A 57,671-nucleotide genomic window follows, 5' to 3' on the forward strand; every position below is an offset into this window, starting at 1 on the left:
GGTCCGCGGCGGGGTCGCCGGTCCGGCGCCTTGGCGTCCGCCACGACGGAGCAAGCAACGGCGCCTGACCGGCGGCCCGTGGTGGCCGCGGACCCGCGCGCGCCAGCGCGCCAAAAACACAGCGTATACCGACCTGGACTACTAAACCCCAGGTCAGCACCATATTTCAGCTGGCGAGGAGCTCCACTTCCTCGATGATCGAGTAGTCCTCGGCGTTGCCCTTCAGGACCGTGCTGGTCTGTCCGTCGACGCCGACCGGGATGTCACCGGCGAGGGTGATGCGGGTGAGCCGACGCGGCTGGTCGTTGTAGTCGTCGATGGCGTAGTGCTGAGTGGCACGGTTGTCCCAGATCGCGACGTCGCCGTCGGACCAGTTCCAGCGGGTGGTGTTCTCCAGGCGGATGACCCGATCCTGGAGCAAACGGAACAGCTGGTCGGACTCGCGCGACGGAATTCCCACGAACTGCTTCACGAAATGGCCGAGCAGCAGCGCACGCTCGCCGGTCTCGGGATGCACCCGCACCACGGGGTGTTCGGTCTCGTACACATCGGACTGGAATTCCGCCGAGTACTCGACCTGGGACGGACGCACCTTGTCGACCGCTCCGGCGTAGTCGTAGAGATTGGTGTGCACCGCGCGCAGGTTCTCGGCCAGCGCCTTGAGCGGGGCGGGCAGCGAGTTGTAGGCCGCGACCGTGGACGCCCAGGTGGTCGAGCCGCCGTAGGTGGGCAGGTGCTCGGCGCGCAGGATCGACGCCTTCGGCACGCGGTCGACGAACGTCACATCGGTGTGCCAGGAGTTGGCGCGGCTGCGCTCGGAGTCGATGGCCAGGCTCTTCACCCCGGCCGACTTCACCGTGGGATGCGGGGTGGTCGGGCTCCCGAGCAGCTCCGCGAACTCGTACTGGCCGTCCTCGGTGAGGTGGTTCTGACCACGGAAGAAGATCACCTTGTGCTCGTTGAGCGCGCGCCGGATCTTCGCCACGGTCGCCGCGTCCAGATCACCGCCGAGCCGGACACCATCGATCTGCGCGCCGATGTGGGCGCCGAGCTTGGTCACCGTCAGGGTGGCTGGGAGGGCGTGGTCGACCGTCATGGGGATCACCTTCACTGTCGTTCTCGATCGGTTGGTATGCATCAAGCACACCGTGAATCCCGTTCGACAGACAGGGTTTGCGTCGGAGTGATCCCAACGCCGTCAGCCGATGTGCTCCCGCAGGTAGGCCAGGTCCTCGGCGACCCCGTCGACCGGGGTTTCCAGGATGACGGGCGCACCGGCCGTGCGGCAGACCTCGGCCAGCAGTTGCGGGTCGATGGTGCCGTCGGCGAAATTGGCGTGCCGGTCGGCGCCGGAATCGAATTCGTCGCGCGAGGAGTTCAGGTGCACGAGATCGATGCGCCCGGTGATGGCCTTGATCCGCTCGACCACCCCGACCAGTTCCTCACCACCCGCCCACGCGTGACACGTGTCGAGGCAGAAGCCCGCGCCGTAGTCGCCGACCGCGTCCCACAATCGCGCGATCGAATCGAAATGCCGGGCCATCGCGTGATTGCCGCCCGCGGTGTTCTCGATCAGGATCGGCACGGCGAACCCGCCCTTGTCCTGCTGACGCTCGAACAGCTTGCGCCAGTTGTCGATTCCGGTATCGAGCTCGGCGTCGGAGCGCACGTGTCCCCCGTGCACCACCAGGCCGAACGCACCGAGGTCGGCCGCGGCCTTCGCCTGCTGGGCCACCGCGTTGCGCGAGGGCATCCGCAACCGGTTGTTCAGACTCGCCACATTGATCTGATAGGACGAGTGCACGACCACATCGATCGGACTGGCCAGAATCTCGGCGGCCCTGGGATGCGGCTGGGGTTTGTCCCAGCTCTGCGGATCGACCACGAACATCTGCACGACCTCGGCACCGAGCTTCTCGCCGAAGCCGATCGGATCGCTCTCGTCGCGAACATGTGCTCCAATGCGCATAGCTGCCACCCTAATATCAGGCACCGACAACTTCGCTCGCGATGTTGCGCGGCGGTGGGTTCGGGAGATACATCGGTAGAATTTCAAACGGGTGCTCTGCCCTGGAGGGGGTGACTTCGCGTGTTGCGCAAAGGCGACGTGTTCGCCGGATACACGATCCGGCGCGTGCTGGGCCAGGGTGGAATGGGCGTGGTCTACCTGGCCAGGCACCCCCGGCTGCCCCGGCTCACCGCGCTGAAACTGCTCAGCCGTGAGCTGTCCGCCGACGAGGAGATCCGCCGCCGCTTCGAGCGCGAAGCCGATCTGGTCGCCCAGCTCGAGCACCCCAATATCGTCAACGTCTACGACCGCGGCACCGACGACGACCAGCTGTGGATCTCCATGCAGTTCGTGGCGGGCACCGATGTCGCGACCGCCGACGTGAACGTGCTGACACCCGGCCGGGCCGTGCAGATCGTCGCCGAGACCGCCACCGCGCTGGACTTCGCGCACGCGGGCGGCGTGCTGCACCGCGACGTGAAACCGGCGAACATCCTGCTCGCCAAGCCACCGATCGGGCGCCCGGAACGCGTGGTGCTCACCGACTTCGGCATCGCCGCGGTGCGCGACAGCGAAACCACGCTGTCCTCGGCGGGCACGATCACCGCCACCTTGGCCTATGCCGCGCCCGAGCATCTGGCGGGCGCGCCCCTGGATCATCGCGCCGATCAGTACTCGCTGGCCTGCACGCTGTTCTGGATGCTCACGGGCTCGGTGCCGTTCCCCGGACCCAGCCCGGGCGCGGTGATCCAGGCGCACCTGAGCAAGCCCCTTCCCCCGCTGCGCAGTCTGCGCCCCGACCTGCCCGCGACCCTGGACGCGGTGCTGGCCAGAGCCACCGCCAAGCGCGTCGAGTCCCGTTTCGCCAGCTGCGCCGAGTTCGCGCAGGCGGCCAAAGCGGCGCTGTTCGCGGTGCCGGGGCCGTGGCATCAGCAACAGCAGTACACCGCGGCGGGTGTGGTTCTGCGCGCCCGCGAGTCCTACCCGCAGGCGCCGGGATATCCCCGGCCGCACACCCCGGCGCAGCCCTATCGCCACGCGCCCCCGCCGACCACCCCCGCGCAGCCGCACCCGCACGTGCAGCCGACCACTCCCGCGCAGCCGCATCCCCACGCGCCGCGGCCGTCGACGGGCGGTCCGGCCATCCCGCCGCGACGCGGAAGCGCACGCCCGGGCACCATCGATTTCCCTGGTGGCCGTAACCATCCCGGCTATATCGTGCCGCCTCAGCAGCGGCGTCCGCCGTGATCGTGGCAACCGTCGGCGTCGTCGCCGACTGATAAGGTTTCGTTGATTTTCCCGTGGCGGGCAACGTCGGCCGCGGCTTTTATGCTGTACGCGCGTGCGCTGGTGGGTCCCGGCGCGCGGCGGGAAGTGGAGCAGACATGCTGGCCAACGGAGATGTTTTCGCCGGCTACGTCATCGAACGGCAGCTCGGCCGCGGTGGCATGGGTTCGGTCTATCTGGCCAAGCACCCCCGCCTACCGCGGATGACGGCGCTGAAGTTGCTCAATCGCGAGATGTTCTTCGACGCCGAGGTGCGGGCACGGTTCGAGCGGGAGGCCGATCTCGTTTCGCGCCTCGATCATCCGAACATCGTCACCGTCTACGACCGCGGGCACGACGACGAACAGCTGTGGATCTCCATGCAGTTCATCGACGGCGTCGACGCGGCATCGGTGGATCCGCAGACGCTGCCGCCCGCCCGCGCGCTGCAGATCGTGAAGGAAACCGCCGACGCGCTGGACTACGCGCACGGTATGGGCGTGCTACACCGCGACGTGAAGCCGGCCAATATCCTGCTCGCCCGCTCGGGCGCGGGCCGTGGCGAACGCGTCTACCTCACCGACTTCGGCATCGCCCGATTGCGCGACGACACCGGCCACCTCACCCAGACGGGCACCTTCACCGCGACGCTGGCCTACGCCTCCCCCGAACAGCTCACCGGCGCCGCGCTGGACCACCGGTCCGACCAGTACTCCCTTGCCTGCGCACTGTTCTGGCTGTTCACCGGTTCGGGACCGTTCGCGGCGACCAACCCGGCCGCGGTGATCCAGGGCCATCTCCAGCAGCCGCCGCCCACGCTGAGCAGCGTCCGGCCCGGCCTCTCCTACGCACTCGACGGCGTGCTCGCCAAGGCGATGGCCAAGCGGCCCGATGACCGTTTCGACTCCTGTTCGGACTTCGCCGAGGCCGCGATCGAGGCGTTGAACAGCCCGAGCGCACCCGCGTTGCCGATCGTCGGACCACGACCGGGCACCGGCGGTTCGCTGCCGATCGCCGGGCGGCCCACGACGGGCGGCGCGATTCCGCAGACCGGTCTGCCGTATCCCGTTGCCACGCAAGGCCCGATGACCGGCGGCCAGATGGGCACCGCCCAAGGCCCCATGACCGGCGGCCCGATGGGCACCGCGCAGGGCCCCATGACCGGCGGCCCGATGGGCACCGCGCAGGGCCCGATGACGGGTGGCCCGATGGGCACCCAGCGTCCGATGAACCAGTCGCCCACCGGCGCTTCGCAGCCCTACACCCAGCAGTCGCGGCCGCAGTACCAGTCGGCGCCGCGGCCACAGGCCAGTGGTTTCGCGCAGTATCCGCAGGGGCAGCGTCCGCCGTCGAAGTCCAACACCGGGCTGGTCATCGGCATCGTCGTCGCGGTGATCCTGGTGATCGTGCTGCTGATCGGCATCGGTATCGCGGCCAGCGGCGACGACGCGGGCGGCGGCGACCGCACGACCACCACGTCGGCGAGCACCTACATCACTCCGAGCGCCGACGCCATCAGCGCGGAGTTCGGCCGGATCGTGCCCGCCACGGTCGACGACTCCACCGGATACAATGGCGCCACCTGCTGGGAGACCGACAACAGCGATCCACCCTCGCCCGCCGAAGGCGAGCCCGATTTCGGTGCCTGGGTGCACCTGTGGAGCTGCTTCGGCGGCGGCGACAGCGACGATCCGTTCTACCGGATCTACGCCTTCAACTCGGCCGCCGACGCCAAGTCGGTGCTCGACGGCCTGCCGGCCAACACCAAGTCCACCGACAGCAACGGCGGCAAGCAGTACACCAACTACAAGTACACCGACAATGGGAACAAGATCATCACGCAGTTCACCGGCGATCCCGGCCGCGCCCAGTTCCTGATGTACACCGACGGCTACGGCACGGCCGACGAGGTGCTGCGCTGGTGGCGCTCGGCCCCGCTGAACTGACCGCGATGTATGACGAGGGCGGCGTTTTCGCCGGATACACCATCGAACGACTGCTGGGCCGCGGCGGCATGGGCTCGGTGTATCTGGCACGCCATCCGCGGCTGCCGCGGCGCACCGCGATGAAGCTGCTGAACCGGGAGTTGTTCTTCGACAACGAGATCAAGGCCCGGTTCGAACGCGAGGCCGATCTCGTGGCGCAACTCGAGCACCCGAATATCGTCACCGTGTACGACCGCGGCGTCGAGAACGACCAGCTGTGGATCTCCATGCGCTACATCGACGGCGCCGACGCGTCGTCGCTGCCCTCACCCGTCGACCCGGCGCGCGCGGTCCGCATCGTCGCCGAAACCGCCGCGGCACTGGACTTCGCGCACAGCCGCGGCGTGCTGCACCGCGACGTGAAACCCGCCAATATCCTGATCGAACCGGTCGACGGCACCGAACGTGTCTACCTCACCGACTTCGGCATCGCCCGCCTGCACGACGACAACGCCGCCAAGCTGACCCAGACCGGAACCTTCACCGCCACCCTGGCTTTCGCGTCTCCGGAACAGCTGTCCGGCATCACCCTCGACGGCCGTGCCGACCAGTATTCCCTGGCCTGCACGCTTTTCCGGCTCCTCACCGGAACCACCCCCTTCGACGCCACCAATCCCGTCGCGGTGATCCAGGGCCACCTTCAGCAACCCCCGCCCCGCGCGAGCACGCTCCGATCGGGCATCACCCCCGCACTCGACGCGGTCATCGCCCGGGGCATGGCCAAGCGCCCCGAAGAGCGCTTCGCCACCTGCGCCGAGTTCGCCGCCGCCGCGCTGCGAGCCCTCGCCGGTCACGCTCCCCCGCAGCAACTCCACGGCTCGGCGGCCACCAGAACCTACCCGCCGAACTCGCCGTATACCCCCGGCGCCGGTTATCCGATCGCCGGCCGTGCCGACCTGAATTCGCCTGGCGAACAGGCGCCGTGGCCGGGCTCGACCGGTCCCGATCAGCCGTGGGCCGTGAGCGGCCGACCCGCCGGTTCACAGTGGGCGGGCAACGCCGCCCCCGGCCTCGGTCAGCAGTGGCCGGCGGTGGGCGGCGGTTCCTCCTGGTCCGCGCAGCCGAGCCCGTCGTGGCCCAACGAATCCGCGAACCACGCGAGTGCGCCGAACGCGGGCGCGCAACGTCGCCGCGACGCCGGGAATTCCAGGGCGACGGGTAGGGGCGCGCGCCCTTCGGTCGCCGAGGAGTATCTCGGTAAGAAGCGGAAATCCCGCTGGGAGGGATCGCCGATCGGCTGGCTGGCGATGATCGCCGTCGTGGTCTTCCTCGGCTGGATTCTGGTGACCACCTTCGGCGATGACGGCAACGCCGGTGCGTCGGGCGGGCAGGGTTCCGAAACCTCCGCGGTCGCTACACCGTCCGTCGACGCGACGACCTCCGCTCCCCAGCGGCTGACGTCGACCACCCCGCCGACGAGCGACCGACGGGTCATCGGCGCCAACGCGGCGAAGCTCAGCGACGAGTTCCCCCGCATGCTGCCCGCCACCTCGGCGAGCAACCTGGTCCATGCCGGTTCCGGTCTGGGGAACGCGGGCTGCTTCGCCTACGACCGCGCGACCGCCAGCCGCGATTCCGACGACGCCGATATGGGCGACTGGTCGGTGATGTGGCATTGCTTCGGCGGCGGCAACAAGGCCACCTACGAGTTCTTCCTCTACCCCTCCGCGGATCTTGCCGCGCAGGCGATCGCGGGCCTGCCCGCCAACGACGCCCGCCCCATGTCGCATACCGGCCGCACCTACACGAACTTCGTCTTGGACGGCAGCCAGCCGAAGTCGCCGCGCATGGTCACCCGCTTCGACGGCGATCAGGCCCGGGGCGCCATGCTCATGTACAGCCGCGGTTTCATCGCCGACGAGGCCCAGGTGCTGGATTGGTGGCACACCGCCCCGTTGGTCTAGTCGGCCAACGCGTAGTGCACGAAGTCGCGCACCGGCTCGAAGCCGATCCGCTGGTAGATCTTGTTCGAGGTGGGATTGGCCAGGTCGGTGAACAGGCAGGCATCGGCGCCCTCCGCGCGAATCCGGCCCGCGACCGTGGCGGTGAGCGCGCTCGCGAACCCGTTGCCCCGGAACGGCGGTGGGGTGTAGACCGGGCCGATCCTGGCCCAGCCGAGGACCGCCTCGTGCCGGGCGACCAGGGTGACGGGCTGACCGTCGTGCTCCCACAGCCACGAGGATCCGGCCTCGATGCGCCGGCGCACCGCCGTCTCGTCGAGTCGATGTGGCACATCGGCTTCCACGCCGAATTCCTCGGTCATCGCGATGCAGACGGCCACGTCGTCGAGGCCGGCCTGCCGTGGTGCGCCAGGGGCATCCGGCATCTGGAGGGTGCCGAGGCGGAACAGTCGGACCGAGAACTTCTCGCGGTAGGTACCGCCGACGGCCTTCGACCAGTGCGCCGCGAACGCGACGGCGTCGGCATCGTCTCCCTCGACACTGCGCAGGGCGATGTCGTGTGCCCGAAAGGCAGCGGCGACGGCCGAAATACTCTGTGCGGGCAGCACACCGAGGTAGGCCGCGCCGTTTGTGCACTGCGCGAGGCCGACGACCGTACCCGCGTCGTCGCGGACGCTCACGAATTGCGTGACCATCCCGCCGGACCTGCCGTTGATCCGGTTCACCAGAGCAGTCGCGATGACCGTGTGGCGCAGCGGATCGCCGTGCAGGAACGGTTGTACGTCGTCCAGGAACCGGGCCGCGTCAGCGGTGATGTCGATGCGCACCGTGTCGACGGTAAGCCGTCACACCCGCGACCGCATTCGAATTATGAGGTGTCTCAGGTTGTTTCGTGTACGTCCCGATCGGTACGCAGCTTCAATAGGATGAGACCTGCCGTACAGGCCAGGATCAGCCCGGCGACGGTGATCTCCACGTGCAGGCCCGCGATCCCGAGGCCGGCGCCGACGAGACCGCCGACGAAGAACAACCAGCCCATGATCCGCGCGACCACCGCGAGGGTGCGGTTGCCGGGCGGTGTCGACGAAAGATGCCCGACGGTGGCCGAATCAGTGTTCGCCGCCGCGGTTTCCAGCCGGGGTGTCGAGAGTGCTCCCATGAGATTCTCCTCGATGACGCCGATCAGATACTTGCGCCGCGCGACCTCGCGCGTCAGGGGTAACGTTGCCGGACGTCTCATGCGTAACTTTGCTCACACACGCTACGACTCGGCGACGTCGAACGCGCGCGACACGTCCCCACGACACGCTGAATTGATCAATCCGATATCTGGACCACTAGCGTTTAAAATGCGCTCTTTTGCCCGACCTGCACTACTGTGAGGCGATCTCGAAGCCGACGAGGAGTAACAGGCGATGGATAACAGCAGGGCCAAGTTCGTGGGTCCGGCAGTCGCTGTTGGCGCGGTATCGCTCGGACTGATCATCATCGGTGCGTGCGGTGTCGGGCAGCAGGATGTCTACGTGCCGGCACCGCCGTTGAGCGCGGATCTGGCCGCCGCCCCCGCGCGGTCGGCGGACGAGCCCACCTCGACCACGGTGCACATCCCGATCCCGCCGTCGCCCAGTTGGCGGATCGCACCGTACATGTCGCCGCGGAAACCGTTCAGCCTCAGTTCCACCGAGACCTCGCCGTCGGAGACGCCACCGCCCGAGGGGGAACCGGCGCCCGAATCCCGCCCGGCCGAGGCGACGACCGAATCCCGGCCCGCCGAGACGACGACGCGCCCGCCGGAGACCACCGAAGACGAGCCGACGACCACCCGGCCGCAGATCCCCACCCGGCAGAACCCGACCCGCACCGTCACCCCGCCCCGCGTGGGCGATGACGAAGCGTCCGAGGACTATCCGCCGACCCACGCCTTCGACCGCGCGACTCCGACCACGGTCGTCCCGGCCGACACCGGCGCCACACCGACCACGGTGACGACCACCGAGGCAGCCACGACCACCGAAACCCCGGCCCCCACTACCGCCGAGGGCTGACACGACGATGGTGCGCACCCGAACTCCGGGCACGCACCACCGTCGAAGAAGCTACAGCTCGACCAGGTCGTACTCGCCGATCCGATCGGCCAGCTCCCGCCGATGTTCCAGCGCCCCACCGAGCGTCTGCCCGATCGCGGTCAACCGGGCGACATAGTGGCTCACCGGGTACTCCGCGGTGACGCCGATGCCACCGTGCATCTGGATCGCCTCCTGGCCGATGTGCTCGGCCGACTTGCCCACCTGCAACCGCGCCCGTGACGCGACCACCGGATCGTTGCCGCCGTCGGCCAGCGCCGCCGTCGCGTACAGGCTCATGCTGCGGGCCAGTTCCAGCGAGACGTAGCAGTCCGCCGCGCGCTGGGTGAGCACCTGGAACTTCGACAGCGTGACCCCGAACTGCTTGCGGGTCTTGAGGTATTCGGTGGTGAGCGTGAGCGCCACCTCCATCGCCCCGACCGACTCCGCGCACAGCGCCGCCTGCGCGTAGCCCTGGGTCAGGGCGATCTGTTCGGCGGCGTCGACGGCGTCACCGAGCAGTTCGCCCGCCGCGTTGTCGAAGTCGAACTGGGCGGCGCGACGACCGTCGAAAGTGCGGTACGACCGTCGCTGCACGCCATCCTGATTCGGGTCGACCAGGAACAGCCCGGTCCCGCCGCCGGGCAGCAGCGCGCTGACGATCACCTCGTCGGCCACATCACCGCGCAGCACCGGATTCTTCACACCGGTCAGCGCGTATTTGCCGCCCTGCGCCACCGCGGTGGTGGTGAGCTCCGTCGACGGCCACCGCAGGCCGGGTTCGGTATGCGCGAAGGCGAGCAGGGTGGTTCCCTCGGCCAGCGCGGGCAGGAGCCGCTGACGCTGCTCGGCACTGCCTACCAGCCGCAGCAGTTCGGCCGGGATCACCACCGAATCGAGCACCGGCTCCGGAGCCAGCGCGCGACCGAGCTCCTCCTGCACCAGCATCGCCTCGACCGGGCCCGCGCCGACGCCACCGTCCTCCTCGGGAATGGTCAGCCCGAGCACCCCGAGGTCGGCGAGCTGCTTCCAGACCGTGCGATTCCAGCCGGGGTCGGTGTCGCCGCTCTTGGTAAGGGCCTCGCCGTCGTAGAACCGGTGCAGCAGTTCGCGCACGGTGTCACGCAGCATCGTCTGTTCTTCGGTCAGTGCGAGTTCCATGTCAGCGCCTCACAATCCGAGGATCGTGGAGGAAATGATCGAGCGCTGGACCTCGCTCGAGCCTCCGTAGATGGTCACCTTGCGGTAGTTCAGGTAGCCGGGGCCGGTGTGCTGGGCCCACGCGGGCGAGGCGATATCGTCGGCGTCGACCGGCAGCGCGTCGGCGCCCGCGACCTCCAGCAGCAGTTCGGTGGCGGCCTGCTGCAAATCCGTGCCCTTGAGTTTCAGCACCGACGACGCCGGATTCGGCTTGCCCTCGACAGAATTGGAGACCACTCGCAGCTGGGTCAGTTCCAGGGCGAGCAGTTCGTTCTCCAGCTCGGCCAGCCGCGCCGCGAACACCGGGTCGTCGAGCAGCGTGCCACGCCCGGTCCTGGTCGCGCGGGCGTAGTCCTTCGCGAGGCCGAGCTTGACCTTGGTCTTGCCGACGCCGGTGATGGAGGTGCGTTCGTTGCCGAGCAGATACTTGGCATAGGTCCAACCCTGGTTCTCCTCGCCGACGAGCTGATCGGCGGGCACCCGGACGTTCTCGAAGAACACCTCGTTGACCTCATAGCTGCCGTCGATCAGTTTGATCGGGCGCATGGTGACACCGGGCGACTTCACATCGAAGAGCAGGAAGGAGATGCCCGCCTGCTTCTTCGGCGCGTTCGGGTCGGTGCGCACGAGGCAGAAGATCCAGTCGGCGTACTGGCCGAGCGTGGTCCAGATCTTCTGGCCGTTCACGATGTAGGAGTCGCCGTCGCGCACCGCGGTGGTGCGCAGCGACGCGAGGTCCGAGCCCGCGTCGGGTTCGGAAAAGCCCTGGCACCACCAGATGTCGAGCGCGGCGGTGGGCGGCAGGAAGCGCTGCTTGAGTTCCTCGGACCCGAACTGGGCGATCACCGGGCCGACCATCGAGGCGTTGAACGTGAGCGGCTCCGGTACCGAGGCCAGCTGCATCTCGTCGAGCCAGATGTGGCGCTGCATCGGCGTCCAGTCCTTGCCGCCCCAGGCCACCGGCCAGTTCGGCACGCACAGGCCGTTGTCGTTGAGGATCTTGTTCGCGGTGACGATGTCCTCGCGGGACAGATCCTGGCCGTGCTTGACCCGATCGCGGATGTCGGCGGGGATCTCGGTCGCGTAGAAATGCCGGAGCTCGTCGCGGAAAGCGACCTCTTCCGGGGACAGGGCTAACTTCATACGGGTCTCCCAGTCACTCGTAGCCGTCGAAGAGAAACCTACCCTTCGGTAATCCTCGGTGTCGACTACATCACACGCGATGGGTGTCCCCAGCTGCCCCCACCGCACGGTCGGCGGCTCGGCGACCCGCGCGCCGACCTGGTACGTTGCCAGACGAACCGGACTATCCGGCGACGAGCATCCATCGAGGAGTCACGGGTGAACGGCAGATCCATCGCAGGTAGAGCAGCGGTCGTCACCGCGGCGAGCATCGGCGCGCTGGCCCTGCTGGCCCCGAGCGCGATCGCGTCGCCCACCGACGACGCGATCGGCCACCTCACCCACCTCGCCGGCGACGACACCACGGCGAAAGCCGGTGTCGGCGCGATCGCGAGCTTCACCGGCATCGTCGGCGTCGACGCCCTGCGTGACATCTCGACGCAGTTCACCCCCTTCACCTACGCGGCCCCCACCTTCGGCTGCGGCAGCAACGGCCCGATCACCACGATCATCGCCGCGGCGTCGTTCGAAGGGCCGGGCCCGCGCACCGCGACGAGCCTGACGCCGGGCGATATCCGTTTCAGCGCGAGCCCGCGCCACTCCGGCGTTCCGCTGGCCTCCGGCCTAAGTGTCGCGTGGGTCAACGTCAACAACGGTCAGAGCGGCATCGTCGGCCTCGACGACCAGACCGAGTTCAATCTGCCGTCACTGTCGAAGACGGTGCACAGCGGTGCGGGCACCGTGGTCGCCTCCATGTGGGGAACCATCGACTACGCGGGCGCCCGCTGCGTGATGACCCCGACCGTCGGCACGTTCGTCGTGCCCGATCTGCCGGTGGTGGTCCCCGAAGCTCCCGCGGCGCCGCCGACCCCCGAACCGCAGGCCGTGAGCCCGGGCTCGGGTGAATCCTCCTCGAGCGCACCGACATCGAAGGCCCCGGCGCCCGCTCCGGTCGAAACGCCTCAGCCCGCCCCGGTGCCCGCTCCCCCGGCCCCGCCCGCGGCGACCAACGTCGGCGGCTGAGCCGGCTTCCAGTAGGTCCCCTGGCCGGCGGATGAATTCGCCGACCGGGCAACGGCAGCCCCCCGCGCGCCGGTCACCTCGACGGTCGCGTCAGCCGATCGGGCGGATGCGCAGGACCGTGCCCTCCTCGGAGCCCGCGAGCAGAGCCGACGAGTCGGACGGGTCGGCGACGACGGCGGTGAGCGGCTGGGTGTCGACGACGGTGCACGCGGTGCCGGTGTTCGGGTTGACGCGGACCAGGTGCCCGGCCAGCGTCGTGACATACAGGGCACCGTCGCGGATGACCAGGTCGTCGACGAAATCGGGCAGTGTGCCGAACGAGGTCAGGTCGGCGACAGTGGTCGCCGCGCCCGGGTGGGTACGGGAGAGCCGCAGTACGCGACCGACGGGCCCACCCGCACCGACGAAGTTCGCGGTGACGTAGACCGAGTCACCCGACACCACAACACCGTTGGGTCCCTCGATGCTGACAGCCGACCACCAGTCCATGTCCTCGCTGCCGTCGCGGCGCAGGCGGTGTAGTCCGTTGCCGGTGGTCACATACAGATTGCCGTCGGCGTCGAAGGCGGCACCGTTGGGCTGCGGGAAGCCGGTGGCGAAGGCGACGGGGTTCGGGCGCGCGGCCGCCGGGTCGAAGCGGACGATGCCGCCCGAGCCGGCCAACGGCGAGTTGCCGGTGACCACGTACAGCAGTCCGTCGGGACCGAGCCGGACGGCACCGGGCGAGGGCACGGCCACCGTGGCGGTCAGGCGCCCGTCGCGGTCGTAGCGCTGTACCTCGCCGCGCATGACCCGCGAAACCCACAGGTCACCCTGGGCGTCGATGCCGAAGTTCTCCGACCAGTCCAGCAGCGGCACACTCGACCTGATCGCGACGTCCTGGCGCGCCTGTCCGCACAGGGACAGCGGGGCGGCGCCCGCGACGGCGCCGGAACCGAGCGAGGCGCTGGTCACGACAGCCGCACCGACCACAACACGGACGACGCAACGACGGAACGACAACATCTGTAACCCTCGACTCTGTTGACCCGGTTCGACGCGCGAAGTCTAACGGCTGCGGGCCCACCGTGTGCAGCCCACGTCACCTGCGGTTCCTATCACGGGTACCACGTAGTAGTGCTGTCTCCCATAACAATTCGATCGGCCGAACAGCGATAATCGACAGGTGCCCTATTTCGACAGCGAGCGTGGCCGATTGCACTGCCGGTGCTGGTCCGTCGACCGACCGGCGGCGAGGCTGGCGCTGCTGCCGGGCACCGGTCAGCACAGCGGGCACTATCACCGCTTCGCCGCGGCGTTGCGTCCCGCCGGAATCGAGCTGTGGGCACTCGACACCTCGGGACAGGGACTGAGCGAGGGCGATCCCGACGGGCCGGGCACCATCGACGAGCTGACCGCCGACGCGCGGGGATTTCTCGCACTCGTCCGCGCCGATCATCCGGACCCGCCGGTGTTGATGGGGCACTCGCTCGGCGCGGTGACCGCCGTGAATCTCGCCCGCGACAACTCCACTGACCTGGCCGGACTCATCCTGTGTGGTACTCCGCGCCGCGTCGCCGACATCGCGCCGGAGCCCGGCCTCGCGCTGCTCGCGGTGCACGGCGTGGACGACCGGCGCGCACCCATCGATGTAATCCGGCTATGGACAGCACGGCACCGATCGGTAGATTTGCGCGAGTACGCCGACGCCGGACACGACCTGTTGCACGAACCGGTGCAGCACCGCGTGGCGGCCGATATCGCGGAGTGGGTACTCACCGCGGTGCGATGAACGACGAAGGGGGAACCGGTGCAACCGAATCGAACGGGGCTGCCGAATACGGCGGCTCTCGGCCAAGCCGTCGACGAGGGCGGGTTGTGGATCGACGGGGTGCTCGTGGCCGACGGCGCGCCCGAACGCTGCGCGCTGCGCTACGAACGGCTGGCCGATGAGGTCGAGGCCCAGGTGCGGGCGCTCAGCGCGACCGCTGTCATCCCCGGTTTCGGCGGCCTCCCCTCGGGCGGTGCCCTGCGCACCGGTTTCGAGTCCAAGGCCACCGAGGCACTCGACGAACTGCGCGCCTACGCGAGCACCGCGCGCGACCTGGCCGCCGTGTTCCGCGCCGCCGGGGCGAGCTTCCGCGAGGCCGATCAGGCATTGGCGGGCGCGGTTGCCGCGATCGAGGTTCCCGGTGATGGCGATGCGTAGTATTTCCGGCCGTACCGACGTGGACTACGTTTCCGTCGTCGAAGTCTTCGACAACCTCTCTCATGCCGAAATTCACAGTGCGGTAAGGCAACTCGACCCAGCCGCTCTGGCAGGCGCGGGCGAGACGTTCCTCACCACCGCCACCGGCCTCGGCGACGGCGTCGAGATCGCGCACGGTGAGATCCGTGCCGCCATCGCCGACGGCTGGCGCGGCGCGGCGGCCCAGCAGGCCTCCGACGCGGTACGCGACTTCGAGCAGGCCGGTCGGCGCATCGCCGATGTCTTGACCGCGGTCGGTGTCCGGCTCAGCCAGGCCGGTGACGCCGCCGAGTCCCTGCGCGCCGCGGTCGCGGAACCCGATGGGGCACAGCCCGATCCGGCTGCCGCGCTGCTGGACTCCGAGCAGGCCGCGAACAACGCCATCATCACCCGCGAGGCCGAGAACGCCCGCCTCGACGCGGTGCGGGCGATGGAGACGATCTACGCCGGAGCCTTCCTGCCGACCGGATCCGGGGTACCAGCCTTCACCGGAATCGCCACGGAGACAGGAACTGTCACCGCCGGGGTGGCGCCGTCGGGTGCCGCTCCCTCGGCCGGAATTCCGCAGGTGAGCGCCGTCGTCGCGTCGGCGACGACACCGGCGGCCATCACCGCCGCCACGATGCCCGCCGCATCCGCGCCGGTCGCCGGAACAGCGGGCACCCTCTCCACCGGCAACGGCGCGCTCCCGGCCAACGGAACCGCCGCGACCCCGGGTGTGGTCGCGAACGGGACGACTCCGGCGTCTACCTCCCCTGCCGCGACAACAGCCCCGAACCAGCCGCCTGCCGACTCCAGCAGGGCGAGCACCACCACCCCGGCGTCGACCACGGCCTCCCCCGGCACGATGTCCGTAGGTGCCCGAACCCGCCGCGCGGGAACCTCGACTACGTCCGCGCCCGTCGGCGCGACACCGCCGACCGGCGAATCGAACGACGAGACCCACTCGGCGAACACCGCGGCCGCCGGCGATGCGGCGGCAAGCGATACCGCCACCGAGGCGGCGAGCGAGGGCAGGCAGGAGCGCGATCCCTCGGTGTCCGGTGGCGAAGCCGCCACCGGGATGGGCGCGGGCGCGATCGGCGGAATGATGGGCGGGGCGATCGCCGCCGCGGATCAGACGCGGCCGTCCGGTGGTCCGCGTCCCGCTCAGGCGGCCGAGGAGCTCGAGGACGAGGAAGACGAGTTCCTGCGGTTCCTCGAGGAGGAGCCGACCTATCTCGAGCCCGCCGACGAAGTGAACGCGCTGATCGGGAAGATGGAGCCCACCAGTCCCGCTGTGCTCGGTGAGTGGACCGAACGGGAGTGAACTGGCACTTCACCCCGGACCAGTTCGCGCTGGGCTGGGCGCGCACCGACGGCGACCGGATCCCCTATCCGCTCGCCGTCCGTGCGTCCGCACGCGACACCGTCGAGCGGGCAGCCCAGCAACCCGCGCTCGACGCCTGGTGCGCTCGCACCCTCGACGCCGACCTCGCGGCTGCCCTGCGGGTGCTGGCGAAACCGGAGATCCGGGTCGAGGTCTGCGGCCACGCGCCCGCGCCGGTGCGGATGCTCGGCGCGGTCACCGCGGATGTCGCGGTTCTCGCGGTGCAGGATCCCGGTAGCGCTCCCGACCGTGGCGGTTCGGTGCACGTTCAGGTCGGCAGTACGAAACGTCTTGCCGCTCAGGTGTTCTCCCGGCTGCCCGCCCAACGCCCAGGCCTCACCCCGCGCATCACGGCACCGGCGACCCGGGTCGAGGAAGACAGCCGCGACCTGGTGACGGCCCCCGTCGCCGGCCCGTCCGACGCCGCGCGCATACGCCGGCTCCTCCAGCGCCCCCGCAGCGGCATCGGCCAGATCCTCGTCGCGGCAGGCACCGACCCCACACCCTCGGGCGTCCTCTCCTGGATCGACCTCACCGGCGACGGCCGCTACCTGGTCCACGCCAGCCGCCACATCGACATCACCCCCGCCACCCCCGACACCGCCGTCGAATGGCTACGCCGCCTACTCCGCAGCGTCTGATTCCCACGGGCAACCCCCGATGCGCACTACCCGAGCTGAAGAAACCCCACGAGATCAGCCAGCTCTTCCGGCGTGTCGGGAAGGTACTCGGTGAGCAGGGGTGACCGGATGACGATGGCTTTCCACATCGCCCGGCACAGGGTGGCATGGATGACCGTGCGCGACAACAGCGGCCGCATCCCGAAGGGCGCGTCGGCGGGGGTCGACGTGGTCATCGACAACAGGACCACCGCCGCTTCCCGACCACGGAAGCGGTCGGGAGTGCCCACCAGCACGTCCTCGATCTTGGCACGGGCCAGCAGCGTCCGGATCCGCGCCACCTGGGCGGCGTACGGCGCGACCACGAAGATGTCGTGCGGGTGGAGTTTGCGGGTGCCGCCGTCGGAGGTCCACGTTTCGCCGAGCAGGATCCGGACCTGGCGCACCACTTCGCGTGCCTCGGCATCGGATTCGGTGGCACTGCCACGGTGCTCGACGAGCACCGTGCTCACCCCGGGCGCGATCCCCGCCAGATCCCTTGTCAGCGTGATGGCCTCGTCCGCGCGCAGCCGGCCGTCGTAGCAGCAGGCCGACACGGGCTCGCAGATCGCGGGGTGCATGCGCCAGGTCCGGTCGAGGAAGTAGCCGCGTTCGACGGGCAGGGTCCCCGCGCCCTCACACAGCCATTCCAGGGCCGAGACCTGCACGGGCTCCGGATGTTTCGCCTGTGCCCTGGCCGGGACCGGATCGCCGATCAGCAGCAGGTTGCGCGCGCTCACCGCGACCGCGACGGTGTCGGCCAGTGAGCATTCGCCCGCGTCGGCGATCACCAGCAGGTCCAGCGCGCCGGGCGCGATCAGCCGTTCGTCGACGAAATCCGCCGTGGTACCACCGATCACGCACCCGTTGACAGCGTTGTCCAGGAAGCGCGGGTACCGGGTGGCATCGATCGCCGACCAATCCGGACCGACCGAGGCGACATCCTTCTTCGCCACGAGTTCGGGCAGCAGGCCGGCTTCCACGACCGCGTCGAAGATCCGCTCGATCACCGCGTGCGACTGCGCCACCACGCCGATCCGCCATTTGTGGCGGGTGACGAGCCGCTCGAGCGCGCGCCCGGTGATGCCGGTCTTGCCGGTGCCGGGCGGCCCGTGCACGGCCAGGTACGACGCGTCCAGTGCGCCGACCGCGTGGGCGAGGACGGCGCCGAGGTCGTCGTGGGGCTGCGGCAGCGCCATCCCGTCGCGCAGCCGGGGCGCGCGACGCAGCAGCACATCGTAGACCGCGTTCTCCGGCACCCACGGCAGGCTCATCAGCAGATCCTGAGCCGTGTGCTCCAGTGCGGCCTCGATCTCGGCCTCCCCGTCGGGCGGGCCGGGAGCGATGGCGGCGGGCAGGTCGTCGTAGGGCGGGCAGCCCGCCGGGAGCAGCTCTTCCAGCCGGACGGTGTCGTCGAAATTCGGGTCGACGGCGCACCCGAGCACGGTGGCGGTGGCGGTGGCGGTGGCGCGGCGGCCGAGCGTCTGGGTCATGCCCGCCGCGGCGGCACCGTCGTAGATGGTGACCATCTGCGTGCCCGGGGTGAGCGTCGCGCCCGTGCCCAACCTGCCGGTGAGCGTCAGGTAGCGGCGCATCGTCGGGAGTTGCGGCGTGCGATGCCATTTGGTGTCGACGGTGCCCCATTCGACGACGAGCACACCCGGTGCGTCGGCCCAGTCGCCGACCGGATGGCCGAGCCGATCGATATGGGCCCACCAGCGCGGCTGCCGTTCACGCCGGTGATAGCCCAGGACCGCGGCCGTCAGGGCGGCGGCGCGCGCCGAATCCCCTTGCGCGTCCGCGGCGAACTCGCTCAGCGCCGCTTCCAGCGAGCCGGGGTGCAGCGAGGGCGGCACATCGGATTCCGCGACGGCGAACCGGGTGCCCGGCACCGCGATTCCTGCCTCGGCCGCGCGGTCGAGCAGCCAGTCGCGGATGCCGAGGACCGTCGCCGCCCGACCGGGCGTGTCCGGCAGCAACGCGGCGAGTCCCGTTGCGTCGTAGGACTGTGCGCCGATCAGCAGCGCGGTGCGCACGATCGGCGCCAGGTCGACCAGCGCGCCCTCGGCCAACAGCTCGTCCAGCAGATCGGCGCCGGTGCCGAGCCTGCCCGCCCAATCGAGTAGCGCCGTGCGAATATCCGAACCGTAGTGGTACACACGCACATCCGGATCGGCCGCGCGATGCTCGGCGATGATCTCCAGCAGCTCCTCGAGCACTCCCCCGTCCTGCGTCGACGGGCCCGCGTGTTCGAGGCCGAGAGGGCTGCGCGGCACCGCGTCGACACCGGTCCGGCGCGGATCGGTGGCAGGCGGCTCCGCCGGGTCGTCGCCGATGGCCGCATCGTCGCCGATGACTATGCGCCCGAACGAGATGGTGTCCGCGTCGGCCGGATCGGCGCTGGGGTAGCCCGCCGCGTTCGCGGGTTCGACACCGCCGGGCCCGAAGACCACGGCATTGGTGTCCGTCGGACCGACGGGCATACGCGGCCGGTAGCTGACGCTGTTCGGCTGTTCCACACCGGCGACGACCGGCCGGAAGACGATGGTGGTGGCGTCGGCGAGTTCGAGGCCGGTCATGGCGCCGTGCCGGTCCAGGTCGATGACCAGGGCGAGGTCACCGGGGCGCGGTGCGGGCAGGGCCCCGAGCGCGGTGGCGTCGCGCAGGGTGAAGGCCGGGCGGCCGGTGCGTTCGCGGACGAGTTGGATATCGGCTTGTTTACGCAGGGCGGCCAGCGTGCGCGGAGCCAGTCCTGGGACAGGTGTGCTGGTGGTGGCGAGACGATCGATCGTGAGCACGCCGGCTTCCCGCAGCCTGGCCCGCTGGGTGGGCCGGATCCCCGCGACCAGCAACAGGTCTCGCGCATTCGCCGCCGCGGCACGGCAGCTCGGACACCGCCCGCACGCCAGATAGCGCGGGTCACCCCACTGGACCGGCAGCAATTCCGCCAGCTTGTCCTCGATGATGTGCTCCACGCGAGCCCGCCGCGCCGAATACACCGGCGCCAGTTCCGCGCTCACCTCACGCCGCACGCCCTCGGCGGTCCACAGATAGGCCGACGGATCGACGGCGATCCCCGCGTCGGCGAGTGCCTGCGCGCACGCCGCGAATTCGAGGCGCGCACTCAGTAATTCGCGAGCCGGATCGACCTTGACCGCCTGCACCGAAGCCGCGACGCGCTCGAAAGGCGTCCGGCCCGCGGCCAATTCGCGGCGCAGCACCCGGCTGTCGGCAGGAGATACCGCGCCGGATCCGACGAAATTACTGAACTCTTCGTCCCCCGATGTCAGATCATCGTGTGCCAACGGTGGCGTTCCCGCCGGACCGGCCGACACCGCAGCGTCCTCGACGTGCGACCACGCCGACGGCGCGTTCCCGCGACCGTCGCTACGATGCGGCGCACCGGGAACGCCGACCGAATACTCACCGAGCGCGCTGTGCACGGTGTAACCAGCGCGGCCACGGGCCAGAAGGTCGGCACCACAGGCGAATCGACCGTCGAAGAACACCGCGCCGGAGATCGCCTCGGCGCCGGAACTCAGCGCTCGCGCGGTGTGCTCCGCGGCGGAGGTCAGCGCCGCGATCCTGGCCGCCGCGTCGCCACCGACCACCTCGGGCGACGGGATCCGGACCAGCCGGTCACCGAAGTGGTCGACCAGTTCGGCGGACGGTTCGGCCGTGCGTACCAGCGAGGCCGTCGTGTCGGGAACCCCGGGCAGATTGCCGAGAGCGGCGTCGATTCCGCGCAACACCGCGAACTCACAGTTCGCCGCGCGCGCGAGATCGCCGACGGCACCGACCACCCGATCACCGGACACGAACAAGCGCGGCCCTCCTGTGTTCACGCACACCCGACGCCCATCACCTTAACCAGCGCTGCGAGCGACCAGGGCACCACCCACGGACAGGACGAACGCGCCTGACCTCGGCCCCGGTGCGCACGAGCGGACTAGGTGCGCGGCTTACGCCGTTCGGTGCGCGGACGTGCCTCGCGGTCGCGGCGCGGGCCACGAGCGTTCAAACGCTGCGCCGGTGCGCCCTGGTCGGGCGTCAGCTGGATCAGCACACCGCTGATCCTGGTGCGCCGCAAGGCTTCCAGCGTTTCGTTGGGCAGGTTGGCAGGCAGCTCGACGAGGCTGTAGTCGGGCCGGATGCTGATGTGACCGAAATCGCTGCGACGCAGGCCGCCCTCGTTGGCGATGGCGCCGACGATCGCGCCGGGCACCACGCGGTGCCGCTTGCCGACGCTGATCCGGTAGGTGGCGAGTTCTTCGCCGTTCTCCCGGTTGAACGACGGCGGACGCGGTGCGCGGTCCTCGTCGTCGTAGCGGCGCGGTGCGCGCTCACGGTCGCGGTCGTAGTCACGCTCACGGCGCGGGGCGGGCTCCGGCTCGGGCGACATGAAGAAGTTGTCGCCGTCGTAGCCGCCCACGGCCAGTGCCGCGGCGATGTCGGCGAGCGGGGTGTTGTGCTCGGCCTCGTAGTCCTCGATCAGCTTGCGGAACAGCGCGATGTTGTCCGAGGCCAGGTTCTCGGTGATCGAGTCACCGAACTTGGAGGCACGCGTCGCGTTCACGTCGTCGACGCTCGGCAACTGCATCTCGGTGAGCGCGCTCTTGGTGGCCCGCTCGATCGACTTGAGCAGGTGACGCTCGCGCGGGGCGACGAACAGCAGGGCCTCGCCCGAACGGCCGGCCCGGCCGGTGCGGCCGATGCGGTGCACGTAGGACTCGGTGTCGTGCGGGATGTCGTAGTTGACGACATGGGAGATGCGGTCCACGTCGAGACCACGCGCGGCGACATCGGTGGCGACCAGGATATCGATGCCACCCGACTTCAGCTGGCCGATGGTGCGTTCACGCTGGTTCTGGGCGATGTCACCGTTGATCGCGGCGGCGGAGAAACCACGTGAGCGCAGCTTCTCGGCCAGCTCTTCGGTGGCCTGCTTGGTGCGCACGAAGATGATCATCGCCTCGAAGGTCTCGACCTCGAGCACGCGAGTGAGGGCATCGAGCTTGCGCTGATGCGACACCTGCACATAACGCTGGGTGATGTTGGAGCTGGTCTGAGTCGTGGACTTGACCGTGATCTCGACCGGATCGTTGAGGTACTGCTTGGAGATCTTGCGGATCACGCCCGGCATGGTGGCCGAGAACAGCGCGACCTGCTTGTCCTTGGGGGTGTCGCGCAGGATGCGCTCGACGTCTTCCTGGAAGCCCATCTTGAGCATCTCGTCGGCCTCGTCGAGCACCAGGTAGCGCAGCTGCGAAAGGTCCAGCGTGCCCTTTTCCAGGTGATCGATCACCCGGCCGGGCGTGCCGACCACGACGTGCGCGCCACGGCGCAGACCCGACAGCTGTACGCCGTAGCTCTGCCCGCCGTAGATCGGCAGCACGTGCAGACCCGGGATGTGCGAGGAGTATTTCCCGAACGCCTCGGCGACCTGGATCGCGAGCTCACGAGTCGGCGCGAGCACCAGGGCGCTCGGCTTCTTCTGCGCGGTGTCCAGGTTCATCAGGATCGGGATCGCGAATGCCGCGGTTTTGCCGGTGCCCGTCTGCGCGAGGCCCACCACGTCGGCGCCGGAGAGCAGCGGGGGAATCGTCGCCGCCTGAATCGGGGACGGCGACTCGTAGCCCACATCGGCGATGGCCCGCAGCACGCGGTCATCGATCCCGAGATCGGCGAAAGTCGGGCCGGTGTCGTTCCTGTCGTTGTCGGCAGGAACGCTGTCGACCTCATTTGTACTCATTGACCACGAGTTTACTGCCTGGCGGTAGCTGCCCCAACCACCAGGTGAATACGGTGAGACCTATGCAACTGCGCGACGGGTCAGCACATCAGGAACTTCAGCCGGTGACAGTAGGGATCGCGGTGGTCCAATTCGCCCCTGGAACCGACCCCGAAACCAATCTGTCGACCCTGCGAGAACACGTGCGGACGGCGGCCGCAGCGGGTGCTCGCGTGGTGCTCGCGCCCGAATACTCGATGTTCGCTGTGACTCGTCTCGATGAGCGGGTGGTGGCGATCGCACAACCGCTCGACGGTCCGTTCACCAGTGGACTCGCGGCGCTCGCCGCCGAATTCGGCGTATTCCTGGTTGCCGGTGTGGTGGAGTTGCCGTCACCGGGGGCGACCCGGATCAGTAATACCCTTGTCGCGCACGGGCCCGATGGCGCGCGCGTCGCGGTGTATCGCAAGGTGCATCTCTACGACGCGTTCGGTCATCTGGAATCGGATGTGGTGGAAGCGGGTCCGCTCGTCGCGCCTGCGACTTTCGCTGTCGACGGTGTGGTATTCGGCATGCAGACCTGTTTCGATCTGCGATTTCCGGAGGGGTGTCGGCGTGTCGCGGCGGCGGGCGCACACGTGTTGCTGCTGCCCGCGCAGTGGATTCCGGGACCGGCCAAAGTCGACCAGTGGACGACGCTGCTGCGGGCACGCGCCATCGAGAACACGGTGTACGTGGCCGCGGCCGATCAGTGCGCGCCACGCGGCGCGGGTTCGTCGATGATCATCGACCCGGCGGGCACGGTGCTGGCCGAGCTGGGCGATGAACCGGGCGTGGCCTCGGCAACGGTCGACACGGCGCATCTGGCCAGGGTGCGCACCGCCAATCCCAGCCTGTCGCTGCGACGGTTCACCATTTCCGAGGCGTCCGGAGCGGAGTAGCGTTCGAGGCGATGGTGTACCCGGATCGGGCAGCGGCGGGCCGCGCCCTCGGCACGGCCCTCGAACACCTGCGGACCACCCGTCCGCTGGTGCTCGGGTTGCCACGCGGGGGTGTGCCGGTGGCGGCGGCGGTGAGCGTGGCGATCGGCGGGGAACTCGATGTACTGCTGGTCCGCAAGCTGGGGCTGCCGTCGCAGCCGGAGCTGGCGATGGGGGCGCTCGGGGAGAGCGGACTGCTGGTCCTCAATCGTGACGTCGTCGATCACAGCCGGGTGAGCGCCGAGGCGTTCGACGAGGTGGAACTGGCCGAGCGGGCCGAACTACGCCGCCGGCAGGCGATCCTGCGGGTCGGCGACCCGATTCCCCTGGCGCGGCGCACGGTGGTGCTCGTCGATGACGGGATCGCGACCGGGGCCACGATGGTGGCCGCGTGCCGGGTGGCGCGAGCGCAGCGGCCGGACCTGCTGGTGGTGGCCGTGCCGGTGTCCGCACCCGAGGCCGCGCGGCGGGTCGAGCGCGAATGTGATGAGCTCGTCTGCCTGTGGACGCCCGCCGACCTGGGCGGAGTCGGCATGGCGTACAGCGACTTTCACCAGCTCGACGACGACGAGGTCGTCGCGCTCCTGCGCTGAGGCGCGTGTCGGCCTCAGCCGAAGCACTGACCTTCGCCGCGATAGGTGGGAACCGTCGTGCGGGTGCCCGCCTCGTCGACCAGATGGAGCTCGGCGAAGCGTTCGCACAGTTCGCCCGCCTTGGCATGGCGGAACCAGACGCGATCACCGATCTCGAGTTCGGCGCCACCGGCCAGGGGCGTCTGGACCTCGCCCGCGCCTTCGGAGCCGAGCAGCTTCAGCCCCGCGGGCCACACCGGGACCGGGACGCGGCTCGGACCCGCGGGGCCCGACGCGATGTAGCCGCCCGCGAAGACGGTCGCGATGGTCGGTGCGGGTTTGCGCAGGACCGGGGTGGCGAAGAACAGCGCGGGGCGGGGCGTGAACGAGCGGTAGTGGTCGAACAGGGTCGGCACGTAGAGGCCGGAACCGGCGGTCACCTCGGTGACATCGGGATCGGTGATCGAGACCTCGATCGAACCGGTGCCACCGCTGTTGACGATCTCCAGCGGGCCCGTCACCGCGCGGACAGCGTCGACCACCCGGGTACGCCGGCGCCCGATTTCGAGTGCGGACAGACGTTTCACCACGCGCACCGCGGGGTTGCTGTCGGGCAGTCCGGCGATCTGCGACTCGTAGGTCATCACACCGACCACATCGAACCCGCGTCGCAGCGCTTCGGCGGCCAGCTCGGCGGCGTCCTCGGGGCTGCGCACGGGCGATCGCCGGGCACCCAGGTGCAGCGGGCCGATCCGCAAGGCCGCGTCGACGTCGAGGCAGACGCGGGGGTGGACCAGGTCGGTGCCGAGCGCGGCCCGGGTGAGTTCGAGCTGGGCGACATCGTCGATCATCAGCGTGATCGCCTCGCGCAGGGCCGGGGCGGCGGCCAGTTCGGCCAGCGCTGCCCGGTCGAGAACCGGGTACCCGAGCAGCACGTCGCGGGCGCCGAGGCGGACCAGCCAGATGGCCTCACGCAACGAGTACGCCATGATCCCGGCGAAGCCGTCGCGGGCGGTCAGCCCGTCGCCGAGCACGCGCTCGAGCACCGCCCGGCAGCGCACGGACTTGCTCGCCACCCGCACCGCGATGCCGTTCGCGCGCCGGACCAGGTCGGCGGCGTTGCGGTCGAGCGCGGTCAGGTCGACGGCGGCCAGCGGCGGGTCGAGCTCCGCGGTCGCCGCGTGCAGGTGGTGCAGCGATGTCGTCGGTGTCACACGACTACTGAACCACCTATTTGGTCAGTCGTCCAGCATTGCGGGTCAGCTTTCGACCGCCTTGAGCGTCAGGCAGCCGACCAGGTCGTCGATCACCACGAGGATCGTCTCGTCGTTGCCGTCGGCCAGCCAGCGCAGCACCGCGCCGTGGAACACCGAGACGAGGTAGCCCGCCACCGAGTCGACCGGCTCCAGCCATTGCGTGCCGGACAGGCGCGCGCACATCCCGAGGAAGTCGGCGGCCTCGTCGTCCATCTCGCGGAACATCGCGACGGCGGTCGGGTCGCCGATGGTGTCACCGGTCGGCGCCCACCGCAGACGCAAAGTCTGCAACGCGGCTTCATAGGCGGCTATTCGCCGGGCAGGCGCGGCCTTCACCAACGGCCAGTAGGTGCTGAGCCCGGCATGTAAGAACACCCGCAGCGCCCGAACGCCGGTAGCGTCCGAACTGGCGGCGGCTTGTTCGACGGCATCACATACGGCGGGCCGTAGCGAAATTTCAGTTAGTTCACGGCTGGCGCTCAACGACGACTCCTCGGCAACAAATATCGCTGCCCGCGGCGATGCGAGCTTGGTGGTCACCGAGCTCGATCTTAGAAGGTTTTCAGGATTCACGAACTGGTTCAGCCATCCTTTTCAGACTGAAAGATTGTTTTGTTATCCGAATGCGACCTTTTGTAAAACCGACCATACGGCCTCAATTTGTCGCATTCCTGGATATCCGACACCCCCGCGCCGGAATCCGCGCACCTGGTCGATTGTACAAGTAGGCGCTGGTCAGCTCCCTGGGTGTGAGCGACGACGCTGCGGAGGTGTGTGCGACGGCACAGTGGCACCCACCGGAACGGACGCAACACATCCGGTGACCGATCCGCGAACTCGGCGCGGCGGCGGCGGAGTCGCCGATAACCTGGTCAGGTGACTCTCTCGCCTCCTGCCGACCAGTTCGCCCTCAGCGGCACCTTCAATTTCCGCGATGTGGGCGGCCTTCGCACCGCCGACGGCACCACCGTTCGCCCCGGCGTCCTGCTGCGGTCGGCCCAGCTGAGCGGTCTCGACGACAAGGGGCACGACACCCTGCGTGAATTGCGGGTCACCGATGTGCACGATCTGCGCGGCATCGTGGAGATCGACCACATCGGCCACGACACCCTGCCCGGCGACGTACGGCTGCACGTGACGCCGTTCGATTCGCGAATGGAAGAGGCGCCGCCGCACGAGGCGAAGACCGTCTCGGCCTTCGCGCACATGATCGAGGTCTACCGCGCCTTCCCGACGCTGCCCGAGGCGCACACCGCGATCGCCGAACTGGCCGGCTCGGTCGTGCGCGGCGACGGCGCGGTGCTGGTGCACTGCGCGGCGGGCAAGGACCGCACCGGCTGGGCCGTGGCCACCCTGCTGCGCGCGGTCGGCGTCACCGAGGAGGACGTGTACACCGACTTCCTGGCCAGCAACGCGGCGGTCGAACCGCTGCGCAGGCTGCTGGAGCCGAAGATCGGCAACGGCGACGCGCTCTCGGACGACCTGCTCGGCGTCCGCGAGGAATACCTGCGCACCGCCGACGCCAGCGTCCGCGAGACCCACGGCGACATCGAGACCTACCTCACCACGGTCGGCCTCACCGGCGACCTACGCGATGCCCTGCGGGCGCGCCTGCTCTGACAGCCCGGATCAGAGCCCGCTGACGCGACGGGTCGGGTCCACCCGAACCAGGCCGTCGGCATCGATACTGACGAAATCGCCGGTGTGGAACCAGCTTCCGCTGAAGCGGGCGGCCGACGCGTCGGGGTTGTTCCAGTAGCGGCGGCTGACATTCGGTCCGCGACACAGCAATTCGCCGTGGCCGGTGTCGGCCTGCGGCCCGGCCAGGGCCAATTCGGTTCCACCGAAGGCGAATCCGAGGGCAGATCCGGCGTCGGCGCGCTCGGTATCGTCGACCACCAGGCCGATTCCACTGGTCTCGGTGGCCCCCCAGACCGACCACTGCTTGGCCGCGGGGAACAGCCCGCGCAGCGTGGCAGTGAGGGTGGCGGGGGCCGCCGCGGCGGCGCGTTCGGAGCGGTGACAGGCCTTGCTGATCCGGCGTACACCGGCGCCGGTACGGCGGGCGACGAGTTCGGGTACCAGCCCGGCGAGGATCCGCGGCGTCCCCGAGACGGTGTCGATCCGCTCCCGCACCAGCACATCGGCGAGACTGCGCGCACCCGGCGCGAGCACGACCGTGCCACCCACCGCGAAGGTGGGCAGCAGCTGATCCACGCACCCACTGGCATGGGCCAGCGGCAGCAACACCAGGTTGCGCAACCCGTCGGCGGGCAGCCCGAGCGCGCCGACCACCGACGACACCGCCGACAGCAGGTTCTCGTTGGACAGCTCCACACCCGCGGGCATGGACCGACGAGTCCCGGTGTAGCAGAGCAGCGCCGGATCATCCAGGGCCGCACCGTCGTCGATGTAGGCGGTGCTGTCGGGCAGCGGTCCGTCGGGACCGAGGACGAAATCTGCTCTGCTGTCGGCGATCACGCGGTCGGCGATCGCGGCGGGCAGGGCGTCGGGCACCAGCACCGGCACCGCACCCGAGAGCAACGCACCGAGAAACGCCTGCACCCAGCGCGCACTGGTCGGCATGTGCACCGCGACCCGATCGCCGTAGCCGATGCCGTGGGCCTGCAGGCCGCCCGCGATCCGCGAGGCGCTGTGCCAGAGTTCGCGGTAGGTCAGCCGTGGCCCCCCGACCTCGACGACCGCTTCCCGATTCGTGAACGAGTGCACGCGCAGGTCCAGCAGTTCGGTGAGGGCCGGGCTGAGGTCGCCGTAGCGCAGCACGCCGTCGGAGCCCCGCCGCAGCTGCGTTGCCGCACTGGTGGCGGGGAACTCGAAGACGGCCGCGCCCGGTTCGTGCTCGCCATGACCCATCCGGACCTCCGTACGTCGATACAGCCGCACCTGTGACTATATGACGTGGATCACATCGCTGTCAGGCACTCGGCGCGCTCATTCGCCGCGATAGGTCGCCTTACCCGGTCCGATATCGAGGAAGCTGCGGACCGCGCCGCGCAGGTCCGCGGTGCCGAACAGCTCGCCCGAGACCTCCGGCGTCACCGAATCAGCGTGTGCCACACCGCCGGAACGCCACGCCTCGATGATCTGCTTGGTCGCCGCGTGCGCGCGTGTCGGGCCGTCGGCGAGACGGGTGACCAGCGCGCGAGCCTCGGTCTCCAGGTCCTCGTGGACCGCGTTGACCACGCCCCACTCGGCCATCGTCGCGGCGGGGTAGAGGTCGCCGGTCATCACGAACTCGCGGGCGCGGCCCGAACCCGCCCGCTCGGCGAGCCGCTGCGGCCCGCCCATCGACGGCGTGAGTCCCACCACGGTCTCCACCAGCCCGAACTTCGCCTTCGGCGCGGCCAGGACGATGTCGCAGGCCAGCGAGATCTCGAAGGCGGCGGTCAGGGTCAGCCCGTGCGCGGCGAACACCACCGGGCACGGCAGCGCTTCCAGGGGGTGGATGATCTGCTCGAACAGCTCACGCCACAGCTGCGCGCCCTCCTCGACGGTTCGGCCGTCGAAGATGTTCACGTCGACCCCGCCCGAGACGACCTTGCCTTCGGCCCTGATCAGCAACGCCCGCGGCGGCAGCCGGCGCACCGCGGCGATATCGGCGATCAGCGACGCGATGAGTGTGCGATCGAACAGGTTCAGCGGCGGGTGGTCGAGGGTGATCGTCGCGAACTCGGCACCGGCCTCGGTGAAATCGCGGATGAGTCGGGTTGGCTGGTTTTCACTCATCGGGTCAGCGTAGAACCCGGGCCCGCGGCCGACAGAGCTAGTCGGACCGGCCGACCGGAATCGGTCGCGCACGTCACGGAACCGCGGGCTGTCGGTGGTCGTTGGCAAGATGAGCTCTGGGGTACGCAAGTGCCCTACAGTTCGACTCGTTGGGGCGAAGAGGAGGACGACGCCGTGTTCAAGAACGCGATCGAAAAAGCCGTGGTCGATGTGCTCGACACCGGGTCAAAGCTGCAGGCGCCGGCCGTACGCCGCTATGTCGAGTTCCTGCGTGAGCGTCATCCCGGGGAGAGTCCGGCCCAGATCGTGACACGGCTCGAGAAGCAGTATCTGCTCGCCGTCACCGGCAGTGGCGCCGCGGTCGGCGCCACCGCGGCGGTGCCCGGGGTCGGCACGATCGCCGCACTCGGGGCCGTGAGCGCCGAGACCGTGTTCTTCATGGAGGCATCGGCGCTGTTCACCCTGGCCCAGGCCGCGGTGCACGGCATCGAGCCCGAGAACAAGGAAGCCCGGCGCGCGCTGGTGCTCGCGGTCGTGCTCGGCGACGCTGGAATAGCGATCGTGCAGAAGGGGCTGAGCACCCAGTCGAAGAACTGGGCGGGCGCGCTGGCAGGCAAAGTTCCCGGCCTCGGCGGGATCAACAGCAAACTGCTGCAACAGTTCATGAAGCGGTTCATCACCAAGCGCGTCGCGCTGATGGCGGGCAAAGTGCTGCCGGCGGGCATCGGCGCCGCCATCGGTGGTGCGGGCAACCGGGCGCTGGGCAAGGTCACCATCGAGAACGCGCACAAGGCCTTCGGTCCCGCGCCGACGATGTGGCCCACCCCGCTGCACAACGTGATCGATGCCGATCCGCTGCCCGCGATCGGCACCGGCAAGGTGAACAAGAAGTGAGCAGGAGCCGCGGCGGTGACGCTGTGCTGGTGCGTGGCGTCGGCAAACAGTTCGGTCCGGTGAGCGCGGTCCACGAGATCGACTTCGCCGTCCCGGCGGGGTCGGTCACCGCGCTCGTCGGTCCCGCGGGGGCGGGCAAGTCGACGGTGCTGCGGATGGTGCTGGGTCTCCAGCAGCCGACCACCGGCGGTATCGAGGGCCCCGGCTATGGTCCCGCCGCGGTCGGGGCGGTACTGAGCCCCCGTGGGCTGCATCCGGCACGCACCGTGCGCGAGCAGCTGCGGTGCTACGCGCCGGTCGCGGGCGCTTCCCGTCGTCGGGCCGCCGCGGTGCTCGACGAGACCGGGCTCACCGCCGTCGCCGAAACCGCTGTGGCGCAGCTGCATCCGGGTCAGCAGACGCGTCTGGCCCTGGCCATGGCGTTGCTGGCCGATCCCCCGCTGCTGGTGCTCGACGATCTGTTCGCGGGTGCGAACAGCATCGAACGCGGCTGGCTGCACGAGCTGCTGCGCCGCCACGTGAACCGCGGCGGCACCGTGCTGGTGAGTTCGGACGCACTGGCCGATGTGGTGGCGAGCGCCGATCAACTCGTGGTGCTCAGCGAAGGCACTGTCGTCTGGCAGGGCGCACCGGCCAAGCTGCGCCGCGGCCACCCCGACCGGCTCGTCGTCGCCGCGTCCCCGTCCATCGCACTGGCGACCGCACTGGCGGGCCGGGGCTTCACCGACGCGGTGATGCGCCCCGACGGCCGGCTGGCCGTGGCGGAGGCCGACGAGGCCACCATCCGTGCCGTCGCGGAGCTCGCGCAGGTCCGGATCGGCAGCATCGTGGCCGATCCCATCCACCCCGACCGGGTGCTCGCCTCGCTCACCAAACCCCGCCGTCACCGGCACACCGTGCCCACGCCGAATCCCGCCGCGTACGCCCCGGCGCCGACCTCGTATGGGATGCCCCGATGACCACCTCCGTGCTGCCCGCCGACCTCGTTCCCGGTATCGACACCGAGGCGCGCAAGGTCGTCGCGCTGCGGCAGACCCGATTGCTGCTGGCCGCGCCGATCGCGCTGGCGCTGGTCGCGACGTTGATCACCGCGATCATGTCCGGGCCCGCCGATCCGAAGGGTCAGCCCGCGACCGGCGCCGCCACGGTCGGGCTCTACCTCGGGATGATCGCGGTCTTCGTCGTCGCCGCACTGCTCGGCATCGCCTCCACCGGAGGTGAGTACCGGCACAAGACCATGGCGCTGAGCGTGCTGTTCGCGCCCGATCGCGACCGGCTGGTCACCGTGAAGTATCTCGCCACCGCCGCGTTCGCCTTCGCTGTCGCGCTGGCCGCCGAACTGGTGAGCTTTCTCGTCCTGCTCGTCGCGGCGCGCGGCAAGTTCGAACTGGGCTGGCAATTGATCGAGGTGCTCGCCGCCGGGCTGCTGGTCGCCATGTGCTGGGCGGTGCTGGGCGCCGGAATCGGGCTGCTGCTGCGCACCTTCAGCGGCGCGGTGTGGCTGGTGCTCGGCTGGGCGTTCGCGCTCGAACCGCTGATCTGGGTGGTGGCCAAGGGTTTCGGCGCGGGCTGGTTGGCCGCGCTGCTGCCCGTCTCGGCCACGGTGGCCGGAGTGAGCGCGGGCTCGTTCGACGAGGCCGAAGTCTTCGCACCGACACCGGCGGCCCTGGTGGTACTGCTGCTGTGGACCGCAGCGGTCGGCGCCGCGGGGTGGTGGGACCTGCGCAACCGAGACCTGTAGTGCCCGCGACCGCGGGTTCGCCGGGCTGGATCCGCAGGCTCTGGCGCCTGTGCCTGGAACATCCCCGGCTGCTGGCGGGCATCGTGGTCTCGGTGCTGGCGGGTGCGGCCGTGGCGATCGCCGCACCGCTGGCCACCAAACGCGCGGTCGACGCCGCGCAGGTGGGCGACACCGCGGTGATCGGTACTGCCGCCGCCCTGCTCGCCGGGCTGGCCGTGACCCGGTTCGTCGTCACGTTCGCGCGCAGGCTCTGGGCGGGCAAACTGTCGCTGGAAGTGCAACACAGCCTGCGGATTTCGCTGCTCGCCGCCCTCCAGCGGCTCGACGGCGCGGGTCAGGACGCGATCCGCACCGGACAGGTGGTGTCGCGGTCCATCACCGATCTGCAACTGGTGCAGGGACTGCTGGCGATGGTGCCGTGGTCGGGACTTGCCGTGTTGCAGTTCGTGCTGTCGGCGGTGGTGATGGTGTGGCTGAGTCCGCCGCTGGCGCTGGCCGCGCTGCTGGTCGCGCCCGCGATGGCGCTGATCGTGTTGCGGATGCGGCCCCGGCTCTACGCGGCGACCTGGTCGGCCCAGCAGCGCGCGGCCGACCTCGCCGAACACGTCGAGCAGACGGTGACCGGAGTCCGGGTGGTGAAGGGATTCGGGCAGGAATCCCGGATGGTCGACATCCTCGAAGACCACGGTCGGCTGCTGTTCGCCGAGCGGATGCGCGCCGCGCGGATCAACGCCAGGTTCGCGCCGGTGGTGTCGGCGCTGCCGCAGGCCGGGCTGGTCGCGGTGATCATCGTGGGCGGGGTGCTCGCCTCGCACGGCGCGATCGGCATCGGCACCTTCCTCGCGTTCACCGCCTACCTCGCCACCATGACCTCCTCGGCCCGCACGATCACCTCGGTGGTGATCATGGGTCAGCTCACCAAGGCCGCCGTCGACCGGGTCTTCGGGGTGATCGACGCGGCGCCGATACTCGTCGATCCAGAAGACCCCACCGAGCTGCCGCCGGGACCACTCGGGATCGAATTCGATGCTGTGAGCTTCGGTTTCGAACCGGATCAACCGGTGTTGCAGGAACTCGATCTCACCGTGCGCCCCGGCGAGACGGTGGCGGTGATCGGCCCGGCGGGCTCGGGCAAGTCCACGCTCTCGCTGCTGCTCCCCCGCTTCTACGCACCCGATACGGGCCGGATCAACCTCGTCGGCGCCGACGGCACCCGCGTCGACCTGGCCGAGCTGCGCGCCGACGAGCTGCGCGGCGCGGTCGGTGTCGTCTTCGACGATCCGTTCCTGTTCTCCGACACCATCGCCGCCAACATCGCGCTCGGCAGGCCCGACGCCACCGACGCGGAGATCGTGGCCGCCGCGAGGGCCGCCGCCGCGGACGAATTCATCGCCGCACTGCCGGAGGGCTACGACACCGTCATCGGCGAACGCGGGCTGACGCTCTCGGGCGGTCAACGCCAGCGCATCGCCCTGGCCAGGGTGCTGCTCACCCGTCCCCGCGTGCTGGTGCTCGACGATGCCACCTCCGCGGTGGACGCCGTCACCGAAGCCGAGATCTTCCGCCGGCTGCCCGATCCGGGCGGGCGGACCACGCTGATCCTGGCGCACCGCGAATCGACGCTGGCCCAGGCCGACCGTGTCATCCGGCTGCCCGCACCCACCGGTTCGGTGGTGCCGACGGCCACCGACCCGACCACCCCTCGCGACGACGCGGGCAAACCCCGATCCATGTCGTCGGCGTCGACCGACCTCAGCGAAACGCCGGAACTGCGCGCTGCGGTCGACGCACTGCCACCGGCCACCGAAGACCCCGCCCTGCCCGGCGACCTGCGCGCACCCCAACCCGATTTCGGCCTGCGCGCGCTGCTGCGCCCGGTTCGCGGCCTGGTGTGTGTGGTCGTGTTGCTGCTCGTCGTCGACGCGCTGGTCGGGATCGCCTTCCCGCCGCTGGTCCGCTATGCCATCGACACCGGTGTCACCGCGGGCGACGACACCGCGCTGCTCGTCTCGGCGGTGATCGGGATCGGTCTGGTGCTGACCGGCCTGGTGGTCGGCGCCGTGGTCACCGTTCTCACCGCGCGCACGGGCGAGCGCGTGCTGTTCGGTCTGCGGGTGCGCAGTTACGCCCAGTTGCAGCGGCTCGGCCTCGACTTCTACGAGCGCGAACTGTCCGGCCGCATCATGACCAGGATGACCACCGACGTCGACGCGCTGTCGACGTTCCTGCAGACCGGGGTCGCCACCGGGCTGGTCGCGCTGATCACCCTGATCGGCGTCGCCCTCGGGCTGTTCTTCATCGATGCCGGGCTGGCCGTGGTGGTCCTGATCGCCGTCGCGCCGATGCTGCTGGCCACCCTCGCCTTCCGGCGGGTGTCCTCGGTCGCCTACACCGTCTCGCGTGAACGGGTCTCGGTGGTCAACGCCGGATTCCAGGAGAACATCGCGGGCCTGCGCGCCGTGCAGGCCGCCCGCTACGAGCCTGCCGCCGCGCGGCGTTTCGCCGAATACTCCCACCGCTATCGCGATGCCAGGATCCGCGCCCAGCGCGCGATCGCGGCCTATTTCTCCTTCGGCCTGGCCTGGGCCGACGTGGCCTTGGCCGTGGTGGTCTATCTGGGCGCCAACGCTGTCGCCGACGGGCGCACGTCCACCGGAACGCTCGTCGCGTTCGTGCTCTACCTCGGTCTGCTGTTCAGTCCCATCCAGGATCTGTCCCAGGTCTTCGACGGCTACCAGCAGGCCAGGGTCGGACTTCGGCGCATCGGCGACCTGCTGCGCACCACGTCGTCGATCGCCGCCGACCCACCCGATGCGATATCCGTCGATCGCCTGCGCGGTGAGATCACCTTCGACGACGTTCACTTCCGCTACCCCGGTGCGAGCGCCCCCGCCCTCGACGGCGTCACCTTCACCGTCGCGCCCGGCGCGACGCTGGCACTGGTGGGCCCGACCGGCGCGGGCAAGTCGACGATCGTGAAGCTGCTGGCCCGTCTCTACGACCTCCCGCCCGACCCGGCGGCGGGCGCGATCCGGGTCGACGGTGTGGATCTTCGTAAATATGTCCTCACCGAGTACCGGACGCGGCTGGGAATTGTGCCCCAGGAAGTTCACTTGTTCACCGGCGACGTGGCGAGCAACATTGCATTCGGGCAAACATTTGCCACATCGGTGGACATCGCGATCGCGGCCGACACCGTCGGGGCTTCGGAAATGATCAATGGTTTACCTCGGAAAATGCGTCATCCGGTCGGTGAACGCGGCCGCGGGCTGTCCGCCGGACAGCGCCAGCTGATCGCCTTGGCCAGGGCCGAACTGGTCGATCCCGACCTGCTGCTCCTCGACGAGGCCACCTCCACCCTCGACCCGGAAACCGAGGCATCGATGCTGGTAGCGAGCCGATCGCTGACACGAGGCCGGACCACCGTGGTGGTCGCGCATCGACTCGCGACCGCGGCGCGCGCCGATCTGATTGCGGTGGTCGAACACGGCCGTATCGTGGAATTCGGCGCACCGTCAGACCTACTCGCCAGTAACGGCCGGTACTCCCGACTCTGGGCGGCGGGGCTGGAGGCAGAGGGCATAGTGTCGACCCAAGACCGGTAGCGACGCCTGTCAACCGCTGGGCATATGCTCGGTGAGGGCGCATCGGCAGCCATCCGCTGATTCCCCTGCCGGGCACGTCACAAACGTCGCAGCGCGAAGAACGAAATGAGGCGAACACCAGCTGTGAGCAGCTCAACTTCCCAGTTCGGACAGAACCAGTGGCTAGTCGACGAGATGTATCAGAAGTTCAAACAGGACCCGTCCTCGGTCGACGCGAGTTGGCACGAGTTTCTCGCGGATTACACGCCGGAAGCCACCGAATCCGCTAACAGCCAGGCACCGGTCGCCTCCTCCGCTCCCTCAGCAGCCGCAGCCCCCAAGGCGGCCGCTGCGCAGACCCCGGCTCCCAAAGCCGTGGTAGCGACGGCACCGCCCAAGCCCCCCGCGGCTCCGGCTCCGCCCGCCGCTCCGGCTCCGGCTCCGGCCGCCAAGACCGTGCGTGCACCGCAGACCACACCTGCACCGGTGTCGAACGCACCGGCCACCACCGCACCCAAGGCTGCCGCCGCCGGTCCGGAGAACAAGGTGCTGCGCGGCCCCGCCGCCGCGATCGCCAAGAACATGTCGGCCTCGCTGACGATCCCCACCGCGACGTCGGTGCGCGCGATCCCGGCCAAGCTGATGATCGACAACCGTCTGGTGATCAACAACCACCTCGCCCGCACCCGCGGCGGCAAGATCTCGTTCACCCACCTGCTGGGTTACGCGATCGTGCAGGCGATCAAGACGTTCCCGAACCTGAACCGCCACTTCGCCGAGATCGACGGCAAGCCGAACTCGGTCACCCCGGCCCACACCAACCTGGGCCTGGCGATCGACCTCCAGGGCAAGGACGGCAACCGATCGCTGGCCGTGGCCGCCATCAAGGAAACCGAAGACATGAGCTTCGGTCAGTTCCACGCGGCCTACGAGGACGTCGTGCGCCGGGCACGCGAGGGCAAGCTCGGTAACGACGACTTCTCCGGCGTCACCATCTCGCTGACCAACCCCGGCACCATCGGCACCGTCCACTCGGTGCCGCGCCTCATGCCGGGCCAGGGCGCGATCATCGGCGCCGGTGCGATGGAGTACCCCGCCGAGTTCCAGGGCATGAGCGACGAGCGGATCGCCGACATCGGCGTCGGCAAGCTGATGACGCTGACCTCGACCTACGACCACCGCATCATCCAGGGCGCCGAGTCGGGCGACTTCCTGCGCACCATCCACAACCTGCTGATCTCCGACGAGTTCTACGACGAGATCTTCCACGGCCTCGGCGTGCCGTACGAGCCGATCCGCTGGCGCAAGGACATCAGCGCGCGCGGCGTCGACAAGAGCGCGCGGGTGCTCGAGATGATCGCGGCCTACCGCAACCGCGGCCACCTGATGGCCGACACCGATCCGCTGCGCCTGGTCAAGGACAAGTTCCGCAGCCACCCCGACCTCGACGTCACCGAGCACGGCCTCACCCTGTGGGACCTGGACCGCACCTTCGACGTGGGCGGTTTCCACGGCCAGGAGCGGATGAAGCTGCGCGACGTGCTGTCGATCCTGCGTGACGCGTACTGCCGCCACGTCGGCGTGGAGTACACCCACATCCTCGAGACCGATCAGCTCAAGTGGATGCAGGATCGGGTCGAGCAGAAGCACGTCAAACCGACTGTCGCGCAGCAGAAGTACATCCTGAACCGGCTCAACGCGGCCGAGGCGTTCGAGACCTTCCTGCAGACCAAGTACGTCGGCCAGAAGCGTTTCTCGCTCGAAGGCGCCGAAGCCGTCATCCCGATGATGGACGCCACCATCGACCAGTGCGCCGAATACGGCATGGACGAGGTCGTCATCGGCATGCCGCACCGCGGTCGCCTCAACGTGCTCGCCAACATCGTCGGCAAGCCGTACTCGAAGATCTTCACCGAGTTCGAGGGCAACATGAACCCGGCGGCCACCCACGGCTCCGGCGACGTGAAGTACCACCTCGGTGCGCACGGCCAGTACCTGCAGATGTTCGGCGACAACGAGATCGAGGTCTCGCTCACCGCGAACCCCTCGCACCTGGAGGCGGTCGACCCCGTCCTCGAGGGCCTGGTGCGCGCCAAGCAGGACCTGCTCGACAAGGGCGACGGCCCCGACGGCTTCTCGGTGATGCCGCTGATGCTGCACGGCGACGCCGCGTTCGCCGGTCAGGGCGTGGTCGCCGAGACGCTGAACCTGTCGGGTCTGCGTGGTTACCGCGTGGGCGGCACCATCCACATCGTGGTGAACAACCAGATCGGCTTCACCACGGCGCCGGAGAACAGCCGCTCCACCGAGTACTCCACCGACATCGCGAAGTTCATCGGCGCGCCGATCTTCCACGTCAACGGTGACGACCCGGAGGCCTGCGACTGGGTCGCACGCCTCGCGGTCGACTTCCGGCAGAAGTTCCGCAAGGACGTCGTCATCGACCTCGTCTGCTACCGCCGTCGCGGGCACAACGAGGGTGACGATCCCTCGATGACCCAGCCGGAGATGTACGACATCATCGACACCAAGCGTTCGGTGCGTAAGGCGTACACCGAATCGCTGATCGGCCGTGGCGACATCTCCATGAAAGAGGCCGAGGACGCGCTGCGCGACTACCAGGGTCAGCTGGAGCGTGTGTTCAACGAGGTCCGCGAGCTGGAGAAGTACGTTCCGGAGCCGTCGGAGTCCGTCGAGGACGACCAGAAGGTGCCCGCCACCGTGGTCACCGCGGTCGACAAGTCGGTGCTGCAGCGCATCGGTGACGCGTTCCTGAACACTCCCGACGGTTTCAACGTGCACCCGCGCGTGAAGCCGGTGCTGGAGAAGCGTCGCGAGATGGCCTACGAGGGCAAGGTGGACTGGGCTTTCGCCGAGCTGCTCGCCTTCGGTTCGCTGATCGACCAGGGCCACGATGTGCGCCTGACCGGTCAGGATTCGCGGCGCGGCACGTTCACCCAGCGTCACTCGGTGATCATCGACCGGATCAACGCCGTCGAGTACACCCCGCTGCACAACATCGGTTCGGAAAAGCCGGGTTGGTTCGCGGTGCACGACTCGGCGCTGAGCGAGTACGCCGCCGTCGGTTTCGAATACGGCTACTCCCTGGGCAACCCCAACGCACTCGTGTTGTGGGAGGCGCAGTTCGGTGACTTCGTCAACGGCGCGCAGTCGATCATCGACGAGTTCATCTCCTCCGGTGAGGCCAAGTGGGGCCAGCTCTCCGACGTGGTGCTGCTGCTGCCGCACGGCCACGAGGGTCAGGGTCCCGACCACACCTCCGGTCGCATCGAGCGGTTCCTGCAGCTGTGCGCTGAGGGCTCGATGACCGTGGCGGTGCCGTCCACCCCGGCGAACTACTTCCACCTGCTGCGCAGGCACGCGCTCGACGGGATCCGTCGTCCGCTGATCGTCTTCACGCCGAAGTCGATGCTGCGCAACAAGGCCGTGGTGTCCGATGTCAAGGACTTCACCGAGTCGAAGTTCCGTTCGGTGTTCGACGAGCCCACCTACGAACAGGGCATCGGCGACACCGCCAAGGTCAAGCGCATCCTGCTGACCTCGGGCAAGCTCTACTACGAGCTGGCCGCGGAGAAGGCCAAGCACAAGCGCGAAGACGTGGCGATCGTCCGGATCGAACAGCTCTACCCGATCCCGACGTACCGCCTCAACGAGGCGCTGGCCAAGTACCCGAACGCGACCGACATCGCCTGGGTCCAGGAAGAACCGGCCAACCAGGGCGCATGGCCCTTCTTCGGCCTCAACCTCCCCGAGGTGCTGCCCGAGCGCCTGGGCCGTCTGCGCCGCATCTCGCGTCGTGCCATGTCGGCGCCGTCCTCGGGTTCGTCGAAGGTGCACGCCGTGGAGCAGGCCGAGATCATCGGCGAGGCTTTCGAGCCGACCACGTAAGTTCTTCTCGCACAACGGCGAACGCCGGGTGGATCATCGCGATCCGCCCGGCGTTCGCCGTTTCCGGACACTGCGGCGAGACATCGGTCACAGAGTTCTCTTATCCGGGTGGCAACGGTGCCACAGTGTGCCCCGGTAATGTCCGGCGCGAACTACCCCAAGGGGCCCGCCCTGATCTGGACTGAGTGGAGGGTGCGACGAAGGAGTGCCCGGAGGGAGGGAAGATCAGGGGCCCGAAGGGCCCCGCTCGAGCGCGCCAGCGCTCAGAAAACACAGGAGCGTGGCATGGCGAACGGACGTAACGGATACCTGCTGTTGGGCGGGATCGCGTCGGTGGGAGCGGGCGCCGTGCATTTCATGGCGGCGGGCATGCACACCGAACACGCCACGCTGGCGCGGTTGATGGTGGTGCTCGCCGCGATCCAGTGCGCGACCGGGCTGGCGGTCTTGCTGAGCGAGCGCAAGGTGGTTGTGAGTTCGATGCTCGCGGTGAATGCCTTCGCCGCCGCGGTGTGGGCGTTCACCCGGTTCGCCGATGTGGGGTGGATCGCCGGGTTGACCGCGGAGTCACCGCAGGTGGCCGACACCGTGTGCGCGGTGTTGGGTGCGCTGGCCGCCGTCGCCGCGGGCATCGGCCTGCTCCGGCCCACCGCGACCCTGCCGCCGATGCGGTCCGGGATCGCGGCCGCGGCCGTGGGGGTGCTGGCGCTGGCGGCGATGCTCAACGGTGTCGGGCACGTCCACAGTCACGGCGACACCGGCGATCACGCGCATGCCGGGGGCGACGACCACGCACACGGCGCGGGCGACGACCACGGCACCGAGGCGAACTGGCCGCGCCCGTGGGATCCCACGAAACCGATCGACCTGTCGGGTGTCGCCGGTGTGACGTCCGACCAGCAGTCGCGCGCGACCAACCTGGTGCGCAGCACGCTCGACGGCCTGCCCGCCTTCTCGGATGTGAACACCGTTGGCGCCCTGGGCTTCCGCTCGATCGGCGACGCGGCCACCGGGTACGAGCACTACATCAACATGAGCTACATCCGCGACAACAACTTCCTCGACCCCGCCCACCCGGAGTCGCTGGTCTATCGGGTCGACGGAACCAACCGCACCCTCGTGTCGGCGATGTACATCGCCAACGGCAAGAAGATCGACGACCCGGGCCTGGTGGACTTCGGCGGTTCCCTGATGCAGTGGCACGTCCACGACAATCTCTGCTGGAAGGCGGGCGACAACGGCCCCGTGGTCGCCGGTGTCCTCGACGCCCAGGGCAATTGCCCGCCCAACTCCATCAACCCCGGCGCGGGCAATCCGATGGTGCACGTCTGGATCGCCCCGCATCAGTGCGGTCCGTTCGCGGCGCTCGAAGGTCATGGTGCGGGCCAGGCGAGCGCCGACGGCCGGCGCACCGACACTTGCAGCCACGACCACGGCGGCGGCCACAAGTAAGCGAATACCTCTCAGCCGGGCTGGACCCAGCGGCGCAGGGCGTCGATCGTGGATTCCGGAGACGTGTTGAAACAGAAGCGGATTCCGGGCGCGAGGTCGGACGCGACATTGATCAAGCGCTCGAACAGCAGAGTGTGTTCGGGCGCCATCCGTACGCCCGCACCGATCATCGCGACCCGGAACTCCCCGCCCGCCGCGCATTCGCGCAGGACCGCTTCGGCCGCGTCGGGGTCGGCCGGGACCTGGCAGGAGACGATGTCGAAACCTGCTTCGCGCAACGCGGTTTCGCCTGCGGCGATGCGCGCGGTCAGGGTGGCTTCGTCGATCTGCGGGTAGCGCGTGTAGTCGACGGCGCTGGGGTGCAGACCGATCGACAGCACCGTGCTCGTCTTCGGTTGTGCCACTGGGCTCTCCGTTCTCATCAGATAGGTGGTGATGCCGAGGCCGGCGAGCACCGCCACGAGCAGGGCGCCCGCTCTCACCACGACGTGGGGCCCGTTCGGTCGAAGAATCCGCCGGTCGGGCCGTCCAGGTCGGCCGTCGCCACGGCGACGACGGCGTCGGTGCCCTCGGTGACGGTCTGGAAACCACTGTGCCCGTTGAGGTCGGTGGCGGTGTAGCCGGGATCGATCGCGTTGACCTTCATCTCGCCGAGTTCGCTCGCGTACATGACGGTGAGCATGTTCAGCGCCGCCTTGGTGCTCGGGTAGCCGAGGGCGGGCGGCAGCAGGCCCTGCCACTTCGGGTCGGTGACCGTCGCGATCGAGCCGACACCGCTGGAGACCATCACGATGCGGGGATGGTCGGACAACCGCAGCAGCCCCACGAACGCGTTCGTCACCCGGACCGGGCCGAAGACGTTGGTCTCGAACACTGCTCGCAGATCGTCGGGCCCGGTCTCGGAGGGTGCGCTGCGCGGACCTCCGATGCCCGCGTTGTTGATGAGCACGTCGAGGCGGCCCGCGGTGGCCTTCACGATGTCGGCGGCCGCGGCGACGGACTCGTCGGAGGTCACATCGAGCGGGACGAATCGAACGTCGAAACCGGCCGCGGTGAAGTCGGCGGCGGCGGCCTCGCCGAGTGCGGTGTCGCGGGCGGCGAGGAACACCTGCCAGCCGGCTTCGGCCAGCCGGCGCACCGTTTCCCGGCCGAGTCCCTTGTTGGCCCCGGTGACCAGGGCGATCGTTGTCGTCATGACTCCAGAGTCACGTCGATGCGGCCCGGTCTCCAGTGCTGCCTCGGCATAGGACCGGCGGTACCACCCCTGATCCGCTGTCCTGCGGCACCATGGGAGGGGTGGACAGAGCGGAATTGGCGACGGTATTGCGCACCGCGCGTTCCCGGCTGACCCCCGCCGACGCGGGCCTGCCGGGCGGGTCACGCAGGCAGGTCCCCGGATTGCGGCGCGAGGAAGTGGCGAGCCTGGCCGGGGTGAGCGTCGACTACATCGTGCGGTTGGAGCAGGGCCGCGGACCGAAACCGTCGGAACAGGTGCTCGGCGCGCTGACCAGGGCGCTGCGGCTCACCGATGTCGACCGCGATCTCGTCTTCCGGCTCGCCGGGTCGGAACCGCCGCAGGCCGGGCGGATTCCGATGGTGATCCGCCCCAGCGTGCTGCGGCTGCTGGATCGCCTGGCCGATCTGCCGGTGCTCGTGCTCTCGGCCAAATCCGATGTTCTTGCCTGGAATCCCTTGTCGGCGGCGCTGCTCGGTGATTTCTCCGCGATCCCGGTGGCCCAGCGCAACATCATGTGGCAGCGCTTCCTCGGCACCGGCATGGGCCGGGTCGTGATGACACCCGAGGAGGCCGACAGCAACGCGGCCGCCTGCGTGGGCTGCCTGCGCGCGGTCAAAGCGACCTACCCCGACGACCCCGGCCTGACCCGCCTGCTCACCGAAATACGCACCGGCAGCCCAGAATTCGAGTCACTCTGGCAGGCGGGCCGTTCCAGCGCCATGCACAGCCTCACCAAAACCATCGCCCACCCCCACCTCGGCGCCCTCACTCTCGACTGCGACGCCATGCACGTCCCCGACACCGACCAAACCATCATCATCTACTCCGCCGCCCCCCACACCCACACCGCGACCGCCCTCGACCTCCTCCGCGTAACCGGCCTCGAATCCTTCGCGACACCGCTCACCGAATAACCGATGGCCACCACAGGGCTGCTCGGATACGGTGCGTTACTCGCGAAGGAGTAACGATGACCACCGCACCACGCACCATCATCCTCTGGCGGCCGACCGGCCCCGAGGAGCTGGCGCTTGTCGCCGATTCCGGTTGGCGCACCTGGCCACCACGCCTTTCCGACCAGCCGATCTTCTACCCGGTCCTCAACGAGGCCTACGCGGTGCTGATCGCCCGCGATTGGAATGTGCCCGCCTCCGGCGCGGGATACGTCACCCGCTTCGCAGTCCGAACCGACTACCTCGACAACTACGACGTGCAACAGGCCGGCGGCCGCGACATCCTCGAATACTGGATCCCCGCAGCGGATCTCGACGAATTCAACCGCAACATCGTCGGCAGGATCGAGGTCGTGCGCCGCTTCCCGGAAGACGCTCCCCTTCCCGAAACGGCGTGACCGGGGCATCGAGGGTCAGACGGCTCGGTCAGGGCCGTCACCCGTAGGTCGGACACCGCGGTGCTGTGGACATCCCGGCGGTTCACCTGCTCATTGCGTGGCTGACGGGGCAAATCGTCGCCCGGAGACCCCGAATCGGCAGCCGCAACCCCGGTTTTCCGGGCTACCGGTCGGTCGGTTCAGAGGGCAGCATCCATGTCGTCAACTGTGACAACACTTGTCGAAATGGGGAGTTAGCGTGTCGATCGGGAAATTCGTGATGGCGGGCGCGGCGATGGTGGCACTCGGTGCGGTGGTGCCCGCTACCGCGGCGGCCGCGCCGACGGTGCCGGTCGCCGAGGCGGGCACCGGCAGTGCCGACGCGACCAGCGGGAGTGCCACGTTGGTGATGCTCATCGAGGAGCTGTTCAAGCCGTGCCCGTTCAGCAGCACCGTGTGCCCGGCCACCGATAACTGAGCCGACAGCGAAGGACCCCGTCATCACCTCAGACGGGGTCCTTCGTGTCGTAGCGAGGATCGATCGGGCCTACACGGACGCAGATTCGACGCTATCCGGCTCGGTGTGCCGCCACCGCGGCCGCGGTTTCGGCCATCACGAGTTCCGCGTTGATCTGCGCACCGGCCATGGCCCCGGCTGCCGCGGCAGCGCCGACCTGGGCGGACGGATCGGTGGCATTGCCCGCGATCCAGACGCCGGGCACCGAGGTGCGGCCGACGGGATCGGCGGGGATGTGGTCGCCCATGCCGGAGGGGTGCGGTTCGGGAATCAGGCCGAGGTCGGTGAGGAACGTGGCGCGGGTGTTCATCCGAGGTGCCACGACCAGCGCATCACGTCCGATGACGGTGCCGTCGGCGAGCTGGACGCCTGTCAGCCGGTCGGCGCCGAGCACCTCGACCACCTTGCCGTCGACGATCCGGATACCGCGTGCCACCAGCTTTTCCGCATCGTCGGCGCTCACCGGGTCGGCCGTGTGCGACAGAAAGACGATGTCGTCGCTGAGCTGGCTGAACAGCAGCGCCTGGTGCACCGACATCGGGCTGCTCGCCAGGACCGCGATGCGCTGATCGCGCACTTCCCAACCATGGCAGTACGGGCAGTGCAGGACATCGTGGCCCCAGTGTTCGCGCAGCCCGGGAACATCGGGGAGCTCGTCGGCGAGTCCGGTGGCGACGAGAATGCGCCGGGCCGACACGGTGCGCTCGTCGGCGAGGGTCACCAGGAATTCCGAGCCGTCGACGTCTGCCGCACGCCGCACCGAGACAACCCGGCCCGACACGACGTGGCCGCCGTACCCGCGCACCTCGGCTCGCCCGAGCTCGAGCAGCTCCAGCGGCGACATCCCCTCACGCCCGAGCAGTCCGTGGACCCCCTGAGCAGGCGCGTTGCGCGGCGCCCCCGCGTCGATCACGGCCACCGAGCGCCGCGAACGCGCCAGCATCAGCGCCGCGTTCAGTCCGGCGGCTCCACCGCCGAGTACCACCACGTCGTACGAATCGTCCAGTTGTGTCATCTCGACCTCCTTCGAGCATCCACCGTGCATCCCAGCGACAAATACTGGCAACCTTATTTGCCGATATGGCAAAGTGGAGAGCATGGAGGACCTCGATCAAACCCTCGACTCGGTCGGCCCTCGGCTGCGCACCCTGCGCAAACAGCGCCAGACCACCCTCGCCGACCTGGCCCAGGAGACCGGCATCTCGGTGAGCACCCTGTCGCGTCTGGAATCCGGCGACCGCAAACCCACCCTGGAGCTGCTGCTCCCCCTGGCCAAGACACACGGCGTCACCCTCGACGAGCTCGTCGACGCTCCACCCACCGGCGACCCGCGCATCCACCTGCGCCCGGTCACCCGCCACGGCATGACCATGCTCCCGCTCACCAAGCGCGCGGGCGGCATCCAGGCGTTCAAGATGATCATCGCCCCCGGCGCCCGCAATCGCCCCCAGACACCGCAGGTGCACGAGGGCTACGAGTGGCTGTATGTGCTCAACGGTCGCCTGCGCCTGATCCTCGGCGACAACGATCTGATTCTCACCCCCGGCGAAGCCGCGGAGTTCGACACCCATATCCCGCACTGGTTCGGCGCGGCCGACGAGCAATCCGTCGAATTCATCAGCCTGTTCGGCAAGCAGGGCGAGCGCGCGCACCTGCGCGCCCGCCCCAAATCCGACTAGGCAGGCACGACGGGGGCGAGCACACTCACCTGTGCGCTCGCCCCGGCGGAAACAGCGAGAATCAGCCGAGCGTGAAGCTCGCGCGTCCCGCGATGTGCTCCAATTCCTGGTGCTGGGGCAGGGATTCGTCGGTGGTCACGATCCAGGCCTCCACCCGGCCCTTGCCGGGCGCGGTCCCGAACCCGACGATCACATTGCCCGGCGCGTGCAGGATCTGACCGTTCTCCACGGGGTGCGACTGGCCGTCGCTGTAGCCGGTATCGAGATTGCGGAAGCGCACGGCCACCTGATAGCGCTGGCAGAAGTCTCCGGTCTGGGTGATCGCCACCCGTACACCGAAGGTGCCCGATTGCGGCTGCGGCACGGTCTGGGCGTTGATGATCGCCGCGCAGTTGGCGCCGGGAGTCCGGCTGAGCGTCGGCGTGAACACCGCGATCGGATCCGACGGCAGCGCGCCGGCGGGCGCACCGAGCCCGACGAGGACGGCGCCCGCGGAAACAACCACGGCCGAGAATTTGCGAATTGTGCTGTTCGTGAGAGTCATACCCACTTCGTCGTGCCGAACAGCCCCACCGTTAGCCAGTGCAATGGTCTCGATTCGGCAACCAAATGTGTTGTGCCACAACACATTCAGGGAACTCATACTGCGGGCACGCAGCGGCGAAGGGCAGTGCAAACCCATCAGTTGTTCGCGACACTCCCGTCGGGGCGTTAACAGCGACCCGGAGAAATTCAGCCCTGGAGCGCGGCGATCAACGCCGGACTCAGCGCCAGCGCGGGCAGCGACTCCACCAGCAGATCGACCAGCGACTCGCGACTGATCGGCTTGTCGATCATCCAGGTGAGGATGGTCTCCTCGACGAAGGCGATCCAGCCGCGAATGGCCAGGGTGAGCCGGGCCAGATCGGGATCCTCGGGCGGCAGCGGCAGTTCGCTCACGATGAGATCGGCGATGGCGCCGCGGGTTTCGTTGACGTAGTCGGCCATGTCGGGAGTGACGCTGGCGGGCCCGCGCAGCACCGAGCGATACGACGCGGAGTGCTCGGTGGCGTAGTCGACGAATCGTTCGATCGAGTCGCGCAGCATGTCGAACAGCGACAACTCGCGGTTGGGCATGATCGCGACGAAGAACTCGGTACTCACGTGCCGGGCGATCGCCTCGTGGAATTCCTGCTTCGAGGCGAAGTAGTGGAACAGCAAGCCCCGCGAGATGCCCGCCTGCTTGGCGATGTCGTCGACCGAGATGTCCTCGAGCGACCGGTCGACCAGCATCTCGGCGCCGAGGGTGATCAGCTGCAGCCGACGCTCCTCGGGGCTGAGCCGCACACGCTTCGTCTCTCCCACACTCCTGGTACTCACACCAGCCATCCTAGCCACTACTGAACCTGGCTCAATAGCTGTTGACTCCGGCTCAATAAGACCGTATTCTGCAATACATGAGTCGTAAGGTTACAGACAACGTTGTCGAGCCCCGGGTCGCTGAAACCCGCCATGTGAAGACGATCATCGTCGGCAGCGGGTTCGCCGGCCTCGGCCTGGCCATCCGCCTGCGCCAGGAGGGTCGCGACGATTTCCTCGTGCTCGAGCGCGGCAGCGAAGTCGGCGGCACCTGGCGCGACAACACCTACCCGGGTGCTGCCTGCGACGTGCCTTCGCACCTGTACTCGTACTCGTTCGCCCCGAACCCGAACTGGACCCGCTCGTTCTCCAAGCAGGGCGAGATCCAGGGTTACATCAAGAGCGTCGCCGAGCGCTACAACGTGCTCGACCGCCATGTCTTCGACTGCGATGTGCAGAGCATCCGCTGGAACGAAGCGGCCGCGCGGTGGGAGATCAGCTCCACCCAGGGCGAGTTCACCGCCGACACCGTGGTCTCCGCGGTCGGCGCGCTGTGTGAGCCGTCGCTGCCGGATATCAAGGGCATCAACAGCTTCGAGGGCGAGATCTTCCACTCCGCCCGCTGGAACCACGACGCCGACCTCACCGGCAAGCGCGTCGCGGTGATCGGCACCGGCGCGTCCTCGATCCAGATCGTGCCCGCCATCGCGAGCGAGGTCGCCACGCTCGACGTCTACCAGCGCACCGCGCCGTGGCTGCTGCCGCGGATGGACCGCCCGTATCTGCTGCCCGAGCGGCTGGCGTTCAAGCACATTCCCGCCGTGCAGCGTCTCTCGCGCGCGGCCATCTACGCCGCGCGTGAGACCCAGGTCGTCGGCCTGACCCGCTTCCCCGTGCTGATGAAGGCCTTCGAGGCCCTCTCGCGCGCCAAGCTGCAGATCGAGATCCGCGATCCCGAACTGCGCAAGAAGGTCACCCCGAACTACCGGATCGGCTGCAAGCGCATGCTGATCTCCAACGACTACTACCCCGCGCTGGATCGCGACAATGTCGACGTGATCACCGACGGCATCGCCGAGGTGAAGCCGGGCTCGATCGTCACCAAGGACGGCACCGAGCGCGAGATCGATGCGCTCATCGTGGCCACCGGCTTCCACGTCACCGACTCCCCGACTTACAACTCGATGGTCGGACGCGACGGGCGCACGCTGGCCGAGGTGTTCGACGAGATCGGCCAGCAGGCCTACAAGGGCTCGGCCATCGCGAACTTCCCCAATATGTTCTTCCTGGTCGGCCCGAATGTCGGCCTCGGCCACACCTCGATGGTTTTCATGATCGAATCGCAGATCAACTACGTCAGCGACGCGCTGGCGACGATCGACTCCCAGGGTCTGCGCACGGTCGAGGTTCGCGAAGACGTGCAGCAGGCCTACAACGCCGACCTGCAGGAAAAGTTGGGCAAGACTGTCTGGAACACTGGCGGGTGCGCCAGCTGGTACCTGGACAAGCACGGCAACAACACCACGTTGTGGCCGGACTTCACGTTCGAATTCCGTAGGCTCACACGGCATTTCGATGCCGCCGCCTACACTACGACAATCGCAGACGCCGACAGGGAAGTGGTGGCAGCACAGTGAGCAAAGATGCTTACTTCACGAACAAGGTATGCGTGATCACCGGAGCGGGCTCCGGCATCGGTCGCGCGCTGGCCGAGAACCTGGCCGCGCGTGGCGCCAAACTCGCGCTGTCCGACATCGACGCCGAGGGCCTGGCCCAGACCGTCGCGTCCTGCGAGAAGCTGGGCGCGCAGGTGAAGTCCGACCGGCTCAACGTGGCCGAGCGCGAGGCGTTCCTGCTCTACGCCGATCAGGTGAAGGCGCACTTCGGCGTCGTGCACCAGATCTACAACAACGCGGGCATCGCCTACCACGGCGACGTGATCAAGACCGAGTTCAAAGACATCGAACGCATCATGGATGTGGACTTCTGGGGCGTCGTCAACGGCACCAAGGCGTTCCTGCCGATGCTGATCGAGTCCGGCGACGGCCACGTGATCAACGTGTCCAGCCTCTTCGGCCTGGTCGCCGTGCCCGGCCAGGCGGCCTACAACTCGGCCAAGTTCGCGGTGCGCGGCTTCACCGAGGCGCTGTTCCAGGAGATGAAGGTCGCCAAGGCGCCGGTCAAGGTCACCTGCGTGCATCCCGGTGGCATCAAGACCGCGGTCGCCCGCAACGCCACCTACGCCGAGGGCATGGACGGCGCCAACGCCGCCACCCTGTTCGACAAGTACCTGGCGATTCACAGCCCGGAGATGGCCGCGCAGACCATCACCGAGGGCGTGCGCAAGGGGCAGGCCCGCGTGCTGATCGGCTGGGAGGCCAAGGTGCTCGACGTGAGCGTGCGCTTCCTCGCCTCCGGCTACAGCCGGATCTCGGCCGTGGTCAACGGCCGCTTCATGCCACACTGACGCTCCGCTAGATCCGAGGAAACTCCATGCGCGAGTTCAAGATTCCGCTGCCGATCGCCCGTGCGTTGCTCGACCCGGTGTTCCGGGTGACCCTCAACGCGCGGCTACCGGTCGCGGTGCAGCGCGTTCTGCTCGACGCGGTCTCCCGGCTGCAGTTGGTGCCCGACGGTTCGGTCGTGCAGCACCTGCAGCTGGGTGGGCGCCCCGCCGAACGCGTGATCGCCGAAACCGCCATTCCGGGTTCGCGTACCCGGGCGGTACCGCCCGAACGTGCCGCGGGCGCGATCTTGTACCTGCACGGCGGCGGCTACGTGGTCGGTTCCATCGCCACACACCGTTCGCTGGTGGCCGGGCTCGCCCGCGAGACAGCGTGCGCGGTGTACTCGCTGGACTACCGACTGGCGCCGGAGCACCCGTTCCCGGCCGGACTCGACGACGCCGAGGCCGCGTTCCTCGACCTGGTCGGCAACGTCGGCTACCGACCCGAACAGATCTGTGTGGCCGGCGACTCGGCAGGCGGCGGCCTGGCGATGGCACTGGCCCAGCGGCTGATCGAAAAGCATCAGATGACCCCCGCCGCACTCGGCCTCATCGCGCCATGGGTGGACCCCACCGAGGTACCGAGCAAGGATCGCGACCTGGTGATCAACCGAACGTGGTCGCGAGCGTGCGCCGCCCACTATCTCGGCGACGCCGCCGCGACCGAAGCGGGATACGCCCCGCTGTCGGGCAACCTGATCGGCCTGCCGCCCACCTACGTGCAGGTCGATGTGAGCGAACTCCTGCACAACCAGTGTCGCAAGCTCGTCTCAGCCCTGCGTGGAGCGGGCGTGCACGTCCGCTTCACCGAAACCCGCGGCCTCTGGCACGTCGCGCAACTGCAAGCCGCGCTGGTCACCGAGGCAGCGCTGGCTCTCAGCGAACTCGCGGAATTCCTGCGAGAAGCAATTCAGCCGGTATCGATAGACGATTTACGATAAAGCCTGGTGACGGGCAATTCGGGCGGCGATATCGCGACCCGCCCCAACGTGTCGTAGATTACTGGCGAGTAGAACCCACTGGAAGGGCACAGATGCGAGAGTTCGAAGTTCCGGCTTCCTACACCATCCCGGACGATGCGAACAATTCCGACAACGTCTTCCGCTTCGCGCAGGAGACGCCGAACACGGTTTTGTTCAACGTCCCGAACGGCAGCGGCGGCTGGAATGACGTCACGGCGGCACAGTTCGAGAAGGCCGTCCTCGGCGTGGCCAAGGGCCTGATCGCCGCCGGCATCGAGCTGGGCGACCGCGTCGCGATCATGGCGGCCACCCGCTACGAGTGGACGCTGCTGGACTTCGCGATCTGGGCCGCCGGTGGCGTGACCGTCGCGATCTACGACAGCTCGGCCGCCGAGCAGGCCAAGTGGATCCTGCAGGATTCCGAGACCAAGCTGCTGGTCGTCGAGAACGACAAGCACCGCGCCACGATCGACGAGATCGAAGCCGGTTCGCTGCCCGCGCTGGCCGAGACCCTGCAGATCGACAAGGGCGCCATCGACACGCTCACCGAGCGCGGTGCCGAGCTGGACGACTCCGTCGTGCACGAGCGTCGCAAGCAGGTCGGCGCGGCCTCCCCCGCGACCCTGATCTACACCTCGGGCACCACCGGCCGCCCCAAGGGCGTCCAGCTGACCCACGCGAACCTGTGGGCGGAATCGCGTTCGGGCGGCATCGAGCTCAGCGCGTTCGTCTCCGAGGGCCAGAAGACCCTGCTGTTCCTGCCGCTGGCGCACGTGTTCGCCCGCGCCGTCGCGCTGATCGCCTTCGATTCCAAGGTGACCATCCGCCACAGCTCGGACTGGACCACCCTGGTCGAGCAGTTCGGCGACTTCAAGCCGGACTTCATCCTCTCGGTGCCGCGCGTGTTCGAGAAGGTCTTCAACTCCGCCAAGCAGAAGGCGCACGACGGCGGCAAGGGCAAGATCTTCGACGCCGCCGCGGAGACCGCCATCGCCTACAGCACGGCGCTCGAGACCAAGGGCGGCCCCGACCTGCTGCTCAAGCTCAAGCACTTCGTCTTCGACAAGCTGGTCTACAGCAAGCTGCGCGCGGCCCTCGGTGGCCAGTGCCTGGCCGCTGTCTCCGGTGGCGGCCCGCTGGGCGCGCGCCTCGGCCACTTCTTCCGCGGCGCCGGCGTGACGATCTACGAGGGCTACGGCCTGACCGAGACCACCGCCGCGTTCACCGTGAACACGCCCGCGTTCATCCGGGTCGGCTCGGTCGGTCGCCCGATCCAGGGCCACGCGGCCAAGATCGCCGAAGACGGCGAGCTGCTGCTCAAGGGCTCGGTCGTGTTCGACGGTTATTGGGGCAACGCCGAGGCCACCGAGGAGGCGTTCGAGGACGGCTGGTTCAAGACCGGCGACCTGGGCGCCATCGACGCCGACGGCTTCGTCACCATCACCGGCCGCAAGAAGGAAATCCTGGTCACCGCGGGCGGCAAGAACGTCTCCCCCGCGATCCTCGAGGACTCCCTGCGCGCGCACCCGCTGATCAGCCAGGTCATGGTCGTCGGTGACGGCCAGCCCTTCATCGGCGCGCTCATCACGCTCGACCCGGAGGCCCTGCCGGGCTGGAAGGATCGCAACGGCGTCGCCGCCGACACCGCGATCGAGACCCTGATCGAGAACCCGGCGCTGGTCGCCGAGGTGCAGGCCGCGATCGACGAGACCAACAAGAAGGTCTCCAAGGCCGAGGCGATCAAGAAGATCCGTATCCTCCCGGTCGACTGGACCCAGGAGGGTGGCGAGCTCACCCCGAAGATGTCGCTCAAGCGCGCCGTCGTCATGAAGCAGTACGCGGGCGAAGTAGACAAGATCTACTCCTGATCCCACGCGCACGAAAGGCCGGTTGCGTTCGCGCAACCGGCCTTTCGGCTGTTCAGAACCGTTGCGCCGCGAATTGTGCCGCGGTGACGGTCATTCCGTTGATGCCGTAGAGGGTGTGCGAGACGTTGGGCTGGGCGAGCGGGGAACCGTCGCAGATGTTGTCCGAGGGGATACACAGCTCGATGGTCTTGTTCTTGTAGAGCGCGCCGACCGAGACCGCCGGTGCGTCCGCGTCGGCCATGAACCGATCCGACGGTTTGCCGAACAGCGCGACCGCCGCGACGTGCTCTGCCACCTCGGGCGCCATCGGCTCCGGCAGATACATCTCGTACTCCGGCAGCACCCCCTCCGGCACACCGACACCGGTCGCGAAACCGGCCAGCGCCGCGCCTTGGGAGTATCCGCCGAGGACGATGCGAGCGCCCGGGCAGTTCGCCGCGAGGTATTCGACCCGTCGCTGAGCATCACCGATGCCCTGCACGACGGTGCGCGCGAAGGCCAGCCGGTCGGCGAAGTCGCTGCTGGCCGGGTAGTCGACGCCGTAGGAGCCGACCGAGCGTCCGCCCGCGTTCGCGCGCAGCGCTTCGACGAAGGAAATACCGGTCAGGCCGAGTTCGCCACCCTGCTCGGCGGTCCCGCGAGCGAACACCACCTCGACATCGGAACAGGGCTCGGCGGTAGCGGAATGGGTGGGCGATACCAGGGGAATCGCGGCTGCCAAGAAGACTGCAGACACGAATCGCGAAAAGGAACGTGCTGTCATTCCGCGCAGACTACCGACCGCGACCGTTCACCATCGCCTCGACTCGGCCGGATTCGCCGCCGGGTGAGCGACGGCCCCGACGTTCAGGCCACACTCAACTCCCTGGACCGCAGCACCCGCAGACCCGCGATGCCGATCGCCAGATCCGCCGAAATCTCGAATAGTGCGGCGAACCAGGAGAATCCGGTGACGCCGGAGGCGGCAGGCGCGTTGATGAAGCTGTCACTGAGCGGACCGAACCAGTCCGGGAGCAGGTGCACGATCGTGAAACCGATCGCGCTCGCGAAGCCGATGAACACCGCGGCGCGTGGGGCTGCCGGGTGCCTGCGGAACACCAGGAACACCGTGAACAGGGCGAAGAGGATCTGCAGGGTGCCGAGGGCGTTCACCAGCGATGAGGTGGCGTCCATGCCGCGGCGTAAGTGGTCGGCGCCGTGGACCAGGAGGGCGACGGCGAAGACCGCCGTCGTGGCGCGCAGTGTCGAGTCCGGTGCTGTCTCGGTCATCATGTCTCCTGCCGAGCGGGATCGTTTCTACTACACAGTGTAGTTTTGATGGCCGATCCGTGGGAGGTGTTCGGCCGTCACAAATCGGTCACCGGGGCGATCCGGCCGCGACGTACGCTCTGTGCATGGCGTTCTTGCGGGCGATAGCCGGGATCGTGGCCGCGGCACTGGTACTCGGTGTGGCGGAGTTGGTCGCGGTGTTCACCGGGTCCGGGAGCGCACCCGCGTACGCACTCGGCGCGACGGTGGTCGACCACACCCCCGACGGGGTCAGGGAATGGGCGATCTCGACGTTCGGAACCAGCGACAAGGCCGTGCTGTTCGCGTGCATGGGCGTTGTCGCGGTGGCGGTCGCGGCGATCGCCGGATATCTCGAGCGAGCGGCTCGACCGATCGGATCGGTAGTGTTCGCGATTTTCGGCGTGGTCGCCGCTGTCATCGGCGCCGGGAGAGTCGGTGGGTTCGCCGGTGCGCTGCCCGCGCTGATCGGTACCGCCGCTGGAATTCTCGCGTTGCGAAAACTGACCCGGCGGATCGATGACGCATCCGATTCGCTGCGACCGGCGACGGAACCCGCTGCGCCACCACTCGGCGAGGCCACCGCGGCGCCGGACGTAGGCGGCGAGGAAAGCCTGATCCGCACCGGCGCGTCGATCGCAGGAGCCGGGCGGCGGCGCGTGCTCGGTGGCATCGCGGCGACCGGGGTGCTCGCTCTCGGCGCCGGCCTGGCGGGCCGGCTGCTCGGCGGCGCTCGCCACGATGTGACGGCCGAGCGCGAGACGGTCGAATTGCCCAGGGCGACAGCACCGTTGCCCGATCTTCCACCGGATGCCGATCTCCGGATGCCCGGACTCACCTCGTACATCACCCCGAACAGCGACTTCTACCGGATCGACACCGCGCTGATCGTTCCCCAGGTGTCCACAGACTCCTGGTCCCTGCGCATCCACGGGATGGTCGACCAGGAAATCACTCTCACCTGGGACGACCTCCTTCGCCGCACCCCGGTGGAGCGCCTGGTCACCCTGGCGTGCGTCTCCAACCCGATCAACGGCGACCTGATCGGCAACGCCCGCTGGCTCGGCTATCGCCTCGACGAACTCCTCGCCGAAGCACGACCGCACCCCGACGCCGACATGGTGCTGTCGCACAGCAAGGACGGCTGGACCGCGGGTTCACCCCTCTCGGTCCTCATGGACGGCCGCGACGCCCTCCTCGCCATCGGCATGAACGGCGAACCCCTCCCGGTCCAGCACGGCTACCCCGCTCGCCTCGTCGTCCCCGGCCTCTACGGGTACGTCTCCGCCACCAAGTGGGTCACCGAACTCGAGGTCACCCGCTTCGACCGGGCGACCGCCTACTGGACCCGGCGCGGCTGGTCGGCGCAGGGCCCGATCAAAACCGGCACCCGCATCGACACCCCACGCGGGCGCGGCCGAATCCCGCAGGGCCGCACCGTGATCGCCGGTGTCGCGTGGGCCCAGCATCGCGGTGTCACCGGCGTCGAGGTGCAGGTCGACAACGGCGACTGGCGCCCCGCCCGCCTGTCCACCGAGGTCACCGTCGACACCTGGCGTCAGTGGACCTACGACTGGGAAGCCACCCCCGGCCAGCACACCCTGCGCGCCCGCACTACCGACACCACAGGTCAGCCCCAGACCGCCGTCGAACAAGACGTCGTCCCCGATGGCGCCACCGGCTACCCCGCCCTCACCATCCAGGTGCAGTAAAGCGGGAACGTGCAAGAAGATGCGGCGAGTTGCTGGCAAGATGGTGCGTATTCGTGCACAAATCAGCACAACCTAGGAGCGCACGTGTCCGCCATCTTCGACTGGGCGACCAGCGATAACTTGCAGCCGGAGCCGGTGACCCTGGAGATCTGGCGCAAGCTACCGGAGGACTACTGCCGCCAGGTCGAGGTGGTCAACGGTGACATCGTGCGTGCTGAATCACCGAACCGTGCGCACCAGAAGGCCGCGCGGCGGCTGGCCGATCTCGTGGAAGCGGCGGCGCTCGCCCACGTCAACCAGTACGGCGGCTGTTTGGACGTCGATACGGACTTCGACGTGGTGCTGTGGGAATTTCCGCGCGCCACTATCCGGCGCCCCGATGTCGCGCTGTTCGACTGCGCTCCGAACGAGCTGCGGCCCCTCCCCGCATCGCTGCTGAAGATTGCGATCGAAGTGATCTCGCCGGGCACCGAAATGGTCGACATCGCCGACAAGAAGACCGAGTACGCGCTGGCGGGAATTCCGTGGTATTGGCTGGTATGGGTCGCCGACAACAGTGTCAGCATGATCAAGATCTTCGTCCTCGATCACGTACTCGGTCAGTACATCCCGCATCTCGAGCTGCGACCGTCGGATGGCGAATCAACCGTCGAGGCGCCGCTCCGCTGCCAGATCGACTGGAAGCAGTTGAGCAACTTGGTGCTGTGAGCCCGCTGCCCGTCGCCTATGGCACGCGACGAGCAGGCTCACTCCGCGATCAGGCCGCAGCGTCGGCTTTCTCCCGATCGGGCGCCTTTCCGGCGGACTTGCCGTGGCCCACGAACAGCGCCGAGGCGACGACGCCGATCACCAGGATGGCGGCGGGCAGGATCATCGACTGGGCCAGCGCGGTGCTGAATTCGTCGATGATCTGCGGCGGGAGTGGGCCGGTGGCCGCGCCCTCGCCGACCGGGCCGCCACCGCCGAGGCCGTTGGCGGTCAGGCGGGCGGCGATCAGGGCGCTGATCGCCGCGCTACCGAGCACCGAGCCGACCTGGCGGGTGGTGTTGTAGATGCCGGCGCCCGCACCCGCCTGGGTGACCGGCAGGTTGTGGGTGGCGGTCGTGGCGAGCGGAGCCCAGATGCAGGCGTTGGCCAAGCCCGCGACGGCTGCGGCGAGCAGGAACCAGACGAGCGACGAATCCGGGCTCATGAGCGCGCCGAACGACGCCACCGAACCGGCGAACAGCACGAATCCGATCGTCGGCAGCAGCCGGGGCGGCAGCTTGTCCGACACCTTGCCGATGAACGGCGCGGTGACACCGGTGATGATCGCCATCGGCGCGAAGACCAGCGCCGACATGGTCGGCGACATCTCGCGCACCGCCTGCAGGTAGAAGTACGAGGGCACCATCATCGAGGTGATCGCGGCGCCCATCGCGGCGATCGCCAGGTTCGACAGCGCGAAATTGCGGTCCCGGAACAGGCTCAGCGGCACCAGCGGTTCGCCCTTGTTGCGCGCCTGGTTGATCACGAACACCACCAGCATCACCACGCCGAAGCCGATCAGCAGCCAGATCCGCAACGACCAGTCCTGCGAATTGCCCTCCTGGATACCGAAAACCAGGGCGAGCATGCCGACTCCGCTGAGAATCACACCGACGATGTCGAACTTGTGGTCGCTGGTCGGCAGCGCGGGCACCAGCCACACGGCCAGGCCGAACGCGATGATGCCGACCGGCACGTTGACGAAGAAGATCCATTCCCAGCCGAGGTTGTCGACCAGCACGCCACCGAGGATGGGGCCGATCAGCGTCGCCAGCCCCGCGACGCCACCCCACAGGCCCATCGCGGCGCCGCGCTTGTCCGGCGCGAAGGTGCGGGTGATCACGGCCATCGTCTGCGGCGTCATCAGCGCGGCACCGATGCCTTGGGCGGCGCGCGCGGCGATCAGCATGCCGATGCTGCCGGACAGGCCGCACCACAGCGAGGCGCCGGTGAAGATCGCGAGGCCGATCAGGTAGATGTTCTTCGGCCCGAACTTGTCACCGAGCCGACCGGTGACCAGCAGCGGCACCGCGTAGGTGAGCAGGTAGGCGCTGGTGACCCAGATGACGTTGGAGATGTCGGTGCTGAGGTCGGTCATGATGGCCGGATTGGCGACCGCGACGATCGTCATGTCCAGCAGGATCATGAAGAACCCGACCACCAGCGCGAAGAGCGCTAGCCACGGATTGCGTTGGGTGGTCATCGAATTCGTTCCAATCGAGGAGAGGGATTCAGCTTCGGGCGGCCCAGCGGGGCCGGGGCGCGGCGTCGGGGGAATCCCCACTCGGCCATTCGTGGATGTGATCGTCGGTGATCCGTTCGCCGGTGCCGGGGTCGTACTGCTCCCACAGCACGGCACCGCTGCCGAGTTCGGCGGCGAAATCTTCGATCCACACGAGCTCGGCGTGGATGGTGGCGCGAATGTATTCCAGGACAACGAAATAGCGGCGCGGGATGGCACGGCTGCGCGTCCAGTCGAGCAGCACGTCCATGTCGGCCCGCGACTGGGTCAGGTACTC

The 57,671-nt window shown here is 68.7% G+C and carries 50 protein-coding genes (1 of these 50 running past the window's edge); 28 read left to right on the forward strand and 22 right to left on the reverse strand.

Going from position 1 to position 57,671, the window contains the following annotated elements:
- Window positions 1-166 precede the first annotated feature (166 nt).
- Both ACWF99_RS16770 and ACWF99_RS16775 read right to left on the reverse strand, forming a co-directional pair.
- Window positions 167-1,096: a TauD/TfdA dioxygenase family protein gene (locus tag ACWF99_RS16770; RefSeq protein ID WP_378638422.1), complete on the reverse strand. Its 930-nt coding sequence runs from the start codon at window positions 1,094-1,096 to the stop codon at window positions 167-169.
- Window positions 1,097-1,198: 102 nt separating this feature from the next.
- Complete coding sequence (locus tag ACWF99_RS16775; protein WP_378638420.1) at window positions 1,199-1,969, reverse strand: deoxyribonuclease IV; 771 nt, start codon at window positions 1,967-1,969, stop codon at window positions 1,199-1,201.
- 120 nt (window positions 1,970-2,089) lie between these two features.
- Between ACWF99_RS16775 and ACWF99_RS16780 the strand changes: the two genes are divergently transcribed.
- The 3 genes from ACWF99_RS16780 to ACWF99_RS16790 all read left to right on the forward strand — a co-directional run bounded on the left by ACWF99_RS16780 (window position 2,090) and on the right by ACWF99_RS16790 (window position 7,163).
- Entirely contained in the window at window positions 2,090-3,256 is a 1,167-nt protein-coding gene (locus ACWF99_RS16780; RefSeq protein ID WP_378638417.1) for a serine/threonine-protein kinase, read from the forward strand.
- Window positions 3,257-3,393: 137 nt separating this feature from the next.
- A complete protein-coding gene (locus ACWF99_RS16785; RefSeq protein ID WP_452536646.1) occupies window positions 3,394-5,220 on the forward strand; it encodes a protein kinase domain-containing protein in 1,827 nt (608 codons plus the stop codon).
- The gene (locus ACWF99_RS16790; RefSeq protein WP_452536648.1) at window positions 5,196-7,163 is read left to right on the forward strand and encodes a protein kinase domain-containing protein; all 1,968 of its coding nucleotides are present in this window, start codon (window positions 5,196-5,198) and stop codon (window positions 7,161-7,163) included. Before ACWF99_RS16785 ends, ACWF99_RS16790 begins: the two co-directional genes overlap by 25 nt.
- Here the strand turns inward: ACWF99_RS16790 and ACWF99_RS16795 are convergent.
- Window positions 7,160-7,987: a GNAT family N-acetyltransferase gene (locus ACWF99_RS16795; RefSeq protein ID WP_452536650.1), complete on the reverse strand. Its 828-nt coding sequence runs from the start codon at window positions 7,985-7,987 to the stop codon at window positions 7,160-7,162. The genes ACWF99_RS16790 and ACWF99_RS16795 overlap by 4 nt on opposite strands.
- Window positions 7,988-8,040: 53 nt before the next feature.
- Window positions 8,041-8,400 (reverse strand): hypothetical protein, encoded by a 360-nt coding sequence (locus ACWF99_RS16800; protein ID WP_378638408.1) that lies wholly within the window; start codon window positions 8,398-8,400, stop codon window positions 8,041-8,043.
- 175 nt (window positions 8,401-8,575) lie between these two features.
- On the opposite strand from ACWF99_RS16800, the gene ACWF99_RS16805 reads away from it, so the two are divergent.
- A complete protein-coding gene (locus ACWF99_RS16805; protein ID WP_378638405.1) occupies window positions 8,576-9,205 on the forward strand; it encodes a hypothetical protein in 630 nt (209 codons plus the stop codon).
- Between the two features lie 51 nt (window positions 9,206-9,256).
- On the opposite strand, the gene ACWF99_RS16810 is transcribed toward ACWF99_RS16805, so the two are convergent.
- Window positions 9,257-10,384: an acyl-CoA dehydrogenase family protein gene (locus tag ACWF99_RS16810; protein WP_378652176.1), complete on the reverse strand. Its 1,128-nt coding sequence runs from the start codon at window positions 10,382-10,384 to the stop codon at window positions 9,257-9,259.
- 9 nt (window positions 10,385-10,393) lie between these two features.
- Window positions 10,394-11,566 carry an acyl-CoA dehydrogenase family protein gene (locus ACWF99_RS16815; protein ID WP_378638401.1) on the reverse strand — a complete coding sequence of 391 codons (1,173 nt, stop codon included), beginning with the start codon at window positions 11,564-11,566 and terminating at the stop codon, window positions 10,394-10,396.
- Window positions 11,567-11,764: 198 nt separating this feature from the next.
- Between ACWF99_RS16815 and ACWF99_RS16820 the strand changes: the two genes are divergently transcribed.
- The gene (locus tag ACWF99_RS16820) at window positions 11,765-12,568 is read left to right on the forward strand and encodes a hypothetical protein (RefSeq protein ID WP_378638399.1); all 804 of its coding nucleotides are present in this window, start codon (window positions 11,765-11,767) and stop codon (window positions 12,566-12,568) included.
- A 90-nt stretch (window positions 12,569-12,658) separates the two neighbouring features.
- Here the strand turns inward: ACWF99_RS16820 and ACWF99_RS16825 are convergent, their stop codons facing one another.
- On the reverse strand, window positions 12,659-13,522 hold the full coding sequence (locus ACWF99_RS16825) for an SMP-30/gluconolactonase/LRE family protein (RefSeq protein WP_452536654.1): 864 nt from the start codon (window positions 13,520-13,522) through the stop codon (window positions 12,659-12,661).
- Between the two features lie 211 nt (window positions 13,523-13,733).
- Here ACWF99_RS16825 and ACWF99_RS16830 point away from each other — a divergent pair, with 211 nt between their 5' ends.
- Genes ACWF99_RS16830 through ACWF99_RS16845 form a run of 4 tightly spaced genes read left to right on the forward strand, consistent with a single transcriptional unit; the run spans window position 13,734 to window position 16,805 of the window.
- On the forward strand, window positions 13,734-14,339 hold the full coding sequence (locus tag ACWF99_RS16830) for an alpha/beta hydrolase (RefSeq protein ID WP_452536656.1): 606 nt from the start codon (window positions 13,734-13,736) through the stop codon (window positions 14,337-14,339).
- Between the two features lie 18 nt (window positions 14,340-14,357).
- Window positions 14,358-14,756, forward strand: coding sequence for a hypothetical protein (locus ACWF99_RS16835; protein WP_378638391.1), 399 nt, complete (start codon window positions 14,358-14,360; stop codon window positions 14,754-14,756).
- Window positions 14,749-16,104 (forward strand): WXG100 family type VII secretion target, encoded by a 1,356-nt coding sequence (locus tag ACWF99_RS16840; protein WP_452536658.1) that lies wholly within the window; start codon window positions 14,749-14,751, stop codon window positions 16,102-16,104. Before ACWF99_RS16835 ends, ACWF99_RS16840 begins: the two co-directional genes overlap by 8 nt.
- Window positions 16,086-16,805: an ESX secretion-associated protein EspG gene (locus tag ACWF99_RS16845; protein WP_378638386.1), complete on the forward strand. Its 720-nt coding sequence runs from the start codon at window positions 16,086-16,088 to the stop codon at window positions 16,803-16,805. The genes ACWF99_RS16840 and ACWF99_RS16845 overlap by 19 nt, the downstream gene beginning before the upstream one ends.
- A gap of 26 nt (window positions 16,806-16,831) precedes the next feature.
- Here ACWF99_RS16845 and ACWF99_RS16850 read toward each other — a convergent pair whose 3' ends face one another.
- Both ACWF99_RS16850 and ACWF99_RS16855 read right to left on the reverse strand, forming a co-directional pair.
- Window positions 16,832-20,641, reverse strand: a complete 3,810-nt coding sequence (locus ACWF99_RS16850; protein ID WP_452537153.1) for an AAA domain-containing protein — start codon at window positions 20,639-20,641, stop codon at window positions 16,832-16,834.
- 131 nt (window positions 20,642-20,772) lie between these two features.
- Entirely contained in the window at window positions 20,773-22,575 is a 1,803-nt protein-coding gene (locus tag ACWF99_RS16855) for a DEAD/DEAH box helicase (RefSeq protein WP_378652189.1), read from the reverse strand.
- 62 nt (window positions 22,576-22,637) lie between these two features.
- Between ACWF99_RS16855 and ACWF99_RS16860 the strand changes: the two genes are divergently transcribed.
- A complete protein-coding gene (locus tag ACWF99_RS16860) occupies window positions 22,638-23,495 on the forward strand; it encodes a carbon-nitrogen hydrolase family protein (protein ID WP_452536661.1) in 858 nt (285 codons plus the stop codon).
- Between the two features lie 11 nt (window positions 23,496-23,506).
- Complete coding sequence (locus ACWF99_RS16865) at window positions 23,507-24,127, forward strand: phosphoribosyltransferase (protein WP_378638379.1); 621 nt, start codon at window positions 23,507-23,509, stop codon at window positions 24,125-24,127.
- Window positions 24,128-24,141: 14 nt separating this feature from the next.
- Here ACWF99_RS16865 and ACWF99_RS16870 read toward each other — a convergent pair whose 3' ends face one another.
- Together ACWF99_RS16870 and ACWF99_RS16875 are read right to left on the reverse strand one after the other, a co-directional pair.
- Entirely contained in the window at window positions 24,142-25,320 is a 1,179-nt protein-coding gene (locus ACWF99_RS16870; protein ID WP_378638376.1) for an amino acid deaminase/aldolase, read from the reverse strand.
- Between the two features lie 45 nt (window positions 25,321-25,365).
- A complete protein-coding gene (locus ACWF99_RS16875) occupies window positions 25,366-25,902 on the reverse strand; it encodes a TetR family transcriptional regulator (protein WP_378652196.1) in 537 nt (178 codons plus the stop codon).
- 336 nt (window positions 25,903-26,238) lie between these two features.
- On the opposite strand from ACWF99_RS16875, the gene ACWF99_RS16880 reads away from it, so the two are divergent.
- Window positions 26,239-26,982: a tyrosine-protein phosphatase gene (locus ACWF99_RS16880; RefSeq protein WP_378993445.1), complete on the forward strand. Its 744-nt coding sequence runs from the start codon at window positions 26,239-26,241 to the stop codon at window positions 26,980-26,982.
- 9 nt (window positions 26,983-26,991) lie between these two features.
- Here ACWF99_RS16880 and ACWF99_RS16885 read toward each other — a convergent pair whose 3' ends face one another.
- A complete protein-coding gene (locus ACWF99_RS16885; RefSeq protein ID WP_378638367.1) occupies window positions 26,992-28,236 on the reverse strand; it encodes a class I adenylate-forming enzyme family protein in 1,245 nt (414 codons plus the stop codon).
- 78 nt (window positions 28,237-28,314) lie between these two features.
- Window positions 28,315-29,109, reverse strand: coding sequence for an enoyl-CoA hydratase/isomerase family protein (locus tag ACWF99_RS16890; protein WP_452536664.1), 795 nt, complete (start codon window positions 29,107-29,109; stop codon window positions 28,315-28,317).
- A 174-nt stretch (window positions 29,110-29,283) separates the two neighbouring features.
- Between ACWF99_RS16890 and ACWF99_RS16895 the strand changes: the two genes are divergently transcribed.
- The 6 genes from ACWF99_RS16895 to ACWF99_RS16920 all read left to right on the forward strand — a co-directional run bounded on the left by ACWF99_RS16895 (window position 29,284) and on the right by ACWF99_RS16920 (window position 40,689).
- The gene (locus ACWF99_RS16895) at window positions 29,284-30,003 is read left to right on the forward strand and encodes a hypothetical protein (protein WP_378638451.1); all 720 of its coding nucleotides are present in this window, start codon (window positions 29,284-29,286) and stop codon (window positions 30,001-30,003) included.
- Window positions 30,000-30,962 (forward strand): ATP-binding cassette domain-containing protein, encoded by a 963-nt coding sequence (locus tag ACWF99_RS16900; RefSeq protein ID WP_452536666.1) that lies wholly within the window; start codon window positions 30,000-30,002, stop codon window positions 30,960-30,962. The genes ACWF99_RS16895 and ACWF99_RS16900 overlap by 4 nt, the downstream gene beginning before the upstream one ends.
- Window positions 30,959-31,744, forward strand: a complete 786-nt coding sequence (locus ACWF99_RS16905; RefSeq protein ID WP_378652209.1) for an ABC transporter permease subunit — start codon at window positions 30,959-30,961, stop codon at window positions 31,742-31,744. The genes ACWF99_RS16900 and ACWF99_RS16905 overlap by 4 nt, the downstream gene beginning before the upstream one ends.
- Window positions 31,744-35,349 carry an ABC transporter ATP-binding protein gene (locus tag ACWF99_RS16910; RefSeq protein WP_452536669.1) on the forward strand — a complete coding sequence of 1,202 codons (3,606 nt, stop codon included), beginning with the start codon at window positions 31,744-31,746 and terminating at the stop codon, window positions 35,347-35,349. The genes ACWF99_RS16905 and ACWF99_RS16910 overlap by 1 nt, the downstream gene beginning before the upstream one ends.
- A gap of 105 nt (window positions 35,350-35,454) precedes the next feature.
- Window positions 35,455-39,237, forward strand: coding sequence for a multifunctional oxoglutarate decarboxylase/oxoglutarate dehydrogenase thiamine pyrophosphate-binding subunit/dihydrolipoyllysine-residue succinyltransferase subunit (locus ACWF99_RS16915; protein WP_452536671.1), 3,783 nt, complete (start codon window positions 35,455-35,457; stop codon window positions 39,235-39,237).
- A gap of 285 nt (window positions 39,238-39,522) precedes the next feature.
- On the forward strand, window positions 39,523-40,689 hold the full coding sequence (locus ACWF99_RS16920; RefSeq protein ID WP_452536673.1) for a hypothetical protein: 1,167 nt from the start codon (window positions 39,523-39,525) through the stop codon (window positions 40,687-40,689).
- An 11-nt stretch (window positions 40,690-40,700) separates the two neighbouring features.
- Here the strand turns inward: ACWF99_RS16920 and ACWF99_RS16925 are convergent, their stop codons facing one another.
- Together ACWF99_RS16925 and ACWF99_RS16930 are read right to left on the reverse strand one after the other, a co-directional pair.
- Window positions 40,701-41,174, reverse strand: coding sequence for a hypothetical protein (locus tag ACWF99_RS16925; RefSeq protein ID WP_378638348.1), 474 nt, complete (start codon window positions 41,172-41,174; stop codon window positions 40,701-40,703).
- Entirely contained in the window at window positions 41,168-41,884 is a 717-nt protein-coding gene (locus ACWF99_RS16930; RefSeq protein ID WP_452536675.1) for an SDR family NAD(P)-dependent oxidoreductase, read from the reverse strand. Before ACWF99_RS16930 ends, ACWF99_RS16925 begins: the two co-directional genes overlap by 7 nt.
- Before the next feature lie 101 nt (window positions 41,885-41,985).
- On the opposite strand from ACWF99_RS16930, the gene ACWF99_RS16935 reads away from it, so the two are divergent.
- From ACWF99_RS16935 to ACWF99_RS16945, 3 genes are all read left to right on the forward strand, one after another.
- Window positions 41,986-42,840 carry a helix-turn-helix transcriptional regulator gene (locus ACWF99_RS16935; protein WP_452536677.1) on the forward strand — a complete coding sequence of 285 codons (855 nt, stop codon included), beginning with the start codon at window positions 41,986-41,988 and terminating at the stop codon, window positions 42,838-42,840.
- A 56-nt stretch (window positions 42,841-42,896) separates the two neighbouring features.
- Window positions 42,897-43,277 (forward strand): ADP-ribosylation/crystallin J1, encoded by a 381-nt coding sequence (locus ACWF99_RS16940; protein WP_378652224.1) that lies wholly within the window; start codon window positions 42,897-42,899, stop codon window positions 43,275-43,277.
- Window positions 43,278-43,515: 238 nt separating this feature from the next.
- Window positions 43,516-43,734 carry a hypothetical protein gene (locus tag ACWF99_RS16945; protein WP_378638337.1) on the forward strand — a complete coding sequence of 73 codons (219 nt, stop codon included), beginning with the start codon at window positions 43,516-43,518 and terminating at the stop codon, window positions 43,732-43,734.
- A 91-nt stretch (window positions 43,735-43,825) separates the two neighbouring features.
- On the opposite strand, the gene ACWF99_RS16950 is transcribed toward ACWF99_RS16945, so the two are convergent.
- Entirely contained in the window at window positions 43,826-44,788 is a 963-nt protein-coding gene (locus tag ACWF99_RS16950; RefSeq protein ID WP_452536680.1) for an NAD(P)/FAD-dependent oxidoreductase, read from the reverse strand.
- Between the two features lie 82 nt (window positions 44,789-44,870).
- Here ACWF99_RS16950 and ACWF99_RS16955 point away from each other — a divergent pair, with 82 nt between their 5' ends.
- Complete coding sequence (locus ACWF99_RS16955; RefSeq protein ID WP_452536682.1) at window positions 44,871-45,452, forward strand: helix-turn-helix domain-containing protein; 582 nt, start codon at window positions 44,871-44,873, stop codon at window positions 45,450-45,452.
- 61 nt (window positions 45,453-45,513) lie between these two features.
- Here the strand turns inward: ACWF99_RS16955 and ACWF99_RS16960 are convergent, their stop codons facing one another.
- Complete coding sequence (locus ACWF99_RS16960; protein ID WP_378638330.1) at window positions 45,514-45,957, reverse strand: hypothetical protein; 444 nt, start codon at window positions 45,955-45,957, stop codon at window positions 45,514-45,516.
- Window positions 45,958-46,184: 227 nt separating this feature from the next.
- Window positions 46,185-46,820: a TetR/AcrR family transcriptional regulator gene (locus tag ACWF99_RS16965; protein ID WP_378638327.1), complete on the reverse strand. Its 636-nt coding sequence runs from the start codon at window positions 46,818-46,820 to the stop codon at window positions 46,185-46,187.
- Window positions 46,821-46,888: 68 nt separating this feature from the next.
- On the opposite strand from ACWF99_RS16965, the gene ACWF99_RS16970 reads away from it, so the two are divergent.
- From ACWF99_RS16970 to ACWF99_RS16985, 4 genes are all read left to right on the forward strand, one after another.
- The gene (locus ACWF99_RS16970) at window positions 46,889-48,427 is read left to right on the forward strand and encodes a flavin-containing monooxygenase (protein WP_452536684.1); all 1,539 of its coding nucleotides are present in this window, start codon (window positions 46,889-46,891) and stop codon (window positions 48,425-48,427) included.
- Window positions 48,424-49,257: an SDR family NAD(P)-dependent oxidoreductase gene (locus tag ACWF99_RS16975; protein ID WP_378638322.1), complete on the forward strand. Its 834-nt coding sequence runs from the start codon at window positions 48,424-48,426 to the stop codon at window positions 49,255-49,257. Before ACWF99_RS16970 ends, ACWF99_RS16975 begins: the two co-directional genes overlap by 4 nt.
- Window positions 49,258-49,283: 26 nt before the next feature.
- Complete coding sequence (locus ACWF99_RS16980; RefSeq protein WP_378638320.1) at window positions 49,284-50,237, forward strand: alpha/beta hydrolase; 954 nt, start codon at window positions 49,284-49,286, stop codon at window positions 50,235-50,237.
- Between the two features lie 92 nt (window positions 50,238-50,329).
- Window positions 50,330-52,126 carry an AMP-dependent synthetase/ligase gene (locus tag ACWF99_RS16985; protein ID WP_378638317.1) on the forward strand — a complete coding sequence of 599 codons (1,797 nt, stop codon included), beginning with the start codon at window positions 50,330-50,332 and terminating at the stop codon, window positions 52,124-52,126.
- 52 nt (window positions 52,127-52,178) lie between these two features.
- On the opposite strand, the gene ACWF99_RS16990 is transcribed toward ACWF99_RS16985, so the two are convergent.
- Together ACWF99_RS16990 and ACWF99_RS16995 are read right to left on the reverse strand one after the other, a co-directional pair.
- On the reverse strand, window positions 52,179-52,889 hold the full coding sequence (locus tag ACWF99_RS16990; protein WP_452536687.1) for a cutinase family protein: 711 nt from the start codon (window positions 52,887-52,889) through the stop codon (window positions 52,179-52,181).
- A gap of 83 nt (window positions 52,890-52,972) precedes the next feature.
- A complete protein-coding gene (locus ACWF99_RS16995) occupies window positions 52,973-53,395 on the reverse strand; it encodes a hypothetical protein (protein ID WP_378638315.1) in 423 nt (140 codons plus the stop codon).
- A 125-nt stretch (window positions 53,396-53,520) separates the two neighbouring features.
- Between ACWF99_RS16995 and ACWF99_RS17000 the strand changes: the two genes are divergently transcribed.
- A complete protein-coding gene (locus ACWF99_RS17000; protein WP_452536689.1) occupies window positions 53,521-55,125 on the forward strand; it encodes a molybdopterin-dependent oxidoreductase in 1,605 nt (534 codons plus the stop codon).
- 84 nt (window positions 55,126-55,209) lie between these two features.
- A complete protein-coding gene (locus tag ACWF99_RS17005; RefSeq protein ID WP_378638309.1) occupies window positions 55,210-55,833 on the forward strand; it encodes a Uma2 family endonuclease in 624 nt (207 codons plus the stop codon).
- A 49-nt stretch (window positions 55,834-55,882) separates the two neighbouring features.
- On the opposite strand, the gene ACWF99_RS17010 is transcribed toward ACWF99_RS17005, so the two are convergent.
- Window positions 55,883-57,355, reverse strand: coding sequence for a DHA2 family efflux MFS transporter permease subunit (locus ACWF99_RS17010; protein ID WP_452536691.1), 1,473 nt, complete (start codon window positions 57,353-57,355; stop codon window positions 55,883-55,885).
- A gap of 28 nt (window positions 57,356-57,383) precedes the next feature.
- Window positions 57,384-57,671 carry the 3' end of a PadR family transcriptional regulator gene (locus tag ACWF99_RS17015; protein WP_452536693.1) on the reverse strand. 369 nt of this gene lie beyond the right edge of the window, so 288 of the gene's 657 nt are visible here — the last part of the coding sequence; its start codon lies off the right edge, out of view; its stop codon occupies window positions 57,384-57,386.

The organism is Nocardia sp. NPDC055002 (assembly GCF_053608825.1).

What these genes read in the sequence shown, in the direction of transcription:
- ACWF99_RS16770 (WP_378638422.1), bottom strand. Translation starts at nt 1,096, where the DNA reads ATGACGGTCGACCACGCCCTCCCAGCCACCCTGACGGTGACCAAGCTC.
- ACWF99_RS16775 (WP_378638420.1), bottom strand. Translation starts at nt 1,969, where the DNA reads ATGCGCATTGGAGCACATGTTCGCGACGAGAGCGATCCGATCGGCTTC.
- ACWF99_RS16785 (WP_452536646.1), top strand. Translation starts at nt 3,394, where the DNA reads ATGCTGGCCAACGGAGATGTTTTCGCCGGCTACGTCATCGAACGGCAG.
- ACWF99_RS16800 (WP_378638408.1), bottom strand. Translation starts at nt 8,400, where the DNA reads ATGAGACGTCCGGCAACGTTACCCCTGACGCGCGAGGTCGCGCGGCGC.
- ACWF99_RS16805 (WP_378638405.1), top strand. Translation starts at nt 8,576, where the DNA reads ATGGATAACAGCAGGGCCAAGTTCGTGGGTCCGGCAGTCGCTGTTGGC.
- ACWF99_RS16810 (WP_378652176.1), bottom strand. Translation starts at nt 10,384, where the DNA reads ATGGAACTCGCACTGACCGAAGAACAGACGATGCTGCGTGACACCGTG.
- ACWF99_RS16815 (WP_378638401.1), bottom strand. Translation starts at nt 11,566, where the DNA reads ATGAAGTTAGCCCTGTCCCCGGAAGAGGTCGCTTTCCGCGACGAGCTC.
- ACWF99_RS16840 (WP_452536658.1), top strand. Translation starts at nt 14,749, where the DNA reads ATGCGTAGTATTTCCGGCCGTACCGACGTGGACTACGTTTCCGTCGTC.
- ACWF99_RS16855 (WP_378652189.1), bottom strand. Translation starts at nt 22,575, where the DNA reads ATGAGTACAAATGAGGTCGACAGCGTTCCTGCCGACAACGACAGGAAC.
- ACWF99_RS16860 (WP_452536661.1), top strand. Translation starts at nt 22,638, where the DNA reads ATGCAACTGCGCGACGGGTCAGCACATCAGGAACTTCAGCCGGTGACA.
- ACWF99_RS16865 (WP_378638379.1), top strand. Translation starts at nt 23,507, where the DNA reads ATGGTGTACCCGGATCGGGCAGCGGCGGGCCGCGCCCTCGGCACGGCC.
- ACWF99_RS16885 (WP_378638367.1), bottom strand. Translation starts at nt 28,236, where the DNA reads ATGGGTCATGGCGAGCACGAACCGGGCGCGGCCGTCTTCGAGTTCCCC.
- ACWF99_RS16890 (WP_452536664.1), bottom strand. Translation starts at nt 29,109, where the DNA reads ATGAGTGAAAACCAGCCAACCCGACTCATCCGCGATTTCACCGAGGCC.
- ACWF99_RS16905 (WP_378652209.1), top strand. Translation starts at nt 30,959, where the DNA reads ATGACCACCTCCGTGCTGCCCGCCGACCTCGTTCCCGGTATCGACACC.
- ACWF99_RS16915 (WP_452536671.1), top strand. Translation starts at nt 35,455, where the DNA reads ATGAGGCGAACACCAGCTGTGAGCAGCTCAACTTCCCAGTTCGGACAG.
- ACWF99_RS16920 (WP_452536673.1), top strand. Translation starts at nt 39,523, where the DNA reads ATGGCGAACGGACGTAACGGATACCTGCTGTTGGGCGGGATCGCGTCG.
- ACWF99_RS16930 (WP_452536675.1), bottom strand. Translation starts at nt 41,884, where the DNA reads ATGACGACAACGATCGCCCTGGTCACCGGGGCCAACAAGGGACTCGGC.
- ACWF99_RS16940 (WP_378652224.1), top strand. Translation starts at nt 42,897, where the DNA reads ATGACCACCGCACCACGCACCATCATCCTCTGGCGGCCGACCGGCCCC.
- ACWF99_RS16950 (WP_452536680.1), bottom strand. Translation starts at nt 44,788, where the DNA reads ATGACACAACTGGACGATTCGTACGACGTGGTGGTACTCGGCGGTGGA.
- ACWF99_RS16955 (WP_452536682.1), top strand. Translation starts at nt 44,871, where the DNA reads ATGGAGGACCTCGATCAAACCCTCGACTCGGTCGGCCCTCGGCTGCGC.
- ACWF99_RS16965 (WP_378638327.1), bottom strand. Translation starts at nt 46,820, where the DNA reads ATGGCTGGTGTGAGTACCAGGAGTGTGGGAGAGACGAAGCGTGTGCGG.
- ACWF99_RS16970 (WP_452536684.1), top strand. Translation starts at nt 46,889, where the DNA reads ATGAGTCGTAAGGTTACAGACAACGTTGTCGAGCCCCGGGTCGCTGAA.
- ACWF99_RS16980 (WP_378638320.1), top strand. Translation starts at nt 49,284, where the DNA reads ATGCGCGAGTTCAAGATTCCGCTGCCGATCGCCCGTGCGTTGCTCGAC.
- ACWF99_RS16985 (WP_378638317.1), top strand. Translation starts at nt 50,330, where the DNA reads ATGCGAGAGTTCGAAGTTCCGGCTTCCTACACCATCCCGGACGATGCG.
- ACWF99_RS16990 (WP_452536687.1), bottom strand. Translation starts at nt 52,889, where the DNA reads ATGACAGCACGTTCCTTTTCGCGATTCGTGTCTGCAGTCTTCTTGGCA.
- ACWF99_RS16995 (WP_378638315.1), bottom strand. Translation starts at nt 53,395, where the DNA reads ATGACCGAGACAGCACCGGACTCGACACTGCGCGCCACGACGGCGGTC.
- ACWF99_RS17000 (WP_452536689.1), top strand. Translation starts at nt 53,521, where the DNA reads ATGGCGTTCTTGCGGGCGATAGCCGGGATCGTGGCCGCGGCACTGGTA.
- ACWF99_RS17010 (WP_452536691.1), bottom strand. Translation starts at nt 57,355, where the DNA reads ATGACCACCCAACGCAATCCGTGGCTAGCGCTCTTCGCGCTGGTGGTC.